Annotated in this window: 37 protein-coding genes and 1 riboswitch; of the genes, 19 read left to right on the plus strand and 18 right to left on the minus strand. The window is 55.4% G+C overall.

Annotated features, from left to right (window positions below):
* Positions 1-713: 713 nt before the first annotated feature.
* Complete coding sequence (gene rmuC, locus WH50_RS09420) at positions 714-2,387, minus strand: DNA recombination protein RmuC (RefSeq protein ID WP_110187076.1); 1,674 nt, start codon at positions 2,385-2,387, stop codon at positions 714-716.
* Between the two features lie 240 nt (positions 2,388-2,627).
* Here rmuC and WH50_RS09430 point away from each other — a divergent pair, with 240 nt between their 5' ends.
* The 5 genes from WH50_RS09430 (at position 2,628) to WH50_RS09450 (ending at position 8,274) form a co-directional block, all read left to right on the plus strand.
* Positions 2,628-4,217 (plus strand): ABC transporter substrate-binding protein, encoded by a 1,590-nt coding sequence (locus tag WH50_RS09430; RefSeq protein ID WP_110187077.1) that lies wholly within the window; start codon positions 2,628-2,630, stop codon positions 4,215-4,217.
* 152 nt (positions 4,218-4,369) lie between these two features.
* Positions 4,370-5,380, plus strand: a complete 1,011-nt coding sequence (locus tag WH50_RS09435) for an ABC transporter permease subunit (RefSeq protein ID WP_110187078.1) — start codon at positions 4,370-4,372, stop codon at positions 5,378-5,380.
* Between the two features lie 15 nt (positions 5,381-5,395).
* Positions 5,396-6,301, plus strand: coding sequence for a dipeptide ABC transporter permease DppC (gene dppC, locus WH50_RS09440; protein ID WP_104153911.1), 906 nt, complete (start codon positions 5,396-5,398; stop codon positions 6,299-6,301).
* Positions 6,302-6,310: 9 nt separating this feature from the next.
* Entirely contained in the window at positions 6,311-7,300 is a 990-nt protein-coding gene (gene dppD / locus WH50_RS09445) for a dipeptide ABC transporter ATP-binding protein (protein ID WP_110187079.1), read from the plus strand.
* A complete protein-coding gene (locus tag WH50_RS09450) occupies positions 7,297-8,274 on the plus strand; it encodes a peptide ABC transporter ATP-binding protein (RefSeq protein ID WP_104153913.1) in 978 nt (325 codons plus the stop codon). The genes dppD and WH50_RS09450 overlap by 4 nt, the downstream gene beginning before the upstream one ends.
* A 101-nt stretch (positions 8,275-8,375) precedes the next feature.
* On the opposite strand, the gene WH50_RS09455 is transcribed toward WH50_RS09450, so the two are convergent.
* Positions 8,376-9,209: an alpha/beta fold hydrolase gene (locus WH50_RS09455; protein ID WP_165838368.1), complete on the minus strand. Its 834-nt coding sequence runs from the start codon at positions 9,207-9,209 to the stop codon at positions 8,376-8,378.
* 240 nt (positions 9,210-9,449) lie between these two features.
* On the opposite strand from WH50_RS09455, the gene WH50_RS09460 reads away from it, so the two are divergent.
* The 9 genes from WH50_RS09460 (at position 9,450) to oppF (ending at position 23,445) form a co-directional block, all read left to right on the plus strand.
* Positions 9,450-10,049, plus strand: coding sequence for an FMN-dependent NADH-azoreductase (locus tag WH50_RS09460; RefSeq protein ID WP_104153915.1), 600 nt, complete (start codon positions 9,450-9,452; stop codon positions 10,047-10,049).
* A 257-nt stretch (positions 10,050-10,306) separates the two neighbouring features.
* On the plus strand, positions 10,307-11,257 hold the full coding sequence (locus WH50_RS09470) for an AEC family transporter (RefSeq protein ID WP_110187082.1): 951 nt from the start codon (positions 10,307-10,309) through the stop codon (positions 11,255-11,257).
* A gap of 368 nt (positions 11,258-11,625) precedes the next feature.
* Complete coding sequence (locus WH50_RS09475; protein ID WP_165838369.1) at positions 11,626-14,601, plus strand: EAL domain-containing protein; 2,976 nt, start codon at positions 11,626-11,628, stop codon at positions 14,599-14,601.
* Between the two features lie 428 nt (positions 14,602-15,029).
* Positions 15,030-16,973: a HAMP domain-containing methyl-accepting chemotaxis protein gene (locus WH50_RS09480; protein WP_165838370.1), complete on the plus strand. Its 1,944-nt coding sequence runs from the start codon at positions 15,030-15,032 to the stop codon at positions 16,971-16,973.
* A gap of 856 nt (positions 16,974-17,829) precedes the next feature.
* The gene (locus WH50_RS09485; RefSeq protein ID WP_110187085.1) at positions 17,830-19,461 is read left to right on the plus strand and encodes an ABC transporter substrate-binding protein; all 1,632 of its coding nucleotides are present in this window, start codon (positions 17,830-17,832) and stop codon (positions 19,459-19,461) included.
* Positions 19,462-19,627: 166 nt separating this feature from the next.
* Entirely contained in the window at positions 19,628-20,548 is a 921-nt protein-coding gene (oppB, locus tag WH50_RS09490; RefSeq protein WP_110187086.1) for an oligopeptide ABC transporter permease OppB, read from the plus strand.
* Positions 20,549-20,556: 8 nt separating this feature from the next.
* Positions 20,557-21,480 carry an oligopeptide ABC transporter permease OppC gene (oppC, locus tag WH50_RS09495; RefSeq protein WP_110187087.1) on the plus strand — a complete coding sequence of 308 codons (924 nt, stop codon included), beginning with the start codon at positions 20,557-20,559 and terminating at the stop codon, positions 21,478-21,480.
* Between the two features lie 10 nt (positions 21,481-21,490).
* Positions 21,491-22,462, plus strand: a complete 972-nt coding sequence (gene oppD / locus WH50_RS09500) for an oligopeptide ABC transporter ATP-binding protein OppD (RefSeq protein ID WP_110187088.1) — start codon at positions 21,491-21,493, stop codon at positions 22,460-22,462.
* Positions 22,462-23,445 carry a murein tripeptide/oligopeptide ABC transporter ATP binding protein OppF gene (gene oppF, locus WH50_RS09505; protein ID WP_110187089.1) on the plus strand — a complete coding sequence of 328 codons (984 nt, stop codon included), beginning with the start codon at positions 22,462-22,464 and terminating at the stop codon, positions 23,443-23,445. Before oppD ends, oppF begins: the two co-directional genes overlap by 1 nt.
* Before the next feature lie 197 nt (positions 23,446-23,642).
* On the opposite strand, the gene WH50_RS09510 is transcribed toward oppF, so the two are convergent.
* From WH50_RS09510 to WH50_RS09570, 14 genes are all read right to left on the minus strand, one after another.
* A complete protein-coding gene (locus tag WH50_RS09510; protein ID WP_110187090.1) occupies positions 23,643-24,497 on the minus strand; it encodes a nuclear transport factor 2 family protein in 855 nt (284 codons plus the stop codon).
* A gap of 31 nt (positions 24,498-24,528) precedes the next feature.
* Positions 24,529-24,708 (minus strand): hypothetical protein, encoded by a 180-nt coding sequence (locus WH50_RS26095; protein ID WP_133251289.1) that lies wholly within the window; start codon positions 24,706-24,708, stop codon positions 24,529-24,531.
* The gene (locus WH50_RS09515) at positions 24,675-25,187 is read right to left on the minus strand and encodes a molybdenum cofactor biosynthesis protein MoaE (RefSeq protein ID WP_110187091.1); all 513 of its coding nucleotides are present in this window, start codon (positions 25,185-25,187) and stop codon (positions 24,675-24,677) included. Before WH50_RS09515 ends, WH50_RS26095 begins: the two co-directional genes overlap by 34 nt.
* A 3-nt stretch (positions 25,188-25,190) precedes the next feature.
* A complete protein-coding gene (gene moaD / locus WH50_RS09520; protein ID WP_110187092.1) occupies positions 25,191-25,439 on the minus strand; it encodes a molybdopterin converting factor subunit 1 in 249 nt (82 codons plus the stop codon).
* Entirely contained in the window at positions 25,436-25,930 is a 495-nt protein-coding gene (moaC, locus tag WH50_RS09525) for a cyclic pyranopterin monophosphate synthase MoaC (RefSeq protein WP_110187093.1), read from the minus strand. The genes moaD and moaC overlap by 4 nt, the downstream gene beginning before the upstream one ends.
* 52 nt (positions 25,931-25,982) lie before the next feature.
* Positions 25,983-27,224 carry a molybdopterin molybdotransferase MoeA gene (locus tag WH50_RS09530; RefSeq protein ID WP_110187094.1) on the minus strand — a complete coding sequence of 414 codons (1,242 nt, stop codon included), beginning with the start codon at positions 27,222-27,224 and terminating at the stop codon, positions 25,983-25,985.
* Positions 27,221-27,757 (minus strand): molybdenum cofactor biosynthesis protein B, encoded by a 537-nt coding sequence (gene moaB / locus WH50_RS09535; protein ID WP_243410051.1) that lies wholly within the window; start codon positions 27,755-27,757, stop codon positions 27,221-27,223. The genes WH50_RS09530 and moaB overlap by 4 nt, the downstream gene beginning before the upstream one ends.
* Positions 27,758-27,858: 101 nt before the next feature.
* Complete coding sequence (gene moaA, locus WH50_RS09540) at positions 27,859-28,848, minus strand: GTP 3',8-cyclase MoaA (protein ID WP_110187096.1); 990 nt, start codon at positions 28,846-28,848, stop codon at positions 27,859-27,861.
* A gap of 334 nt (positions 28,849-29,182) precedes the next feature.
* Positions 29,183-29,725, minus strand: a complete 543-nt coding sequence (mobB, locus tag WH50_RS09545; protein ID WP_110187097.1) for a molybdopterin-guanine dinucleotide biosynthesis protein B — start codon at positions 29,723-29,725, stop codon at positions 29,183-29,185.
* 55 nt (positions 29,726-29,780) lie between these two features.
* The gene (locus WH50_RS09550; protein ID WP_243410053.1) at positions 29,781-30,341 is read right to left on the minus strand and encodes an RBBP9/YdeN family alpha/beta hydrolase; all 561 of its coding nucleotides are present in this window, start codon (positions 30,339-30,341) and stop codon (positions 29,781-29,783) included.
* 122 nt (positions 30,342-30,463) lie between these two features.
* Positions 30,464-31,861 carry an HD-GYP domain-containing protein gene (locus WH50_RS09555; protein ID WP_279305917.1) on the minus strand — a complete coding sequence of 466 codons (1,398 nt, stop codon included), beginning with the start codon at positions 31,859-31,861 and terminating at the stop codon, positions 30,464-30,466.
* Positions 31,862-32,082: 221 nt separating this feature from the next.
* The gene (gene arfB, locus WH50_RS09560; RefSeq protein WP_243410054.1) at positions 32,083-32,502 is read right to left on the minus strand and encodes an alternative ribosome rescue aminoacyl-tRNA hydrolase ArfB; all 420 of its coding nucleotides are present in this window, start codon (positions 32,500-32,502) and stop codon (positions 32,083-32,085) included.
* Positions 32,503-32,605: 103 nt separating this feature from the next.
* Positions 32,606-32,944: a DUF2288 domain-containing protein gene (locus WH50_RS09565; protein WP_110187099.1), complete on the minus strand. Its 339-nt coding sequence runs from the start codon at positions 32,942-32,944 to the stop codon at positions 32,606-32,608.
* A 30-nt stretch (positions 32,945-32,974) separates the two neighbouring features.
* The gene (locus tag WH50_RS09570; protein ID WP_110187100.1) at positions 32,975-33,631 is read right to left on the minus strand and encodes a hypothetical protein; all 657 of its coding nucleotides are present in this window, start codon (positions 33,629-33,631) and stop codon (positions 32,975-32,977) included.
* 334 nt (positions 33,632-33,965) lie between these two features.
* On the opposite strand from WH50_RS09570, the gene ushA reads away from it, so the two are divergent.
* The 3 genes from ushA to WH50_RS09585 all read left to right on the plus strand — a co-directional run bounded on the left by ushA (position 33,966) and on the right by WH50_RS09585 (position 38,069).
* Entirely contained in the window at positions 33,966-35,627 is a 1,662-nt protein-coding gene (ushA, locus tag WH50_RS09575) for a bifunctional UDP-sugar hydrolase/5'-nucleotidase UshA (protein ID WP_110187101.1), read from the plus strand.
* A 429-nt stretch (positions 35,628-36,056) separates the two neighbouring features.
* Positions 36,057-36,962, plus strand: a complete 906-nt coding sequence (locus WH50_RS09580) for an SH3 domain-containing protein (RefSeq protein WP_110187102.1) — start codon at positions 36,057-36,059, stop codon at positions 36,960-36,962.
* A 276-nt stretch (positions 36,963-37,238) separates the two neighbouring features.
* Positions 37,239-38,069, plus strand: a complete 831-nt coding sequence (locus tag WH50_RS09585) for an SH3 domain-containing protein (RefSeq protein WP_110187103.1) — start codon at positions 37,239-37,241, stop codon at positions 38,067-38,069.
* A 129-nt stretch (positions 38,070-38,198) separates the two neighbouring features.
* Here the strand turns inward: WH50_RS09585 and can are convergent, their stop codons facing one another.
* Positions 38,199-38,852, minus strand: a complete 654-nt coding sequence (gene can, locus WH50_RS09590) for a carbonate dehydratase (protein WP_110187104.1) — start codon at positions 38,850-38,852, stop codon at positions 38,199-38,201.
* Between the two features lie 355 nt (positions 38,853-39,207).
* On the opposite strand from can, the gene WH50_RS09595 reads away from it, so the two are divergent.
* Entirely contained in the window at positions 39,208-39,870 is a 663-nt protein-coding gene (locus tag WH50_RS09595) for a molybdate ABC transporter substrate-binding protein (RefSeq protein WP_165838371.1), read from the plus strand.
* Here WH50_RS09595 and WH50_RS09600 read toward each other — a convergent pair.
* A complete protein-coding gene (locus WH50_RS09600; RefSeq protein WP_110187106.1) occupies positions 39,867-40,307 on the minus strand; it encodes a GNAT family N-acetyltransferase in 441 nt (146 codons plus the stop codon). The genes WH50_RS09595 and WH50_RS09600 overlap by 4 nt on opposite strands.
* A gap of 210 nt (positions 40,308-40,517) precedes the next feature.
* Positions 40,518-40,747, plus strand: a riboswitch (cobalamin riboswitch).
* Positions 40,748-40,935: 188 nt separating this feature from the next.
* Here WH50_RS09600 and WH50_RS09605 point away from each other — a divergent pair.
* Complete coding sequence (locus tag WH50_RS09605; RefSeq protein WP_104155246.1) at positions 40,936-42,840, plus strand: TonB-dependent receptor plug domain-containing protein; 1,905 nt, start codon at positions 40,936-40,938, stop codon at positions 42,838-42,840.
* Positions 42,841-43,182 lie beyond the last annotated feature (342 nt).

Genomic DNA, 43,182 nt, shown 5'->3' on the forward strand with positions numbered 1-43,182 from the left:
CAAAATGCTCATTTAGTTCACTAAACTCTGCTTTTTCGCTTGTTTTTTCCTTGTCTCGGCTGCCTCGATAACGTTTTTCAACAGCCTGCTAAGAAATAAGGATCAAGACGGTCAAGCAAGGTACTGAGAGAGGCAGACGTGTGGCTGATATTGCCCAACGTCGTGGAGTGTCCACTCATAACATTTATAGGGATCACATCTACAGCAGCGCTAACACGACGAGGATCATCAGGTCGGGCGCACCGACTACGCGCAGCGCTCGAACCCGTGAAGGAGCAACAAGATATTCAGGGAAAGCCAGTGCCTCAGCTTGGCCAAACTCTTCCAGCACTGCAGCTACTGCACCTGGCTCGAGGGTGGATGTCTGTGCGGCTATCACACCATCATGATGAACCAGACAAGACGGGAGAGACCTGCAAACGAACAGCCAAAAATATGCTCGCCTGACATTGTGTGCTGCAGTTCATGATCAAAGAGCCAGGCGAGGCCTGTGTAACAGATGTCACTTGCTTACCCACCTGTACAAAGGCTGTTATAAAAGCTGGCTGTACCTACCGTACCGGATCGGCATTCTCAACAGGTAACTGGTTGGTCAAATCACCCGACAACCCTCGCCAACTATAAAGCGCGAGGCATGACGGTATATAAAGAAGAAACAGAATAAGCGGTCAGCATGCTTATGCTGCCTGCTGACAGACAGCACCTAACACCTCTCAGTTCAGGTCAGAGCCCGCATCCTGCTCAGTGATGCCCGTGGGCGTCACCTCAGCATCGTCATCAAACTGCATCTCCGCCATATCAAGTAGCTCCACCGGCATCAGTTTGCTGGGCTTGGCACCCAGCTCAACGAAACGCTGCGCCCGGCTGACCAGATTGCCCCGCCCTTCGGAAAACTTGTTCATGGCTTTCTGATATGCCGCCTGACTCTGGTTAAGCTCTTGTCCCAGACGCAACATGTCTTCTGCAAAACCACGCAACTTGTCATACAGATCAGCGGCTTGTGCGGCAATAATCTGTGCGTTGCGGTTCTGCTTCTCGTATTGCCAGATGTGATTGATGGTTCTCAGCACCACCAGCAGGTTAGTTGGACTGACCAATAGAATGTTGTTCTCCAGCCCGAACTGGAACAGCTCGGGATCATGCTCAATGGCAGTGAGAAAGGCCGCTTCAATGGGAATGAACATCAGCACGTAGTCCAGCGTGCGAATACCCTTGAGGTTCTGATAATCCTTGGCTCCCAGGCCTCTGATATGATTGCGCAGCGCCTGACAGTGCCGCCTCAGCGCCTCCTGCCGAATCAGCTCGTCCTCACTGCTGTGGTAGGTTTCGTAATCAACCAGAGACACCTTGGCATCGATAATGATGTCTTTCTCGTCTGGCAGATGGACGATCACGTCAGGCTGATAACCTTTACCATCGACACTCTTCAGCGCGACCTGCGTGTGATATTCATGCCCCTCTCGTAACCCGGACTCCGATAGCACCCGGGACAGAATCATCTCCCCCCAGTTGCCCTGCAGCTTTTTATCACCCTTCAAAGCCCGCGTCAGGTTCAGCGCTTCTTCACTCATACGCTGATTCAACTCTTTCAGCGTACCTATTTCATGGCGCAGGGTGCGTCGCTCGAACGCCTCTTTTTCATAGGTATCCTGCACCTGACGCTTGAACTCTCCCAACTGCTCCTTCAGAGGGGCAATCAATCCATCCAGCTGGGATTTATTCTGTTGTGTAAATCGCTCGGCACTGGAGTGGAAGATACGCTGTGCGAGATTCTCAAACTGCTGTTTGAGCTGTTCTTCAGCACGCTGTAGCAGTGCCAGCTTTTCCTCGTGCTGTCGCTGCTCTGCGATCATGCGGGTATTCAGTTCACGAATGGTTGCTTCCGCATCGGTCAGCTGCTGCAGCCGCTGCTCGTGATGCTGACGTAGCTCCGTCAGTTCCTGCTGGGTCTGCTGGAAATGCAGCAGCCGTTCGCGCGACTGAGCAAGTTCAGTGTCAGCACGATGCTTTTCCTCCTGCACCTCACGCAGTTGCACCTCGGCATCGTCAAAGCGCTCTCGCAGCTCGTCAAGTCGATCACCCAACCGCTGGCGATCACTCTGTAGGGCAATGATCCGCTCCCCCTTGTCGCGCAGCTCCTGCCTGTGCCGCTCCAGCGAAAGTTGCAACGCCTGGCGCTCTTCTCTGAATTCGCTCAGCTGTTGCTGGGAACGGAGCTGATCCTCCTGAAAACGCTCAGAAGCCGTTTGCCATTGCTGCTCCCACGCATTGCGCTGCAGCACAAACTGACGGCGGGCAATGGCGCTGGCCACCAGCCAGCCGGCAAGAAAAATACCCAACCCCAGCAGAATCAAACCGACTGGAAAACTACCTTGCAAGATAGGCATTTTGCATCTAAACCCTTAACTGCACTTGTTTCTGGGTGCGACCTGTTTTTTTCAATGTATGTGAATCCTTTTCGCTTAAGTGTTTACAAAAGCAGATCACTGTGTCTAGTATCCTCAACTTGCTCGTGATCTCAAACGCGAAAGTCAAATAAAAACAACGCATACCTTCGGCATGCCTGATAAAAACCAACATCCTTAAACACTACTGACAGAGATCCTGTTTAGCTAAGGAGTATTACAATGAAGCGAGGTTTAGCCGTTTTCGCCGCCACCGCTCTGGCCGCCGCCATGGCCACGGCAGCTCAGGCTTCAACCCTGGTCTATTGCTCGGAAGGAAGCCCAGAAGGCTTCAACCCGCAGTTCTACACCTCTGGTACTACCTTCGACGCCACTTCCAAGAACATCTTCGACAAACTGGTCGAGTTCGAGCGCGGTACTACCACTATCGTTCCAGGCCTCGCTGAAAGCTGGGACATCTCCGAAGATGGCACGGTCTATACCTTCCATCTGCGCAAGGGTGTGAAATTCCATACTTCCAAGCTGTTCAAGCCAACCCGTGACTTCAACGCCGACGACGTATTGTTCTCTTTCAACCGTCAGTGGAAGAAAGATGATCCGTTCCACAGCGTTTCCAACGGCACTTACGAATACTTCGATGCCATGGACATGGGTAACCTGCTGAAGAGCATCGAGAAGGTGGATGACTATACCGTCAAGTTCACCCTGACTCATCCGGAAGCCCCCTTCCTGGCTGACATCGCCATGGACTTCGCCTCCATCATGTCCAAGGAATACGCCGACAACATGATGAAAGCGGGCACTCCCGAGAAGATCGATATGGATCCTATCGGTACTGGCCCCTTCCAGTTTGTTCAGTATCAGAAAGACTCCGTCATTCGCTACGTAGGCAACAAGGACTACTGGCAGGGCGCGCCCAAGATCGACAAGCTGATCTTCTCCATCACCCCCGATGCCTCTGTGCGTTACGCCAAGCTGAAAGCGGGTGAGTGTCAGGTCATGCCTTATCCCAACCCGGCTGATCTGGCGGAAATGAAGAAAGACGCCAACATCAACCTGATGACTCAGGCCGGTCTGAACGTGGGTTATCTGGGTTACAACACCAAGAAAGGCCCCATGGCCAAGACTGAAGTGCGTAAGGCGCTAAATGCGGCGATCAACAAGTCAGCCATTCTGGAAGCGGTATATCAGGGTGCTGGTCAGGTAGCCAAGAACCCGCTGCCCCCCACCATCTGGTCTTACAACGAAGATACCGTTGACGATCCGTATGATCCCGAACTGGCCAAGAAAATGCTGGCCGAAGCGGGCTATCCTGACGGCTTCGAGACCACCATCTGGGCTATGCCAGTACAACGCCCCTACAACCCCAATGCCCGTCGCATGGCTGAGATGATTCAGGCCGACTGGGCCAAGATTGGTGTCAAAGCCAAGATTGTCAGCTACGAGTGGGGTGAGTATCTGAAGCGCACCAAAGAAGGTGAGCAGGATGCGTTCATGCTGGGCTGGACCGGTGACAATGGTGACCCCGATAACTTCCTGAGCGTACTGCTGGGTTGTGCCGCTGTCGGCGGCTCTAACCGTTCTCAGTGGTGTAATCAGGAGTTTGACGATCTGATCAACCAGGCCAAACAGGTCTCTGATCAGGCCAAGCGTACTGAACTGTACAAACAGGCTCAGGTAGTGTTCAAACGTGAAGCGCCCTGGGCAACTATCGCGCACTCCGTAGTCTTTGAACCTGTCCGTAAGGAAGTTAAAGACTACAAAATCGACCCGTTTGGCGGACACATCTTCTACGGCGTCAGCGTAGAGTAATCCACCACCAGGCAAAGGAAGGCATGGCTTGTGCAAGCCATGCCTTTTTTTATCTGGGATCCGCCAACAGGTTAGTACAGGAAAAGCCTGCCTGATGTTGCTGCTACCGCAGTGATGGAGAGCAGGCTCTTCTGCAATCGTCGGATGTAACTATGCTGCAATTCATATTCAGGCGTCTGCTTCTAGTAGTGCCGACCTTTATCGGGATTACCCTCCTGACCTTTTTTCTGATCCGCCTGATTCCGGGTGATCCGATCGAACTGCTTGCCGGTGAGCGTGGTGTTGACCCTGCCCGCCACGCCATGCTGATGGCGCAAATGGGCCTGGACCAGCCCATTCTGGTGCAATACATGCATTACATTGCCGATGTCCTGCGAGGCAATCTGGGCACCTCGATCAGTACCCGTGAACCGGTGCTGCATGAGTTTTTGACCCTGTTCCCCGCCACTGTTGAACTGTCACTCTGCGCCACGCTGTTTGCCATCATCATTGGTTTGCCTGCCGGCATTCTGGCTGCAGTCAAACGCGGCTCGGTCTTCGACCATTCTGTAATGACGATTTCCCTCACCGGATATTCAATGCCCATTTTCTGGTGGGCACTGTTATTGATGCTGGTGTTCTCGGTCAACCTCGGCTGGACGCCTGTTTCCGGCAGGATTGATGTGACCTACTGGGTCGATGATGTCACCGGTTTTATGCTGATCGACTCCCTGCTGTCGGACGACAAGGGTGCGTTCATCTCCACCCTCAGCCACCTGATATTGCCCAGCATCGTGCTCGGTACCATTCCGCTGGCCGTCATCGCCCGTATGACCCGCTCCTCCATGCTGGAAGTACTGGGAGAAGACTACATTCGCACTGCCCGCGCCAAGGGGCTGGCCCCCAAGCGCGTCATCTTTATCCACGCGCTGCGTAATGCCCTGATCCCCGTTATCACCGTTATCGGCTTGCAGGTCGGCACCCTGCTGGCAGGCGCGATCCTGACGGAAACCATCTTCGCCTGGCCCGGCGTCGGCAAATGGCTGATCGAAGCAATCCACCGCCGCGACTATCCCGTAGTTCAGGGCGGCATTCTTATCGTTGCCACCCTGATCATTCTGGTGAATCTGCTGGTGGACATTCTGTATGGCGTGGTCAACCCGCGCATCCGCCATAACAAGTAACGAAGGGTACAGCTGATGAGTGAATCCACCCTGACTAGAAACACTGTTCAGGCCAATCAGCCACCCTCACCCCTGCGTGAGTTCTGGAGCTATTTCCGGACCAACAAGGGTGCCCTGGTCGGTCTGTGGTTTATTGTCGCCATTATGGTGGTCGCCTGCCTGGCAGAGCTGGTCGCCCCGCATTCGCCGTTTGAACAGTTCCGCAATGCCCTGCTGCAACCGCCCGTCTGGCAGGAAGGCGGCAGCTGGGAGTTCATCCTTGGCACCGATGATGTCGGCCGCGATATTCTTACCCGCCTGATTTATGGCGCGCGCCTGTCATTGATGATCGGCTGTTCAGTGGTCGTACTGTCGCTGTCGGTCGGCATCGTGCTGGGCCTGCTGGCCGCCTATTTCCGCGGTGTTGTGGAAGTGGCCATCATGCGTCTGGTCGATATCATGCTGGCTCTGCCGAGCCTGCTGCTGGCCATCGCCATCGTCGCCATTCTTGGCCCAAGCCTGCTCAACTCCTCACTGGCGATTGCCATCGTGTCACTGCCGCACTACGTGCGTCTGACTCGCGCAGCGGCCCTGGCGGAAATCAGCCGGGACTACGTGACCTCTGCCCGTGTGGTGGGTGCAGGCCCGCTGCGCCTGATGTTCATCACTTTGCTTCCCAACTGCTTACCACCGCTCATCGTACAGGCAACACTGGGCTTCTCCAGTGCAGTACTGGACATGGCGGCCCTTGGCTTCCTGGGTCTGGGTGCCCAGCCTCCTACTCCGGAGTGGGGTTCCATGCTGGCTGACGCGCTGCAATTCGTTCAACGTGCCTGGTGGGTTGTGACCTTCCCCGGCCTGATGATCCTGCTGACCGTACTGGCATTCAACCTGATGGGCGACGGTCTCCGTGATGCCCTTGATCCCAAGCTGAAGCACTAAGGAGGCACCGTGGCATTACTTAGCATCAAGAACCTCACGGTCACCTTCGGTGAGGGTGATAACCCTTTCCGCGCCGTTGACCGTATCAGTTACACCGTGGATGAGGGCGAAGTGCTCGGCATCGTCGGTGAATCAGGCTCAGGCAAGAGCGTCAGCTCCCTGTCGGTCATGGGTCTTATCGACTACCCGGGTAAGGTCAAGGCTGATGAGCTGACATTCGATGGCAGTGACCTGCTCAGCCTGTCAGCCAACGCCCGCCGCAAGATCACCGGTGATGATATCGCCATGATCTTTCAGGACCCGATGACCAGCCTGAACCCCTGCTTCACCGTCGGCTATCAGATAGTCGAAGCCCTGAAAGTGCACGGTGGCGGCAGCAAGAAAGAGCTGAAAGCTCGTGCTATTGAGCTGCTCAAGCAGGTCGGTATTCCTGCACCGGAAAGCCGTTTTGACAACTACCCCCACCAGCTGTCTGGCGGTATGAGCCAGCGCATGATGATTGCCATGGCCATCGCCTGTAATCCACGGCTGCTGATTGCTGATGAACCAACCACCGCGCTGGATGTCACCATTCAGGCACAGATCATTGATCTGCTGGTGAATCTGCAAAAAGCCCGGGGCATGGGTCTGATCCTGATTACTCACGATCTGGCACTGGTGGCTGAAGTCGCCCACCGTATTGTCGTGATGTATGCCGGTCAGATCGTCGAAATGGCCCCTGCCGATCAGCTGTTCGTCACCCCACGCCATCCCTACACCCAGGCGTTGCTGCGCTCTCTGCCAGAACACTCTGCAGGGCACGCGCGGTTGCAGGCGTTGCCCGGCGTGGTGCCCGGCAAGCATGACCGCCCGCAGGGCTGTCTGCTCAACCCGCGCTGCCCCTATGCCACTGACCGCTGCCGCAAGGAAGAGCCAGGCCTGCAGCCCTATCCGGGCAACAGCGCACGCATGGTGAAATGTTTTTATCCGCTGAATGATGAGGGGAGCCCGGCAGTATGAGCGAACCGATCCTGTTGGAAGCCCGTGATCTGAAACGTCATTACGACGTACGTCAGGGCCCGTTTAAACCTCACGCCACGGTCAAGGCACTGGACGGCGTTTCCTTCCGTGTCGAGCGGGGCAAGACGCTGGCTGTGGTCGGCGAATCAGGCTGTGGCAAATCGACACTGGCCAAGCTGCTGACGCTTATCGAGCAGCCCACTGCAGGTCAGCTGATGCTGGACGGCAAGGATGTCAGCGGTGCCAGCAAACAGGAGCTGGCGCAACTGCGGCAGAAAATCCAGATCATTTTCCAGAACCCTTATGGCTCGCTGAACCCGCGCCAGAAAATTGGTGCCATTCTGGAAGAACCGCTGGTGATAAACACCTCGCTGACCAAGGCTGAACGCAAGGAAAAAGCGCTGGCCATCATGCGCAAGGTGGGTCTGAAGGAAGAGCATTATCAGCGTTATCCGCACATGTTCTCCGGTGGCCAGCGCCAGCGTATCGCCATTGCCCGCGGCCTGATGCTCAACCCCAGTGTAGTGGTGGCTGACGAGCCCGTGTCGGCACTGGACGTATCAGTTCAGGCTCAGGTACTGAACCTGATGATGGATCTGCAGGATGAACTGGGCCTCAGCTATATCTTCATCTCCCACGACCTGTCAGTGGTGGAGCATATTGCTGATGAAGTCATGGTGATGTATCTGGGCAAGGTCGTGGAAAAAGGGCCGACAGCGACGATCTTTGATGATCCGCGTCATCCTTATACCCGCGCCCTGCTGTCATCTACCCCACGGCTGGACCCGAGCAAGCGTATTGAGAAGGTGAAACTGCTGGGCGAGCTGCCTTCACCGCTGAATCCGCCCGCTGGCTGTCCTTTCCATGGCCGCTGCCAGTTCGTGCAGGATCGTTGCAAGAGCGAAGTACCGCCGCTGCAAAGCCTGCAAGGTCGTCTGATTGCATGCCATGGCGTGGAAGAAGGCCGACTCTAACAGCTTGCCAGGGCCAAAGGCTCGACCAGTCGAATGCAAAAGCCGGGAATCCTCCCGGCTTTTGTGTTTTGACTCAGTTACTCATCAAAAAATTCGTTGGTTTACATTGCACGAAGGGCACTGAGCAGCGCAGCACGAAATTCATCGGGCGCCGATAACTGCGGTGAATGGTCCGCCTCGGCGAAAACGGTTGCCTGGGCTTGCGGCATCTGCTCGCAAAGATATTGCACCACCCCAACGGGATAAAACTGGCTTTTCCCTCCGTACAGCAGCGCCACTGGCACGCTGATGGTTGGGGGTACATCACGCCAGTCCTGCCGGGTCATGTCCTGCCATAGCTGAATCAGAGCCGGGGCATGGAGTGTGCCCAGATAGCTGCGCAGCTGCTGAATCAGCGGATGATCCTGTTCAATCGCAGCGGTAATACCTGGGTTCAGTCCCCTCGCTGCCAGATTAAGTGCAGCCTCAGCGAAATTCTGCCGCATCTCGGCCTGCAGCGCCTGATTCTGTGTCTCATCGAAGTGACCATAGATGGCAAATGGCCAGTCCCCTTTTTTCAGCAAGCAGGGTGACTGATCAATAAACACCACACCACGCAAATGATCGCTGCCAAAACGGCGGATGTAGTGCCACAGCAGCATCGCACCCATGGAGTGACCAACGATGACAGGATGACGAATCTGAAAGTGTTCAAGCATGAAATGCAGATCATCCACCAGCTGATCCAGGCTCATCGCCGTGGCTGTCTGCAAGGGTGCCGGGCGGTGTCCGCGGGCGCGCCACGCAATAACCTGATGCTCAGCAGCCAGATCATCAATAAAGGGCATCCAGATATGCGGGCCGGAGGTCCAGCCATGTAATAGCACCAGTGGCCTGCCTTGCCCCTGCACCAACACATCAATCGGTTCTCCATCAGGCAGTATGAGGGTCTGCATCATCATTCTCCTTTGCCAGTTCTTTCCGCATCGTTAATACCCGCCAAACGACATCCTGCCGAACAGATTAGCCCGGCAGAATGACTCAGCCATGAAGCTCGTTGACCATCTGATGACAACTCAATCAGATTTTCTGAACAGGTTCGCCAACTATTTTTGATATTCATGTTCAAACAGCCTGTGCACAATGGCACCTATCGCAACCACTGAATCCGCAACAGGACATCAAGGAGCTTCACAATGGCTAAAGTACTTGCACTCTATAACAGCCTGATGGGCGACAACGGCAACTCCACTCAGCTGGTCAACCTGTTCCTGCAAAAGTATCAGGCACAGAATGCTGGCTCCAGCGTCACCAAGCGTGATCTGGTTTCTGAAGCCCTGCCTCACCTGACACTGGCTGAAATGGGTGCGTGGATGACTCCCGCTGACCAGCGTACTGCAGAGCAGCAGGAAGTGGCTGCACTGTCAGACAACCTGATCAAAGAAGTACAGGACAGCGACGTCATCGTTATCGGTATGCCACTGTACAACTTCGGTATTTCTTCCCAGTTCAAAGCCTGGGTTGACCGCATTGCCCGCGCTGGCGTGACATTCAAATACACTGAGACCGGCCCGGTTGGCCTGATCACTGGCAAGAAAGTGTATGTACTGGCCGCGCGTGGTGGCATGTATCAGGGCACTCCGGCTGACAGCCAGACTCCTTACCTGAAAACCACGCTGGGCTTCCTGGGCATGACCGACGTAGAGTTCGTCTACGCTGAAGGTCTGGCCATGGGCGACGAGTCCAAGAGCAAAGCGCTGTCAGCGGCTGACACCGCGATCAGCGAACTGGCCTAACTGCAAGCTGCAAGCTGCAAGCTGCAAGCTGCAAGCTGCAAGCTGCAAGCTGCAAGCTGCAAGCTGCAAGCTGCAAGCTGCAAGCTGCAAGCTGCAAGCTGCAAGCCAACAGTGTGTGTAAACAACAGGAGCCTCGTGCTCCTGTTGTTGTTTGGCTCCGAGACAACACTCCGTTGAGCTACCGATAGCCGCTCCAGCGCGCAGAGCATCTCTGCTAGACTGCCGCAACGCAGCAGACGCCCGCAAGAGAGTGAGCCATGGTTCTGGTCAACACCCTTATTCCCATTTTCGTCCTGATCGGCCTTGGCCTGTTCACTCGCCATATCAGGCTGTTCGACAGCCAGTCCATACAGGTCTTCAACCCCTTTATCCTGAATATCTGCCTGCCTCCCCTGTTCTTCTGGTCAACCGCTTCAGTCGCCCTGACAGAAATTCTCAACCTCCGCTTTATTGCCATTACGCTGGTCGCATCGTTACTCAGCGGCGCTCTGGTCTGGTGGCTGGCAAAGCGCTTCTGGAACATTCAGCATCCTGCTGATCGAATGCTGCTCAGCCTGAGCGGGCTCAATCCCAATACTATTTATATGGGCGTACCGCTGTTTACCCTGTTATATGGCAGCCACGGCACCCTGCCTGTCATCATCTCATCACTGACGTTCAATATTCTTTTTATGGGTCTGGGAATGGCGTTGCTGGATCACCTTACCCAGCCTGAGCCTACCCGGATCAGAACGCTGCTCGTTCGACTGTTTGTGAAGAACCCGCTGTTCATGCCCCCTCTGCTGGGCATGCTCTGGTCGGCCTGTGGCCTGCCCAAGCCAGAAGCCCTGTCAGGTTTGATGACGCTGCTGGCACAAGCCACCGCTCCGGTCGCTCTGTTCACCATGGGGCTCAGTTTGTATGGCCAAAGTGTGCGCGGTCAGCTCAAGCCCATCCTGCTGATCAGCAGTATCAAACTGCTGGTGCATCCCCTGCTCGCACTATTACTGGCGTCACTGTTCTGGCCTTTGCCCCGTATCTGGATGGAAGGTGTGGTACTGGCGAACGCGTTACCGGCTGCAGCCATGGTCAGCGTGTTTGCTCTGAAGTATGAGCGTCAGGTCAGTGTGGTCTCGTCAGTGATCGTTATCAGTACTCTTGTCTCACTGCTGACACTGAGTGGCTGGATGCTGATACTGCCGTATTTACCTGCGCTTCGGGCGCACTAGCGTCCGAGTCCCAGCGGGAATGTGCTCAAAAGAACGGTCCTGAATCGCTGTTATCTGCAAACTTCACTTTACACAAACATGACTCTGTAAAAATCGCATCTATACTTCTCTGAGTAACAAAATCCTGTTCACTCACTGCCTTTCTCTGCTACCGCGCCACCTCTCCCGTGGCGCCTGTGAGATGGTATGGCTCAGGTCGAAATCCAGCCGCTCATCTCCTATGCTAATTGGCAGGGCGTAAGCGCCTGGCCGATAAACTTTCTCGTTGATGGATGAGCATACGCTCGCTAGCGCCGCGACCAGACCCCGGTAGAGGCTTGTAGATGGTCAGTATGAAGTCAGGCAGATATGGAAGGTTATGGTTGTTGATGCTGCTATGGCTATGGCAGTGCGCCCAGACTGCATCGGCAGCGTCTGATCAGGAGCTCCTTGCTGTTGGCGATGCCCGCTTCCCTCCTTACGAATACCTGACTCAGGATGGCAAGCCCACTGGCTTCAACATTGATCTGCTGCAGGCCATTGCCAGAGAAAGTAAGCTCAATATAAGAAGCAGACTGGGCCAGTGGCATCAGGTCCTCGATGAATTCAATCGCGGCGATGCACAAATCATCGCGATCTATGCCTCTCCTGAACGCCGCGATAAATATCTGTTATCAGACCCGATCGCCATTACCTCCTATATTCTGGTTCGCAACGTCAACTCCCCTTCGATGCAGGGTCCATCGTCCCTCGGTGATCGCGAAGTCGTGGTGCAGGCAAGCTCTTACGGTGAAAGTAGCCTGTTACAAAATCTTCCTCATGCGCAATTGATCAAGGCTCCCTCAGAGTGGGACGTACTGCGCATGGTGAATGAAAACCGCTATGCCTACGGCTATGTCACCTTCCAGACCGCTGGCTACATGATCCACAAGGGAGATTTCAGTAACGTCGTACTGACCGGCAGTGAAATCAGTTCTCATCCCTATGTCTTTGCCGTGGCGAAAGGGAATACCGAACTGCTCAATGCCATCAACAACGGCCTCGATAAGGTCAAGGCCTCCGGAGAGTTCGATAACCTGTATAACAGGTGGTTCCGGGATTTCTATGAGGAAAACTTCCAGAGCATTCTGGCAGTACTGGCCGCCATTCTGATTGCCATACTGCTGATGCTGCTGTGGGTGGGGCTCCTGCGCTATCAGATTGCCAGGGTGCGCAGCTCGCTGGACCGTGAATATCAGACCCGCATTCAGGTAGAAAAACATCTGGCGCGCTTCGCCAAGACCCAGCAATGGATCACCAACTTCAGTAATGTCGGTATCTGGGTTTACGACTACCGCACAGAACTGCTGGAAATCAATGGCACGCTGGCCGATACCCTGTCGCTCAAAACCATTGCCCTGCGACTGCAGCTGGATGAAGTACTCGAAGGTATCAGGGATGCGGATCATGCCCACCTGCGTCGCTTCTTTTCCATCAAGATTCCCAACAGCAAACACATCTGCGAATGTCTGGTGATCACCAACGATGTGCCGGAAAAAACCCTGCTGTTGCGCGGTCGGCTGGATGAGCAGGATGAACAACAGGCTCCGGGTAGCCGCGCCGTCGGTATTCTGCTGGATGTCACCGCCACCCATACCATTCAAAAGCAACTTCAACGCAGCGAACGCAGCATGGAAGTGCTGGTGGCCAATATCCCCGGAGCCGTATTTCGTGTGCAGGCCAATCAGGATCTGGAGGTCAGCTTTGTTTCCGCCGGCCTCAAGCACATCATCGGCAGCGAAACCTTGCCCAAGTCATCCCCGGTCAAACAACCCAACCTGAAAAGCATCATCCACCCTGCTGACTGGATTCTGGTGCGCGATACCCTGTGTCACGCTGCCGATACCAATGAGTCCTTCTCCTTCAGTCACCGGGTCACCGACCTCGATGGCAATGTGCGCTGGGTGCTCAATCAGGGGCAGGGCATGATTGACAACGAAACCGGCGTGGGCTGGATTGAGGGGGTCTTTTTCGATGAAACAGACCAGATTCTCAATGCCCAGCGCCTGGATTACCTCGCACACCGGGATCCGCTGACAGGGCTGGCCAACCGCTACACGTTCCAGCAGCGCGCCGAACAGGCGTTACAATCTGCCAGCCGTAATCAACATCATCTGGCCTTTATCCTGATGGATCTCGATAACTTCAAGGCCATTAACGACAGTCTGGGGCACAATGTCGGCGACGAAGTGCTGATGCAGATTTCCACCCGGCTGGCCGACACCCTGCGCGCCAACGAGACGCTGTGTCGTATCGGCGGCGATGAGTTTGTGGTGGTAGTTCCCCAGGTCTTCCAGACGGATCATCTGTTGCCACTGATCCGCCGCCTGCGCGAAGCATTGACTACGCCAGTGGTCCTGTCGACCGGCCCTCTGTCACTGACCACCAGTATTGGTGTCAGCATCTATCCGGAAGACGGCACTCAGGTTCAGGATCTGCTGAAAAGTGCAGATACCGCCCTGTATGAATCGAAGGCGTCGGGTAAAAACACCTTCACCTTCTTTACCAGTGAAATGGGGCGTCAGACCGAATACCGTTTCTGGATAGAAACCGAGCTGCGCCGTGCACTCGAACAGCGCCAGCTGCATCTGGTCTATCAGCCGCAATTCAGACTCGACACCCTGCAGCTCTATGGTCTGGAGGTGCTGATTCGCTGGAACCACCCCGAAGCAGGATTCATCTCTCCCGCGGATTTCATTCCCATTGCCGAAAGTGCCGGACTGATTCAGTCCCTTGGCCACTACGTGCAGGAAACCAGCCTGCAGCAACTACACCACTGGCTGGATCAGGGTTTCGAGCCCGGTGTACTGTCTATCAACGCCTCCGTATACGAACTAGGTGATGCCGGCTATTACAGCCGCCTGATCAAGTTGCTGGAGCATTACGCCATCGCCAGAGAACTGGTCACCATTGAAGTGACCGAAAGCATCTTCATCGATGACAACCCCACCCTCAAAGCCCAGCTCAACTCCCTCGTCGATCAGGGCATCCGTCTGGCTATTGATGACTTCGGCAAGGGCTATTCCTCGCTCTCGTATATCAAGAAGATCAGGGCTGACCTCCTCAAAATCGATCAGAGCTTCGTGCAGGAACTGGGTAAAACGCCGGAAGCTGATGCGCTGGTGATGGCCATGTTATCTATGGCCAATGCGCTTGATATCCGGGTTCTGGCGGAAGGGTGTGAAGATGAACGCACCCTTGAGATTCTCAAAGACTACGGTTGCCATCTGGTACAGGGTTATCTGCTGGCACACCCCATGCCGGCAGACCAGCTTCAGGCACGGTTTCTGCAAGCGCCCCTGCCTGAATCTGATACACTCGGTTGAGTTTCATACCTCTGGGCACGCTTGGCCAGCCTTCTCAGCATTCGCTGAGGCAAAACAGTGATATTGAATCAGCTATGTGAGATGGCACGGCGCACTATTACGGTGCAGTGCTGACTGTTGCTGACGCAAAATCATCACGATGCTGGCTTAGAATGTGTTCACGATCTCGCGAGCCAGAGCAAAACAAGGCGAAGAGCGCTGAGGAAGCACCTTTTATCCCTGATAAATGGTAGCGAGCCTAAACATGCATTCCGAAGAGCTTTTCAACGCAGTTTGGCCGACGCACAGCAGATCGTGAGTACATTCTTGGTATCTGCCCTGCTTGAACATTCATACCTAACTACCCGTTCATCATCCAACCAACCTGTGCCTCGCCAGCACCCGGAGGCGTGATGAACTTATGACTCATGCCAGACCGGAGAGCATGCATGCGGCTATTTTCCATTCAGGGGCGTTTGTGGCTGGGGTTCAGCACCCTTATCGTCGCCACCCTGATTCTTGGTGGACTGAGCACCTGGAACCTGCAACTGATCGACACCAACCTCAACCAGAACCTGCAGTTTGATCAGATCAATTCTGATATGCAGGCCATCCGTACCAGTGAACGCACCTATCTGAAGCAGCCTGATGATGAAGGCAAGCAAGGCATTACGAGCCAGATTGATGCCCTGCGTCAGGAACTGTCACGCAGCGTTGCGGTGGACAACAGCCAGAATGGGCGGCTGCAACAACTGACTGAGCAGGTCGATCAGTACAGTCAGGCGCTGGACAGCATTACCACGGCAATGCAATCGCTGGAACAGACGCAGCAGACCATGCTGACGGCCGCCGAGAAGGTAAGAGAGGCTGGGCTGGATCTGATCGTTGAACTGGAAATGCAGTATCAGGATATGCAGTCGGAGAACAGCGACGCTTCTGCTATGCAAAAGATTCTGGGGCAAATGGATGAAACCAATAACCTGATTCAACTGATCTACCAGGCACGTATTGGCGAAAAGAACTTTCTGCTGGGCCAGGGCGATGAGGCTAAAACCGTAGTCAGCAGCAGCGGCGCGCTGCTTGATGAGACCTCAGCAAAACTGGCACTGGAGCTGAGTGATGAGGAGAGTCGCAAGATCGCCCGGACCATCAACCAGAACAGCAAAACCTATATTCAGACGTTCGAGCAACTGGCAGAGGCCTATGGCAAACGTGATGCGGCTGGCAACATACTGCACGACGCCGCCAGTGCACTGCAGGATGATCTGCTCCGTCTGAAACAGGAGCAACAACAGCAAACCACCACTGTCATCGACAATACCCGCACCACCACTCTGATTCTGGTGGTATTGCTGGTTGTCGTTGGCGTATTGCTGAGTCAGGGTATCGCCCGCTCCATTGTCACGCCACTTAATGCGACCTCCGCCATGTTGGAAGACATCGCCCGGGGCGAAGGTGACCTGCGTAAACGCCTTCCCGTCGCTGGTAAGGATGAGCTTACCCGTCTGGCCAGTGCCTTCAATCAGTTTGTCGACAAACTGCAGATCAGCATCAGCCGGCTGGCTCAAATAGCCCATTCGATGGGAGGCGCGTCCTCCCAGCTGGCGTCAACAGCTCAGGGATCTCACCAGCAGATTCAGCAACAGCAACAGGAAACCGAGCAGGTGGCCACTGCCATCGAGGAAATGGCCCAGACTGTTCATGGTGTAGCCCGTCATGCCGAACAGGCCAGCCAGCTGTCGGTGGAAGCGGATCGTGCTGCTACGCAGGGCAGCACCGATATTCGCCACATGCAGCAAGCTTTGCAGCACCTCAGCGGCGACATCCGTTCGACAGCAACATCAGTGGAAGACCTCAAGCGACAAAGCCAGGGCATAGGCTCAATTGTGGATGTCATTCGCACCATTTCGGAGCAGACCAATCTGCTCGCACTCAATGCAGCGATCGAGGCCGCTCGCGCTGGCGAACAGGGGCGTGGCTTTGCTGTGGTCGCAGATGAAGTGCGTGCACTGGCACAGCGCACACAAATCTCAACCAATGAGATTCAGCAGATGATTGCCAATCTGCAGCAGGGCTCAGATGCAACCAGTCAGGTGATGGAACAGAGCCTGACCCGGCTGGAGCACACCATGAGTGGTGCAGATAAGGCCGTCCAGCAGCTGGAGGTCATCAGTCATAACATGGCCCGTATGGCGGAAATGAACACGCTGATTGCCAGTGCCGCCGAAGAGCAGGCCGCCGTGGCACAGGAGATAACCGGCAGTATCCATACTCTGGCCGAGTTAGCAGAACAGAGTAACAGCGATGCCCATTTGGTGGCCCAGGCCAGTCAGGCCGTGATGGAGCAGGCCAGCTCCGTTAATACCGAGGTAGGTCAGTTCCGTTACAGCTGATAATCGTCAAGCAGCACGGCCTTGGCTATGCCAGGGCCGCTTCGTTCATCAGAACTACGGGGAGACGCGGCACACCATCTTGACAACCGTCACCAACCAACTCTCATCATTGCTCAACAATAATTTGGCAGCATTTCAAATGAGAACTGTCACCTTTAGTAGCACTCCCCCCTGTAAAAACGACGAAAACGTAACAAGCACATTTCCACAAGCGCACCAAACTAGAGCACAAATTGATTTAACAGAAAGCCAGATCAGCCGCCGCCTACCTTTCACTCATCCATAAGCGACTTAAAATTTATTTTTTCACACACTTCAGAGAAGTTTCTGGCACGCCCCGATACCCAAAATGTGCAATTTTTGTGATTCACGTTCGCTATTTCGTAACCGAATCAAGACTCTAAGTACTGGCAGACAGCCTGCTACCGATCAGACTGAAGTGGGATTCTGATTAACTACAAGGTCACTTTCGTAAAATATAATCAACGAATTAGCTGAAATATAGCCACTAAACACCACGAAGTGATGAATAAAAAACCAAACCACTCGTTATATATTCAACACTGCAGGTTACATATCGTTATCCTTCCCGCGGATTCATCTAGCACATTACTTTATAAACTATAAAAAAAGCACATACAGACCATGATATATAGCTGGCATATAATATGCTTTTGCCTTTCCTGATCTTTTGCTTGGCCGAGCAACTTGGTTAGCTCGCAAGTCCTGAGAGGCCAGTTGTCAAAAAATATTAAACACTCGTGAGCAGAGTGACCGGCACTCAATAACTAACCGCCCACCTCTGCTTGATCGACATGGCGACCCCATGTCCTGAGTAATTAACCGGAGATTATGTATGCATAAGAAAACCAGCCTGGCATTGGCCATCCTTCTCGCAGCCGGTGTAGCGGCTCCCGTGATGGCTGCGAAGGTACCTGCAGGTACCGAACTGGCTGCCAAGCAGGAAATCGTCTTCAACAATGGCGCTGAACCTGCCACCCTTGATCCTCAGAAGATGGAAGGCACCCCCGAGTCCAGGATTGCACGCAACCTGTTCGAAGGTCTGGTGATTCAGGACGACAAGGGCAACATCCTCCCCGGCGTAGCAACCTCTTGGGACGTTAACGACAACAACACCGTGTTCACTTTCCACCTGCGTGATGACGCCAAGTGGTCCAATGGCGATCCCGTCACCGCTGGCGACTTCGTATTTGCCTGGCAGCGTGCGGTAGACCCTAAAACCGCGTCGCCCTACTCCTGGTATATCGAAATGACCACCATGGCCAATGCCAGCGACATCATCAACGGCAAGAAGTCACCTGATCAGCTCGGCGTAAAAGCGCTGGATGACCACACCCTGCAGGTCGTACTGGATAAACCTATCCCTTACTTCATCCGTATGCTTGGCCACACCACCATGGTGCCTGCCAACAAGAAAGTCATTGACCAGTGGGGCGAGAAATGGACCAGCCCTGACCACTTCGTGGGTAACGGTGCTTACACCCTGACCGACTGGGTGGTCAACGAGCGCATCGTGCTGAAGCGCAACCCCAACTACTGGGATGACAAAGACACCGTGGTCAACCAGATCACCGTGCTGCCCATCGAGTCAGAAAACTCTGAGCTGTCACGTTACAAAGCGGGTGAAATCGACATCACCAACGGCAGCACCCCAATTGCTATCGAGCACTTCCGTCAGCTGAAGAAAGATATTCCTGAGCAGATCCACACTACAGGTCAGGTCGGTACCTACTACTACAGCTTCAACAACAAGAAGGCTCCCTTCGATGACGCTCGTATCCGCAAGGCGCTGAGCTTTGCTATCGACCGTAATGTCATTACCGACAAGATCACCGGCCAGGGTGAAATCCCTGCCTATGCCTTTGTTCCCGATATTACTGCCGGCTTCACCCCTGTCGTTCCTGCCTGGGCCAAGCTGACTCAGAAAGAGCGCGTTGAAGAAGCCAAGAAACTGATGAAAGAAGCGGGCTATGGCCCTGATCATCCGCTGAGCTTTGAACTGTTGTACAACACCAGCGACAACCACAAGAAGATTGCCATCGCCGTGGCTGCCATGTGGAAACAGTCTCTGGGTGTGAATGTCAGCCTGGTTAACCAGGAATGGAAAACCTACCTGGCCACCGAGCGTGCAGGTGACTTCCAGGTGGCGCGTGCCGGTTGGGTAGGCGACTACAACGAAGCCTCCACCATGCTGGATCTGCTGACTACTGCCAACGGCAACAACTATGCGCGTTACTCCAATCCTGAGTACGACATGCTGATGGCTGACTCCAAGAGCGTTGTCGATGAGACCAAGCGTAACGAGATGTACAACCAGGCTGCCAAGCTGCTGGACAGAGACATGCCTGTTGCGCCCATCTATCAGTACTCAACTACCCGTCTGGTCAAACCTTACATTGGCGGCTATCCCGCAGCCAACCCTGAAGATATTTTCTACTTCAAGGACATGTACGTAGTTAAACACTAAGGGCTGACACCTGAAGGCATACCGGCGGCTCTCACGAGCCCGCCGGTATTTGCTTTTGTGATGTTCTATTTTGTGTAGCGGGACTGGATAAATCCGTCACCTCTCCCCAGTCACAAGGGAGGTGCCTCAGGGACGACGGCCTCGCTGCAAGGTCAGGTATTTGCCAATGCTAAAATTTGTATTCAAGCGCTTAATTGAAGCCATCCCTACCCTGCTGGTGCTGATTCTGGTGTCCTTCGTGCTGATGCATGCAGCCCCCGGCAGCCCCTTTACCGGTGAGCGCTCGCTGCCGCCGGAGATTCTCGCCAACATTGAGGCCAAGTACGGGCTTGACCAGCCTCTCTATGTCCAGTTTTTCCACTATCTGGGTGGGCTGTTACAGGGCGATCTTGGCCCTTCATTCAAATACAAGGATTTTTCCGTCAATGAGCTGGTCGGCCAGAGTTTTCCGGTATCGGCCGAGATCGGTTTGTGGGCGTTTCTTACTGCGGTGGTGCTGGGCGTGTTGTTCGGCGTGGTTGCCGCGCTCAAACAGAACACCTGGGTCGACTATGGCGTGATGTCACTGGCCATGACGGGTGTGGTAATCCCCAGTTTTGTACTGGCACCGTTGCTGGTACTAATCTTTGCCGTCCATCTGCGCTGGTTACCCGCAGGCGGCTGGAATGGGGGTGAGTGGATGTACATGCTGCTGCCCGTACTGGCCATGGCGGCCCACTACATCTCGTCCATCGCCCGCATCATGCGTGGCAGCATGATTGAAATCATGCACTCCAACTTTATCCGTACAGCGCGCGCCAAAGGGTTGCCCGCAGGCTACATCATCTGGCGCCATGCGCTGAAACCTGCCCTGCTGCCCGTTATCTCTTATCTTGGCCCGGCGTTTGTCGGCATCATCACGGGCTCTGTGGTGATCGAAACCATTTTTGGCTTGCCTGGCATTGGCCAGCTGTTCGTCAACGGCTCACTCAACCGTGACTACTCCATGGTACTGGGCATTACTGTCCTGATCGGCGCGCTGACCATCATGTTCAACGCCATCGTCGACATCATGTACGCCTATATCGATCCCAAAATTCGTTACTGAGTCAGCCTATGATTACTAACAAACCCAACAGCGAAGCCGTTTCACGCTTTGCTACCCAACTGCAGGAAGCCCCTGCCGAAGTGGAAGGGCGCAGTCTGTGGCAGGATGCCCGTCGTCGCTTCATGCACAACAAAGCAGCGATGATCAGTCTGATCACCCTGTCCGTCATCATCCTGCTATGCCTGTTCGGCAGCCAGCTTGGCGACTTCACCTACGACGATATCGACTGGAACGCCATGCAGATCGCCCCGGATACTGCCAGCGGCCACTTTTTCGGTACTGACAGTCTTGGCCGTGATCTGTTCGTGCGCACTCTGGTGGGTGGTCAGATTTCCCTGATGGTCGGCGTGCTGGGCGCACTGGTCGCCATTGTAATCGGCACCCTGTACGGCGCCATGGCAGGCTTCATCGGCGGTCGTACCGATTCCTTCATGATGCGCACACTGGAAATTCTGAACTCCTTCCCGTTCATGTTCTTCGTCATCCTGCTGGTGACCTTCTTCGGTCGGAACATCATGCTGATCTTTATTGCTATCGGCGCGGTGTCCTGGCTGGATATGGCCCGTATCGTGCGCGGTCAGACTCTCAGCCTGAAGAGCAAGGAGTTCATTGAAGCGGCGCACGTCTGTGGCGTCAGCACCTGGGCCATCATTACCCGTCATATCGTGCCCAACGTCCTCGGCATTGTGGTGGTCTACGCCACACTGCTGGTGCCGAGCATGATTCTGTTCGAATCATTCCTCAGTTATCTGGGTCTGGGCGTGCAGGAGCCCATGACTAGCTGGGGTGCATTGCTCAATGAAGGCTCCAAAACCATGGAGGTGGCCCCCTGGCAACTGCTGTTCCCGGCAGGTTTCCTGGTAACCACCCTGTTCTGCTTCAACTTCGTGGGCGATGGTCTGCGTGATGCCCTTGACCCGAAAGACCGGTAAGGAGCCTGCGATGAGTTTGTTATCTATCAAGAATCTGGAAGTTCACTTCTCTACGCCTGATGGCACCGTCACTGCCGTCAACAAGCTGAACTTTTCTCTGGAGGCGGGTCAGACCCTCGGTATCGTCGGCGAATCCGGCTCGGGAAAAAGTCAGACCGCCTTTGCGCTGATGGGCCTGCTGGCCAAAAACGGCAAGGTCAGCGGCGAAGCTACGTTTGATGGCAAGTCCATCGTTGGCCTGAGCGAGAAAGAACTGAACAGGATCCGCTCGGAAAAGATCGCCATGATCTTTCAGGACCCCATGACCTCCCTCAACCCCTACATGCGGGTCGGTGAGCAGTTGATGGAAGTGCTGATGCTGCACAAAGGCATGACCAAAGCGGACGCCTTTGAAGAATCAGTGCGCATGCTGGACGCGGTGAAGATGCCTGAAGCGCGCAAGCGCATGAAGATGTTCCCGCACGAGTTCTCCGGCGGGATGCGTCAGCGCGTGATGATTGCCATGGCGCTGCTATGCCGTCCACAGCTGTTGATTGCCGATGAGCCCACGACCGCGCTGGACGTGACCGTGCAGGCGCAGATCATGACGCTGCTGTCTGAGCTGCAACGCGACTTCAACACCGCCATCATCATGATCACTCACGATCTGGGCGTCGTGGCCGGGATCTGTGACAAGGTACTGGTGATGTACGCCGGGCGCACCATGGAATACGGCAGTGCGCGCGATATTTTCTATCGTCCAAGTCATCCCTATACCCAGGGGTTACTGTCGGCCATTCCGCGTCTGGACTCCGATGATATGGCGGCACTGCCAACCATTCCGGGTAATCCGCCCAACCTGCTTAAACTGCCGCAGGGCTGTCCGTTCCAGGACCGCTGTCAGCACGTCAGTGATATCTGCCGTTACTCGGAACCGGAACTTATTACCACCAGCGACCAGCGTCAGCGTGCCTGCCACTGGCTGGCCGAGGAGCAAGCCTGATGAGCACTCAACCCATTCTGCAAGTGCGCGATCTGAAGGTGCACTTCGATATCAAAACCAGCAGCCTGTGGCCATGGGCTCCCTCACTCGCCCTGAAAGCGGTGGACGGTGTCAGTCTGGATCTCTATCCCGGCGAAACACTCGGCGTGGTTGGGGAGTCAGGCTGTGGCAAATCAACCTTTGCCCGGGCGCTGATCGGTCTGGTGAAGTCCCGTGCAGGCAGCATCAAATGGCAGGGACAGGAACTGCTGGAGCTGGATCATCACGGCTGGCGTGAAATCCGCAAGGATATCCAGATGATATTCCAGGATCCGCTGGCCTCGTTGAATCCGCGCATGACCATCGGCGACATCATTGCTGAGCCGCTGCGTACTTTCTATCCCAGGCTCAACAAGCAGGAAGTGACTGACAAGGTGAAGACCATGATGATGAAGGTAGGTTTGCTGCCTAACGTCATCAACCGCTATCCCCACGAGTTCTCCGGTGGCCAGTGCCAGCGTATCGGTATTGCCCGTGCACTGATCCTTGAACCCAAACTGGTCATCTGTGACGAGCCGGTATCGGCTCTGGACGTGTCCATTCAGGCACAGGTGGTCAACCTGCTGAAGTCGCTGCAGAAGGAAATGGGGCTGTCGCTGATCTTTATCGCCCACGACCTGTCGGTGGTGAAGCACATCAGCGACCGCGTCATGGTGATGTATCTGGGCAATCAGGTGGAACTGGGTCAGGGCAAGGCTCTCTATGCCGATCCCAAACACCCATACACCAAAGCCCTGATGTCAGCGGTGCCAATTCCCGATCCGGATATCGAGCGCAACAAGACCATCCAGCTACTGGAAGGCGATCTGCCATCGCCGATCAATCCGCCTTCAGGCTGCGTGTTCCGTACCCGCTGCCCGATTGCGGTGGCCAGCTGTGCAGAACAACGCCCGACCTTGCAGGGTGAGCCACGGCATGCTGTCGCCTGTCCTCGGGTAGCATGATATTGGGACTAATGGTTTATATGATGCGGCTATATATAATGGCCGCACCTTGCAGGTCTTGCAGGTTCTGTTCCAACCGATTCTCTTAACTATCAGCACGTTAAGAAGCAAAATGCCCGGCACTAGCCGGGCATTTCTTTATCTGTCAGACGCCTTGTACAAGGCTATGCCATACGTGGCAGCTGAGGAGTGCCGGGTTACAGCGACGTCTCCTTGACGATTTTCCACTCGCCGTTTTCTTTATCCATCTCCAGCTCCTTCACGACCTTATCCTGGTAGCCACTGGCCGAATAGCTCTGTTCGAAGCGAATAATGGCCCGACTATCGACGATGGCCACCTGAGGCTCTCCCAGTTCAACCTTGATCCACTTCGGCGCTGAAATTTTCTGCCGACGCTGCTGTTCCCAGCTCTTGCGGCTCATGTTGTCCGGGGCGAAATCAGGAGAATAGAACGACAAATAACTGTCCACATCCTGACTGGACCAGGCTGCACGCCAGCCTTCCACCGTTTTCAGCAGAGACTGGTAGCTCAGCTCGATGGCAGCTTGCGGCGAAGCGGGTTTGTCCGCTGCAGCTGGGGAGGCAGGTGCAGCACTCGCATCAGCCATACCGTTATTTTCCACCACAGGTGCCGCAGCGTTGGCTTCATCAGCGGGCGCCTCGGCGGTGCTGGTCATATCAGCCGTCATAACCGGTGCTGCGTTCGGGTTGTGAGCGACGCTATCATTGGCCACGATAGAGTTCTGCATGACGGACGCTGCAGCCGCTTCGGCACTGCTTGAGCCCGCCTGGCTCATGTCAGCGCTGGTAGCCTCGGGGGTTGCAGAGGTCGTGGAGGTCGAGGCAGACAGCTCGGGGGCGGGCATCGGCGTGGCATCGGGTGCAGACTGCAGCGCGACATCAGGAATACCTACGGGTTTGGACTTGTTCACCACCTTGGGCGGTGGTTCGACGTCTGCTTTGCTGACGCGGGTTGGTGAGGGGGCACAGGCTGCCAACCCCAGTGACGACAGGATCACTAGCGCAGGTAACGCAATACGCTTGTTATTCACTTCACTTTTTCCCCTATCCTTTGCAACTGCTTTATTCAATCCAGATTTGACCCGGCAGCGCCGCCAGCCAGCGCTGGCGCCATGCCGGAAGAAGCAGCAACGGCTGCCGGTTAAAGCCTTCACGGTATAGAAGAAATTCGGCGGTATAAATAAGAAGCAGGGAAAAATTACAAAATTTTACTGTCGGTGCCCATCGTGGGCTTTCAGCCATGCGGCGGCAGCCTCAGCATCACTTTCACGCGCATCCACCCAGTAACTGTCATTATCTGTTTCCTCCTTTTTCCAGAACGGCGCGCGGGTTTTCAGCATATCCATGATGTACTCACAGGCAGCAAACGCATCCTTCCGGTGACTGCTGGCCACGGCGACAAACACAATGATGTCTCCGGGCAGCATTCTGCCGACTCTGTGTACCACCAGCGCATCCTGCAGCTGCCAGCGCGTTTGCGCCTCCAGCAGCAACTGATGCAGTACCTTCTCGGTCATGCCTGGATAGTGTTCCAGCGTCAGCGCTGTCACTTCGGGGCGCTCATTAAAATCACGCACCAGCCCGCTGAAGCTGACGATGGCACCTGTCGGATACTCGTCAGACTGCCCATCGTACGGCTGAAAATGCTGTAACATCCCTTGCAGATCCAGAGGTGAAGACTGAACCCGGGCGCGTTGCGGTGGAATATTCCCCTGCTTCATACCTCAGCCTCCCGTCACCGGTGGGAAGAACGCCACTTCGTCACCATCGGCCAGCAGCTCCTGAGAGTCGACAATGGCCTGATTGACGGCCGTCAGCAGATTGGGCTGGGCCAGACAACTGGCCCAGGGCTCGCCCTGTCCCTGTAACTGTGACAGCAACTCCGCCAGCGTCATCCCGGCCTGCCATGGCCATTGCAAACCATCAATACCCAGCTCTTCACGCAGTCGGGCAAAAAATAGCACCTTGATCATGCCTGTTCCTCCAGCGCGCTTATCTGCCAGTGGCCAGACTTGCCACCGCTTTTTTCCAGCAGCCTGATGTGTTCAATCACCATGCCTTTGTCGACCGCTTTACACATGTCGTAGAGGGTCAGAGCCGCCACGCTGGCCGCTGTCAGTGCTTCCATTTCCACCCCGGTCTGCCCTGCCAGTTTGGCACGGGTTTCGATACGCACCCGCTGCTGTTCAGGCAGCGCCTGCAGCTCAACCTTGACGGAAGTGAGCATCAGGGGATGGCAGAGCGGTATCAGCTCCCAGGTCCGTTTGGCCGCCTGAATACCAGCGATACGGGCCACTGCAAACACATCCCCTTTGGGATGTTTGCCATCGATCAGCAGGGCCATGCATTCGGCTGACATGCTGACCACAGCTTCGGCTCTGGCTTCACGCTGACTGACGGACTTGTCGGTCACGTCCACCATGTGGGCATGGCCCTGACTATCAAGATGAGTAAGTTGTGACATAGAAAACATCCACCACAGAACACTTATCTGAGCGGAGAACGTGAACTCGTTCTCAGCTCAGTACACCGTGAAAAGGAATAAACTGCAGCACCTCTCCGGCGGCAAATACCTTGCCAGCGGGAATCTCCAGCAAGCCGCTGGCAGCACAAGCCGTCGTCAACACACCTGAACTCTGATTACCCACCGGCACGGCGACTATCCCCTGCTCCGTTGTCTGCAATAGGGCACGAACGTATTCCGTTCGGCGCCCGGCGCTCTTGAGTGAGTACCCGGCCCTGACGTCAAAACGCGGTGCTGAAACCTGCTCCTGCCCCATGGAGCGCAGCAGGTAGGGACGCGCCAGCAGAGAGAACGTTACCAGCACGGAAGCAGGGTTGCCCGGCAAGCCGATAAAGGGGGTGTCCCCCACCCGGCCAAAAGCAAAAGGCTTGCCCGGCTTGATTGCCAGTTTCCAGACCAGCAGCTGGCCCAGTTCATTGACGGCCTGACGCACATGATCTTCTTCACCTACCGACACCCCGCCGGTGGTCATGATGATATCCGCCGAGGTGGCCGCCTCCTGCAGCGCCTGTGTGGTCAGCGCCAGCTGGTCAGGGACAATACCAAGGTTGATTACATCCAGCCCCAGCCCACGCAACAGCGCCTCAAGCATGAAGGCATTGGAGTTGTAGATCTGCCCGGGTTGCAGTGGCTGCCCCGGCGCTACCAGTTCATCTCCGGTGGTCAGTATGGCCACCCGAAGCGGACGAAACACGGCCACTTCGGCAATCCCGACAGAGGCCAGGACACCGAGATGGCTGGCCCCCAGACGCACTCCCGGCTCAAACAACACGGCACCCTGCTGGATATCTTGACCGGCCTTGCGCACATGCTGACCGGACGCAGGCTGAATCTGGATATGCACAGATTCCTTGCCCTGCTCATCGACGATGGCACGGCAGTCTTCCTGCATCACCACGCTATCGGCGCCGACCGGCACCACCGCACCGGTGAAAATACGCACGGCCGTGCCGGGTTGCAGCGGCTCGGGAACACTACCGGCAGGGACACGCTGGCTGACCGGCAGTACGCCATCAGCACCGAAATCCGCAGCACGCAGGGCATAACCATCCATCGCGCTGTTGTCGGCTGGAGGTACCGACATGGGGCTGATGATTCCTTTGGCCAGTACCTTACCCAACGCCTGATGCAGCGGCAGGGTTTCTATCGGTGTCAACGGCAGCGCACGTGCCAGCAGAGTCGCCAGCACGTCGTCAATGCTCTTCAGAGGTTCACGGACACAGCTGTCGCTCATGCCTGCCCCCCAGTCTCTTTCGCTACAGGCTTGACCATTTCGACAAAGTTACAGGGCCGGTGCCGGCTGTCGAGCTGTTCGCGAATGATGCTGTTCCAGGCAGTCCGGCAGGCGCCGGTCGAGCCGGGCATGCAAAAAATCAGGGTACGGTTGGCAACCCCGGCCAGCGCACGGCTCTGGATGGTGGACGTGCCAATTTCACTGTAGGAAATCTGCCGGAACAGTTCGCCAAAGCCTTCGATGGTCTTGTCGAACAGCGGCTTCATGGCTTCCGGCGTCGAGTCACGGGCGGTAAAACCGGTGCCTCCCGTGATCAGCACCGCATGAATATCGGCATCAGCAATCCACTGCGACACCACTGCACGCATCTGATATACGTCATCCTTCACAATGGTGCGCGTTGCCAGTGTGTGACCGGCCTCCTGCAAGCCGGCGACCAGCGCATCACCCGAGGTGTCATTGGCCGCGGTGCGCGTATCGGACACCGTCAGCACGGCGATATTGAGAGGTGTGAGATCAGTACTGAAGGCCATGGTATGTCCCATAAATCGGGGGGGTTAGAAAAGGGAAAACGGGGTAGTTACAAAAAAGAGCAACGAGCTGTCAGGGTTGTAGTGATGACAAACTTGTCAGATCAGCCGCCCGTCATATTCATAAAACGCAGCACCTGCGGCTCGTCACTGAGCGAAAAATGATGGCGCTCAGGCTTGATCGCCATCGCTTCCATCAGAGTCTGGCGCAGACGCTGATCATCGCCGGGATAACGACGCAGCACGGACTTCAAGTCCACAGAGTGCTCATTGCCAAGGCAAAGTAACAGGCGCCCTTCCACCGTCACCCGCACACGATTACAGGTGCTGCAGAAGTTATGGCTGTGGGGCGAGATAAAGCCGACACGGCTGCGCTGTCCGGGAATACGGTAGTAACGTGAGGGGCCGCCGGTCGTTTCTGCCGAGGCCACCAGACCATAGCGCTGTTGCAACTGCTCCAGCAAAGCGTCGTTGCCCAGATAGGTGTGCTGCAGATCACGGGTGCGCACTTCACCGAGCGGCATTTCTTCAATGAAGCTGATGTCCATGCCACGCTCAATAGCGTAGTTCAGCAGATTATCCAGTTCATCAACGTTCTTGCCCTGTAACACCACGGTGTTGAGCTTGATGCGCTCAAACCCGGCATCCCGTGCCGCTTCGATACCCGCCAGTACCTGCTGCAGCTTGTCACGGCGGGTCATGTCAACGAAGCGTTCCGGCTTGAGGGTATCCAGACTGATATTGAGGCGCTTCACCCCGGCAGCCTTCAGCTCGCTGGCATAGCGACCAAGCTGCGAGCCATTGGTCGTCAGCGTCAGCTCTTCCAGCCCCGGCAGCTGCCCCAGCTGCTGAATCAGCCACATCACATTAGGGCGTACCAGTGGCTCTCCACCGGTCAGGCGAATCTTCTTCACTCCCATGGCCACAAAATTACGCCCGACATCCGCCAGCTCCTCCAGACTCAGAATCTGTGCCCGACGCAGGAATGTGGTGTCTTCGTTCATGCAGTAAATACAGCGAAAATCACAACGATCAGTGACCGACAGCCGCAGATAGCTGACACGCCGGCCAAAGTTGTCGATCAGCGATGGCATATCCGCAGACGAAGAGACGCCATTAGAGGAGGACGCTGGATGCAAGACCGGTGATGCGTTATTGAAGTCGCCTGTAGACCCTGTAGACCTCTTAGACTCTGTAGACATAGTTACCTGCTTACCACTCAAGAAGTGCAGCGTCCCATCCACGACTTCACAACAATAAATGTAAGGTGGGCGATAGACATGATCGCCATTTACAGCAGCGGGACACACACAGTAAATCAGGTGCCACCTTCTGCCAGTTTGTCGATTCCGACCTTTGCTCGTTCTGTAGCGGCCGAGCACAGCAAACAACACGGCAATTCAGGACAAAACGCCTGATCCCGCACAGTCAGTCCAGACTGGGCGTGCTCGCCTGCCTGGATTCTTGGTAATCATGCCAGCACTTTTCAACATAGTCGGCGACCTGCTGTGGCTGGTTGATATCCAGCTGTGGCAGAGCAAGCTGGTCATCACAACCACCGTCCCACACCAGTGCCTGCACATATTCATCCTGACTATGCAGGAATGGCTTGCCGAGTGCGCACCGATGCAGCTCAATTTTTGGCCAGGGCGCATGGCGAAAGCCTTCCACCAGCACCATATCCAGCACCGACATATCAAGCAAGGCCAGCTGCTGCTGTAACTCCGCCTCCTGCTTTTCGCCATTTTCATGAAACACCACTGAACGCCAGGGTGTTACCAGCACCCCCTGCACTGCGCCAGCCTTACGCAGGCGATAGCTGTCTTTCCCCGGCTTATCCAGTTCGAGATCGTGGTGGGAGTGTTTGACCACACCAATACGGTAACCACGCTGGCAAAGAATACGCACCACCTGCTCCAGCAAGGTGGTCTTTCCTGTGCCACTGTATGCGGCAAAAATCAGAGTGAACATCGTCACAGTTTCCAAAGTTCTGCAGTGCTGCGGGCAGGCTGACAGGCATTCTGCCCTAGCCTGCGAAAGAGGTGTCTATTTGCTGCCGTTGTAGCAATTTTTCAAGTAAATCAAGACCTTCTTGCCAGTCTCCCAACCCGCTTTCACCGTTGATATGACCCAGTGCACCGACTTCAACCAGACCGCTCCCCCAAGCCAGCGCCTGCTGATGAGCAAATTCCGGGCTGCTGTACGGGTCATTCAGGCTGGTGACCACCAGCGAAGGGAATGGTAATACCGCTGCTGGCAGGGGCGTAAATCCTCTTGCGGAAGGAGGATAGGCAGGCATGGCCGGATCAGGCACCGCCACCAGCAGCGCTGCGCGAATGCGATGTTTACTCTGGCTGGCCCAGTGCGCCAGCGTGAGGCATCCGAGACTGTGTGCGACAACGACGGTGTCCTCTCCCATGGTGGCCAGTGTCTCCTCCAGCCGCGCAACCCATTGCTGGCACTCCGGATTGTGCCAGTCATCCTGCTCGACACGCTGCCAGTAGGGAAACAATTGCTGCCAGCGACTTTGCCAGTGAGGCTCATCAGAGTTGCCAAAGCCCGGATGAATCAAAACGGGGTGATGCACTGCGCTGTCCTCCATATTGATCGCAATGCTTCTGAGGGTACGCGGGGATGCTGTCAAAGTCACCGTAAGAACGTGTGCAGGTTCAAAAGGCCGCACTCTGACAGTAGTCAAAACAGCAGAGACTAATCCGCCGCCGCTGTGCCGATGGGGCCGGGAATACGTGCCAGTGCAGCTTCTAATGCTGCATAACAATTGGGATCAAGAGCCGTTCCGCGCATCTGCGCCATGATCGCCAGGGTTTTCGGTGTCGGAGTGGCTTCATGGTAGGGGCGAGCGGAAGAGATCGCATCAAAGATATCCGCCGTGGTGATGATGCGGGTAAAAGGCGTGATTTCCTCTGCTTGCAGACCGCGAGGATAGCCCGTGCCGTCCAGTCGCTCGTGATGCGCCGCTGCGACTCTGGCTAATGCCGAAAAGGCTTTGATCCTTGAGAGAATCTGCTCGGAGTAGGTAGCATGCATTTTCACCGCCTCCCATTCCTGCGGGTCCAGCTTGCCCGGCTTGTCCAATACGGTATTGCTGACCCCAAGCTTGCCTACATCATGCAGCAGTGCTCCCCGCTTCAGCCAGCGCCGCACAGGCATGGAATAACCCATTTCCTCAGCCACAAGGTCGGTGTACAACCCGACACGTTCACTATGACCGGCCGTGTAAGGGCTTTTTGAGTCCACCACCTGACCAAAGGCCGCTGCAATCTCATCCATGTAATCATCATCCAGCGGCAGCCAGTGCTGAGCCGGTTCCAGACTGACAACGAAGTCCTGCAACTGCGGATGCGTCAGCACCTCCCAGAACCCTGGTCGTACGGCGACCTGCTCAAGCGCCACCACCACCGCAGGATCAAACCACAGGCCAGTGCGCATACGCGCCTCTCGCAGCGCGGCCTTCGGCCCGGAGACCAGAAAGAACACGTCAACCACCTGGCACAGCAGCGCAATACGGGCGTACAACGGAATAGCATCGCCACTGAGCCCTTCAGGTTTACCTTTGCCATTCCAGTGTTCATCCAGACTGTGAATGCCCTCAGCCACCCCTTCGCTGAAGCGCAACTGGCGGGCGATGGCAGCTCCACGTTCACAACGGGTGCGAATCAGCTCTTTGGAGTAGTCTTCACCGTTCTGAAAAATATCCAGCACACGACGAAAGCGCTCGGCCAGCCCGGCTTCAAGGCCGGTGTGTTTGAGCACAAAGTTGACCACCTGCGGCAGCCCGCCATTCACCCACTTGTACTCGCGTTTGAAGGCCAGATCATCGGTGAGGTACAGCTCACAGATACGAGCAGCATTACTGCTACACCCCAGATCCTTGAGCAGCAGGGTGTAATACAGCTCCCACATCTGCTCATCACTCAGGCCGAGCTTTTCACCGATATGCATGCCGATCCAGCACACACGCATGCAGTGGCCCGGCGGCTGACCTTCGGTCATATCCAGCGCATGACTGAGCGCACTGATCAGTTCAGCACGCGACAGCTCTGATACCTCAGGCAGATGGAGATTATCCAGTACGGATCGATTCACAGACAGCTTCCAGCCAACAACAGCAACAGTGCAATCTCAAGTTAAGCAGGGAATACCAGTCCGTGGCGAGATTTTCGAAGAGCTTGGAAAACAGTGAAGGCAACGCTGTAGCGTCACAATAGCAAGGGCCATGGATGGCCGGATAATGGTAAAAGCCGACGGCAGACGATGGCTTCTTTGCCGGTGAAGGGAAGAAGCCATGCCCGTCAGCAGCCAACAGCTCAGACCAGAGGCGTCCGTCGCATGGATTTAACGTCGCTACGCTGACGTTTATGTTCCATCCGCTTCTGTCGGGACGAATAGCTGGGCTTGGTGGCAATCCGGGGACGCTGCGGCGCCAGCGCCTGTCCCACGACATCACGCAAGCGCTCAACAGCGGCCTGCTTGTTTTGCAGCTGGCTGCGATAAGCCTGTGCCTTGATGATGAATACCCCATCCTTGCTGAGACGGTCATCACGTACACACAGCAATCGCTGTTTGCACTCCTCAGGCAACGATGAAGCGCGAATATCAAAGCGCATCTGTACTGCGCTGGACACTTTGTTGACGTTCTGACCACCCGCGCCTTGTGAGCGTATCGCCTGAAAATCCAGTTCGTCTTCGGCGATGCTGAGGTAGGGAGTGAGCAATATACGATCCAACCCGTTCTCCTGATCTCCAACGCCTCTGCGTCGGCTTGGCAAAGTGTAAAAAGTAGACATGGTGTAAGCAGAGGGTGGCGTGCTCTGCCACGCCGGACAGCCTTTATGCTGTCGCTTTTTCCTGAACCAGAACCCAGGGCTTTACCACCACGGCCCACAATAAGGGATTATGCTCATGCCAGTGCAAGGCCTGCTGTACCGTGGTCTTGCCTACCAGGCCCTGACGCAGCCAGCCCTGAATCTGTTCGGCACGGTCTTCTGCAAAGGCCAGCGCCACCGCCACCAGATCAAGCTCTGCAGCGACAGATACCAGATCACCACTGGCAAAAAAGCGTTCCACTTCCTTCCAGCTGATCTGTGCCGTCTCCAGATTGATCTTGTGCTGCAACAGGGTGCGATCAGCCTCCCCTGCGAACGGCAAGCCGTCTTGTGACTCATTCATTGCTTTTGTATCGCTCTCATTGGTCAAGGTTCATTTGACCTGATATTGCTGCAATGCATAGGTTTCAATGCCCTGCAGACGCTGAATCTCTACCTTCACCAGACCGACACCCTTGGCATAGAACTCTATCCGTTTCTCATTGATGCCCGTCTTGAAGGTATACATATCGCAGTCAAAAACCCCAGCAGGAACTCTCAGTGGCAACTTGCAGTGCTGATAGTTAATCCAGCCACCTTCGTTCTGGTAGTCACGCTGCTGTCCGTTGGGTGACACCAGGTTCTGCTCGACACGAGGCGTGGCTTCCGTCAGCGCAGGCGCCTGATAAAAGTCCACGGCCTCATCCAGAGAACCATCCGCATTGCCGCGCACCCAGTGCCCTGTACCCAGCACATCATAGTAGTACCAGGGCTGACCATTGAGCATCTGGATCTTCTCTACTTTTGAACTGACCAGTCTGGCAGGGTCACCATTCACCACATAGCTCCAGCTGTTGCCCACTTTGAGGGGCACCACGGCATCCACAGCGTGATTGATAAAATCATCCTGATTGATACGTGGCTGCAGATTGCCATCAGTACTCTGCGGTGCGGCCTCACCCGATGAGGACGAGCCCAGCAACGATTGTGGCTTGAGATCACAGCCACTGACTCCCAGAGCCAGCGCCAGACAAACTAACTTCTTGATCATGATAGCTTCACTGCCGAAAGTCTTTGGCGGCACCTGCCATGGCGGGAGTCAACCTCAGCTCAGGCCTTGCCCGGCGATGGATCGTCCAGCACAGTTTGACGAAGAAGAGCCCTGCTCCTCTGATTCAACGGCGCCCAGTGTGGGGCGAAATCTTAACAGCTTCGCTCAGGATTAAAATCTTTTCTGCTGTTCCATAAAGCCCGTTACGCGACATGGTTGCGCGGTCTTTACAAGGAAAAACCATCCTCCCGGTTGATAACCTGCACAAATATTGCAATCTTTATCAACTATTTCACCATCACTACGAATTCCCTCGCATATACAAGGAACGCCCATGCCGATTCGTCGCCCGTCTTTTGCTGCTCTGGCGGTCAGCACCCTGCTGGCCCTCAGCGCCTGCTCCAGTGCCCAGCACCATCCTGCCTACACTGCTGGCAAGACCTACCACCTGACCATCCTGCATACCAACGATCACCATGGTCACTTCTGGCGAAATGACCATGAAGAATACGGTATGGCAGCCCGGAAGACGCTGATCGACCAGATTCGTCAGGAAGTAGCGGCAGAAGGTGGCAGCGTGTTGCTGCTGTCGGGTGGCGATATCAATACCGGCGTCCCCGAGTCTGACCTGCAGGACGCCGAGCCTGACTTCAAAGGGATGAAAATGCTGGGCTATGACGCCATGGCCATTGGCAACCATGAGTTTGACAACCCGCTGAGCGTCCTGCGCCAGCAGCAAAACTGGGCAGGCTTCCCGCTGCTGTCCGCCAATATTTATGACCATGCCAGCGGCAAACGCCTGTTTGATCCCTATCACATCTTCGATGTGCAGGGCATCAAGGTTGCGGTCATGGGACTGACCACGGAAGACACGGCCAAGATCGGTAATCCGGAATATCTCAACGGCATCGACTTCCGCAATCCCATCGCAGAGGCAGCCAAACTGGTGCCTTCCCTGCACAAGCAGGCCGATATTGTCATTGCTGCAACTCATATGGGCCACTACGACAACGCCCAGCACGGTATCAATGCACCGGGTGATGTCAGTCTGGCACGACAAGTGCCCGGTATTGATCTGGTGGTCGGTGGACACTCGCAGGATCCGGTGTGCATGCAGGCAGAGAATGTCTCCAATGCAGCCTTCCAGCCGGGTGATCCCTGCGTTCCTGACACGCAGAACGGCACTATCATTGTGCAAGCCCATGAATGGGGAAAATATGTCGGTCGCGCTGACTTCACCTTCAAGGATGGCAAACTGACGCTGGACCGCTATCAGCTCATTCCTATCAACATGACGAAAAAGGTCAAGGTCGATGGCGAAAGCAAGCGCGTACTGGTGGGCGAACGTATTCAGGAAGATCCGGCCATGCTGGCGTTCCTGACGCCCTATCAGGAAAAAGGACAGAAGGAGCTGAGTGCCGTCGTCGCCAGCAGCAATGGCACCCTGGATGGTGATCGCAAGGATGTGCGCTTCCATCCCACCAACCTTGGCGAACTGATTGCTGTGGCGCAGATGAATGCCGCCAATGCCGATCTCGGTATCGTCAACTCTGGCGGGGTACGCGACAGTATCGAAGCAGGGCAGATCACCTACAAGGATGTGCTCAAGGTACAGCCCTTTGCCAACGCCGTGTGCTTCGTGGAAATGACAGGCAAGGAGCTGAAAGGCTACCTGGCAACCATCGCCGCCATGCCGGTGGACTCAGGCGCCTTTGCCCAGTTTGGTGGTGTCAGCTTCAAATACGCCAATGGCGCCGTCAGTGACGTCGTGGTGTACGGCAAAGGGCGTCGTGAGGTGCAGGATAATGAGATGTACCGGCTGTCCATCAACAGCTTCTCCGCCTCTGGTGGCGATAAGTACCCTGTGCTTGATCAGCGGGCCGACTTCGTCAACACCGGCATTGTCGACGCGGCCGCGTTAAAGGACTTCCTGCATGCACGCGGCACTATTGATGTCGCTGAGTTCGAGCCGGGAGACAAGGTCGTTCGGCAGTAAGCACTGCGCAGAACGTGTTCACGCGCTAACCGAGTTGCCTGCCTTTTCGAGCAGGAAGCAGGCAACTCCCGATTCGAATCCGCCCCCGTTCGCCCCCACGCGCTACCTCCCCCCTGAGTGATTACCCTGTCAGCGCCAGCAAGCCAAAGGGAACCAGACCCTTTCCAGCTCTGACTAAAGATCAGACAGTGATATAAGAATCTATCGCCCGCCGCAGAGATTTCAGGGGCTTTTCTGGATAAAAGCGCAGTTTGCAGCAATACTGCTGCACCGACGCGATGGTCACGCCCATCAACTGTGGCCGGTTACTACCCCCTATGGATAGCGACTTACCCGAGTGGACAGCTGCCAATTCTGCCTGTGCCCGGCTGTGCCACCACAGCCAATCCGTACGGCCAGCAGCCATCGCCTTATCAGAGGACACACCAGATGCAGAAGTGCTGGAAGAAAAGCACAGTCGTACTCATCGCCCTATTACTTGCTGGCTGTGCAGCAAAAAAAAGCACTACCATTCCACAATCACAGCAGCAGCCACAGGAAGTCGAGAGCGGTAAGCCACCACAGACCGCTCGCACCCATTTTCCCGATGTACCGGAGGCGCAGCCTGAGTTCCCTCCTTTCGCCCTGGGCACCGACTATGGCAAAGCCGCAGAGCTGACCGTCAGCCATTTCAACACGCTCTTTCAAGAGAATGAATTCGCCGACTTACTTAAGGGAGCTAGCTCAGGCGATCAGCTGGCACTGGCCCAGGTTACGCTGCGTGTAGTGCAACAGCGTCAGCCCGCGGTGTGGATCAACAAGCGCAAAGACATTCGAGTCGCCATAGAACATCTGCTCGACAGTCAATACGACAGCAGTGCCACTCTCCGCCATGTCGAGGGTGTCACCCCGCCAACGGAACTCAGGCTGCTGAACGTGCCGTTTTGGGCTAACTCTGGCGATGGGGCTAACATCCGTAGCGCCCCCACAACAGATGCACGTGTGATTACCATTCTGCGTCTGGGAGCGACGTTCGATGCTCTGGGAGAAACCCCTGAACACTGGCTGGCCATTGGCCGGGATGGCGTATTAGTGGGTTATATTTCGGCTGATCTGGCGGGTTTGGTGTCTTACCCGCTATCTACTGCGGAAACAGATCTGGATGCCCTGACCGGTACGCTGGAGAAAGACAGTACCCGGGAGTTTCACTTCAAGGATGAGCAGGTGCAACAAACAACGGTCAAGATGAATATGGGCTGCCAGACGCTAGAGTTTGGCATCAGCACGCCGCTGGTAAAGAAAATCAAGCATATACGCGTCTGTCAGACTGCCAGTGGCGCATGGCAACAACGTTAGGCATCCCCTCTGGTAACCGTTGCAGCTTCCGTGGACAGACCATCACTACCCGAGAAACAGCTATCCCGACAAGTGATGTGATGAGTACACACAAACACACAAGGTAAAGGAAAATATATTTCCATCGCGACAAACAAACTTATTTAACATTATGTATCCAATGGTATACTTCCACCCCGCTTATGTTAATCAATCCGTCAGGGAAGACGGTTCCTCCTCGCCTTTGCATGGAAGCGCGACTCTTCTCTGACATTTACCAATGCAGAGGAGTATTGCATGCAAGCCCGCTATCTTGTTGCCGCTTTAACCACCTCCATCCTGCTGGCCGGTTGTGCCGGACAACAGCAGAAGAACAGTAAGGCCGCCGCCACTTCGGACAATGGTCCCAAGTTCGTTATCGGTGCCCAGTATGATCAGGTTACCAATCAAACTCTGGATGCCCTGACCACCAACTACAGCACTGGCTCCATCGCCTCGTCGCTGGGTGACATCAATGATCAGGATCGCCAGGCACTGGCACTGGCCACACAGAAAGTCCTGCTGCAAGGCAAGACCACTTCCTGGAAAACTCGTCGCAACAAAACCTCGGTTTCTATCGCGCCTCAGTCAGCCGAAGCCAATCTGGTACCTGCGACATTGCGCTTCCTGCCAGAAGTAACTCCAGTTGATTCATTGACCCTGCTGAACATTCCTTACTGGGTGAAATCAACCAGTGGTGTCAACATCCGCACCGCACCAAGCACCGATGCGTCTGTCGCCGCCACCCTGCTGCTGGGCACTACCTTCACCGCTCTGGGTAAAACTGATACCGACTGGATTGCCGTAGGCCGCAACGGTGTACTGGTAGGCTATATGTATTCCCCTCTGGTCGCACCGACCCCCTATCCTCAGTCAGCCAGCGCGACCGATCTGGATACCTTCTCCGGCACGCTGGCTAACAAAGACGTGACCTTCTTCAACTTTTCCGCCGACGTCGTGCGCGAAAAGAGCATCGGTGTCCGTACTCAGTGCCAGACACTGGCGCTGGATATCCGCTCCAAGTCAGTCAAGACCACTGAGCAGTCTCGTCTGTGCCAGGACTTCAACGGTACCTGGGCTAACCGTTAATCGGTAGCAGCAGACACAACAAGGGGAGCCGAATTGGCTCCCCTTGTTATTTACAGCAGTTTGTCACCGCATATTCATCCCAACTCAACAACTCTGAGAGCCAGTTGGAATGAAAGCGTCACATCCTGCTCAGTCTTCTCGCGTGAAGGCAGTGGGATTGAGGCTGTAAATATTATCTACGGACTCGAGATTGTCGCGCGTCACGTTCAGATTTCGCAGCAGGCCATCTTCAATACCGTAGATCCAGCCGTGAATGGCCAGATCCTGACCATTGGCCCAGGCATTCTGTACGGCCTTCATGTGGCTGATGTGGGCAACCTGCTCAACGACATTGATTTCACACAGACGATTCAGACGCTCACCTACCGGCAGTGCATGAATCGCCTGCTGGTTGTAGTAGTAAGTATCCTTGATATGACGCAGCCAGTTATCGATCAGCCCCAGATCGCCATTCTCCATCGCGGCTTTCACACCGCCACAGCCGTAGTGACCACAGACAATGATGTGCTTGACCTTAAGCACGCGCACGGCGAAGTGGATAACAGAGATGGCATTCAGGTCTGAGTGAATCACCAGGTTGGCGATATTGCGGTGAACAAACACCTCGCCAGGTAACAGGCCCATCAGCTCGTTGGCGGGTACACGACTATCCGAGCAGCCAATCCACAGATACTCGGGAGTTTGCTGGTACGACAACATCTTGAAAAAGCCGGGGCGCTCTTCTTCCATACGCGCAGCCCATTCGGCGTTCTTGGCAAACAAATGATCTAGATTCGAGCTCATAGACAGACCTTCTGCTATGGGGTATCCCCCTTGACTTGAAACCAGAGCGTCAGTCACAGACTGTATCCCTTGCTAAGCGATAGCAGCCTGCCTTCACGCGCCTGATCCGTTATGCTGACCTACGCCAGCCAGAGGAACAGAGGACTTCAGGATGTCAGGAGATCACTTACCCCCAACCCTTGCCCTTGCTCCGGTACTGCCAGCGGCCACGATAGCAGCCCCTTCTGTAGTACCACGACCTCAGCGTAGATCAGCGCATGGAAACCGATCTGAATCCGGCAGCTGTATCACTGCTCTGTTTATTCTGGTGATGCTGATTATTGTGGGTAAAGACACACAGGCAAACGAATTACACGTGCTGACGACCGATGAAATGCAGAAAGCGGTAGCCCCACTTACTCAGCAATTCGCTCCCGATACCCAGCGTCAGGTCAGTTACTCAACCCTGCAGGCTACGCCCATCGAGCAGCAGCTGGACAGCATCAAAGAGGCCGACATTGTACTTGGGCTGACGCCAGCTCAGCTGGAGGCACTGGCACAGTCAGGCATCATCGCCGGCAACAGTATTCTGCCACTGACACGCGGCCAGCTGGCTTACTGGCAACCGTCCAGCCATCGCCCCGGCAAGCGCGACCTCTACAAGGCCGCATCGCTGTCCATGCCCTTGCCTGACAAAGACCCTTATGGGGATGCCGCCAAACAGGTGCTCACACTATTCAATCTGTGGCCATTTCCACGCCGCGTATTTCAGTCCTTCGCAGCGGATGGCGCTTTTACACTGGTCGCCTCAGGCAGCACCAGCGGGGGGTTGGTCTCACTGGCTGCGCTGAAAACCCGGCGCACCGACCCACGCACCTTCTGGGTTGTCCCGGAAACCCTGTACTCGCCGATCATTCTGGCAGGGGCCCAGACGGTGGGCACATCGCAACCGGCTCTGGCTAGCGCTTTTCTCAGCTGGCTGAACAGTGACAGCATCCAGCAGCAGCTGAAAAACGTCGGCTACCTGCCTGTTCGTTAACCCTGAGATAAACGCATATCGACATGGGGAATACCGTCTTCCAGGTATTCCCCGGACACAGCGACAAAACCATAGCGTCCATAGAATGCCGTCAAATGCGCCTGCGCACTGAGTGCAACCTCATGCTGAGCGCAGTGCTGCCTGATATAATCCAGCGCCGACACCATCATGCGCCCCGCCAGCCCTGATCCACGAGCCTGTTCAGCCACGACTACCCGGCCGATACGCACCGTATCGCCAGGAATGACGCGAAGATAGCCGAGCACCGCCTCCTGCTCACCGGTATACAGCAGATGGAGGCATTCTGGATCAACGCCATCGATATCTGCGTACAGGCACTGCTGTTCCAGCACAAACACCTGCTGACGCAGGGCCAGCAGTCGATAAAGCTGCAGCGGGCTGAGCTGATCAAAGCGGTACCATTGTGCAATCGGCATGGTGCCTCCGATACTCCGCAGAAAAACTGGCGCCTATCATACCGACAGCACTGGATCAGTTCACGTCCAACATGACCGGGAAGCGGCTATACCGCTGTGCCGCTGCAAAGGATGTTACCCTGCCAGATCACTTCATTTCGGCGGATGAAATCAAGGTAAACGCCGGGTTTTCACTCACAATACAAGTCGCGTTTTTTGTATCAATGCGTTAAAGTGCGCGCATTCGCAGGTTCCGTAACAGGAACAAATGGGAATGGGGTGAGAATCCCCAGCTGCCCCCGCAACTGTGAAGGGGAGTCTGTCCAATACACCACTGTCATATACGACCATTCCACTGACAGGAATCATGCAATCGCCAGGACGCATGCAGTCGTAACCCGATGGGAAGGTGGGCAGACGTTGAACCGAGCCAGGATACCTGCCTGTGAATGCGTGTCATGTCTGTGATCGGGGTGAGTCTCAGACCGGTGTCATCATCGTCGACGCGTCAGTTTTCCTGACAGACCGTTGAACTTCATCTTTCCAACTCGTGCCCCGTCTTGCGTCCTTTCCCCTGACGCAGGTCTGCATGTCGTTGCTGTAGTGCCGTTCCGCGGTCTGTCGATCAGAATCTCTGGAGACTTACGCCGTGAAATCCTCTTTTACCGCTTTCGCTGGTGCGGGCTTGTTGCGCCCAGCTTTAACTCCGCTGGCCGTGGCATGTCTGACTGCCACCTTTGCCGTCAACGCTCTGGCGGCGGATGACGACACCACTACCGACGAACTGCTGGTGACAGCCAGCCGACTGCCGCAGGAAGCCAGCAGTGTCGGCAGCTCTGTCACTGTGCTGACCCGCCAGCAACTGGAGCAGCGTCAGATTACCCGTGTTGCCGATGCCCTGCGAGGTATGCCCGGCATCAACATTTACCAGACATCCACCCCAGGTTCCGTCACCTATGCCCGCATTCGCGGCCTGAACCAGCGCTTCGTCAAGGTGGTGATCGACGGTGTGACCGTTAACGACCCCTCCGACATCAGCAACAGCATGGATCTTGGCAGCCTGCTGGTCGCCGATATTGAACGTATCGAAATTGTTCGTGGCCCGCAAAGCGCGCTGTGGGGTAGCGATGCCATCGGCGGCGTCATTCAGATCATCACCCGTCAGGGCGGCACCAACCGCACCAACCTGCGTGCCGAAGCCGGCACCAATGACACCCAGACTCTCAGCCTGTCCGGTAGTGGCAGTGCCGGAAAAGTGGACTACGGCTACGGCCTGTCAGGGTTGCACAGTGATGCGTTCTCTTCCCTCAACGAAGATCGCGGCAACGACGAGAAGGACAAGAACAACACCCGCCAGGTCAATGGCCGGGTTACCTATCACCTGACCGACGACTGGGACGTCCGCCTGAATGTCAGCCACAACTACAGCCGCCTTGATTATGATGGCTACGATCCGCTGACCTTCGCCCTGACCGACAACAATGATTTCAGTACGGCAGAACGCAACAGCGTGCGTCTGGAAACCAACTTTGCACTGCTGGATGGCAATTTCGAGAACCGTATCGGCTTCAGCCATGCCAACACGCTGCGCAACTATTACACCGAGGCCAGCGGCAACTACGATTACGAAGGCGAAAGCAACAAGGCGGACTATCAGGGCCAGTATCATTTTGGCATCGCCGCCCTGCCCAATCTGGAAAACACCCTGATTGTGGCGCTGGAACACGAAGAAGAAAGCTTTAACAGCACCTACAGCGCTCAGGGCGAAGCAGACAACAGCAGCGATTCCTGGGTGGCCGAGTATCGCGCTGACCTGAGCGACACCGCCAGCCTGAGTCTCAGCCATCGCTTCGATGACAACCATGACTTCGACAACGAGAACAGCTCACGTGCGGCCCTGTCATGGAACATTCTGCCCCAGACCCGTCTGCATACCAGCTACGGTACGGGTATCAAGAATCCCAGCCTGTATCAGTTATTTGATGCTTACTCAGGCAATCGCGACCTGACCGCTGAAGAAAGCCATGGCGGTGATATCGGTATCGAGCAGAAGCTGGGCGACTGGAGCCTGGATCTGACCTGGTTCAGCAACCGCGTCAAGAATCAGATCGACTACGACTACAGCACCTTTACTTATCAGAACGTTGAGGGTGTCACCCGTAGCAAGGGTGTGGAAGTCAGCGCCAACGGCAAGATCAACGCACAGCTGCAGCTGAATGCCTCCTACACCTATACCGATGTGGATAACGAGGAAGACAGCACTGCGCTGTTGCGTCAGCCCTGGCATGAAGGCTCCGTCTACGTGGACTACAAACTCGCGGGTTTACCTGCCGCCATCAATACGGGCATTGTCTACAAAGGCCAGCGTGATGACAGCGGCAGCCACCACCTGCCCAGCTACACCGTGGTCAACGTGTCCGGTCGTTATGATCTCAACCCAACCTGGCAGCTGACTGCACGTGTGGAAAACCTGTTTGATCGCGAATATGAAGAGCTGTACGGCTACGGCACTCAGGGTCGCGCCCTGTATGTCGGCGTCAATGCAGCGTTCTAAACGGCAGTTGAAAAACGTAATCGAGGCAGCCGAGACAAGGAAATACCCCGCGGGCACAAGAAACAGGCAAAAAAGCGGAGTTTAGCAGGCTGTTGAAAAACGTTATCGAGGCAGCCGAGACAAGGAAAAAACAGGCGAAAAAGCGGAGTTTAGTGAACTAAATGAGCATTTGACTCGCTCCGCTCACCCCTTCGGGGCCGTGCTAAAGCACGTTCAGCCTTTGGCTGTGAGCCTGCTTTTGACGCAGTATTCGGCAACGCAGATAGATTTTCAACGACCTGTTAAAACGCATCGCTACCGGACTACTCCAGCAACAATAAACCCTCTGGCAGGATGGCCTGA

Source organism: Pokkaliibacter plantistimulans (assembly GCF_003194385.1).
GTDB classification, from domain to species: domain Bacteria; phylum Pseudomonadota; class Gammaproteobacteria; order Pseudomonadales; family Balneatricaceae; genus Pokkaliibacter; species Pokkaliibacter plantistimulans.

What these genes read in the sequence shown, in the direction of transcription:
- WH50_RS09600 (WP_110187106.1), bottom strand. Translation starts at nt 40,307, where the DNA reads ATGCCGATTGCACAATGGTACCGCTTTGATCAGCTCAGCCCGCTGCAG.
- WH50_RS09460 (WP_104153915.1), top strand. Translation starts at nt 9,450, where the DNA reads ATGGCTAAAGTACTTGCACTCTATAACAGCCTGATGGGCGACAACGGC.
- mobB (WP_110187097.1), bottom strand. Translation starts at nt 29,725, where the DNA reads ATGTTCACTCTGATTTTTGCCGCATACAGTGGCACAGGAAAGACCACC.
- WH50_RS09570 (WP_110187100.1), bottom strand. Translation starts at nt 33,631, where the DNA reads ATGATCAAGAAGTTAGTTTGTCTGGCGCTGGCTCTGGGAGTCAGTGGC.
- WH50_RS09515 (WP_110187091.1), bottom strand. Translation starts at nt 25,187, where the DNA reads ATGAAGCAGGGGAATATTCCACCGCAACGCGCCCGGGTTCAGTCTTCA.
- WH50_RS09430 (WP_110187077.1), top strand. Translation starts at nt 2,628, where the DNA reads ATGAAGCGAGGTTTAGCCGTTTTCGCCGCCACCGCTCTGGCCGCCGCC.
- dppC (WP_104153911.1), top strand. Translation starts at nt 5,396, where the DNA reads ATGAGTGAATCCACCCTGACTAGAAACACTGTTCAGGCCAATCAGCCA.
- oppD (WP_110187088.1), top strand. Translation starts at nt 21,491, where the DNA reads ATGAGTTTGTTATCTATCAAGAATCTGGAAGTTCACTTCTCTACGCCT.
- WH50_RS09565 (WP_110187099.1), bottom strand. Translation starts at nt 32,944, where the DNA reads ATGAATGAGTCACAAGACGGCTTGCCGTTCGCAGGGGAGGCTGATCGC.
- WH50_RS09480 (WP_165838370.1), top strand. Translation starts at nt 15,030, where the DNA reads ATGCGGCTATTTTCCATTCAGGGGCGTTTGTGGCTGGGGTTCAGCACC.
- can (WP_110187104.1), bottom strand. Translation starts at nt 38,852, where the DNA reads ATGAGCTCGAATCTAGATCATTTGTTTGCCAAGAACGCCGAATGGGCT.
- moaD (WP_110187092.1), bottom strand. Translation starts at nt 25,439, where the DNA reads ATGATCAAGGTGCTATTTTTTGCCCGACTGCGTGAAGAGCTGGGTATT.
- WH50_RS09475 (WP_165838369.1), top strand. Translation starts at nt 11,626, where the DNA reads ATGCTGCTATGGCTATGGCAGTGCGCCCAGACTGCATCGGCAGCGTCT.
- WH50_RS26095 (WP_133251289.1), bottom strand. Translation starts at nt 24,708, where the DNA reads ATGGCTGAAAGCCCACGATGGGCACCGACAGTAAAATTTTGTAATTTT.
- WH50_RS09435 (WP_110187078.1), top strand. Translation starts at nt 4,370, where the DNA reads ATGCTGCAATTCATATTCAGGCGTCTGCTTCTAGTAGTGCCGACCTTT.
- WH50_RS09580 (WP_110187102.1), top strand. Translation starts at nt 36,057, where the DNA reads ATGCAGAAGTGCTGGAAGAAAAGCACAGTCGTACTCATCGCCCTATTA.
- moaA (WP_110187096.1), bottom strand. Translation starts at nt 28,848, where the DNA reads ATGCCATCGCTGATCGACAACTTTGGCCGGCGTGTCAGCTATCTGCGG.
- oppC (WP_110187087.1), top strand. Translation starts at nt 20,557, where the DNA reads ATGATTACTAACAAACCCAACAGCGAAGCCGTTTCACGCTTTGCTACC.
- moaC (WP_110187093.1), bottom strand. Translation starts at nt 25,930, where the DNA reads ATGTCACAACTTACTCATCTTGATAGTCAGGGCCATGCCCACATGGTG.
- WH50_RS09530 (WP_110187094.1), bottom strand. Translation starts at nt 27,224, where the DNA reads ATGAGCGACAGCTGTGTCCGTGAACCTCTGAAGAGCATTGACGACGTG.
- WH50_RS09450 (WP_104153913.1), top strand. Translation starts at nt 7,297, where the DNA reads ATGAGCGAACCGATCCTGTTGGAAGCCCGTGATCTGAAACGTCATTAC.
- WH50_RS09485 (WP_110187085.1), top strand. Translation starts at nt 17,830, where the DNA reads ATGCATAAGAAAACCAGCCTGGCATTGGCCATCCTTCTCGCAGCCGGT.
- rmuC (WP_110187076.1), bottom strand. Translation starts at nt 2,387, where the DNA reads ATGCCTATCTTGCAAGGTAGTTTTCCAGTCGGTTTGATTCTGCTGGGG.
- moaB (WP_243410051.1), bottom strand. Translation starts at nt 27,757, where the DNA reads ATGGCCTTCAGTACTGATCTCACACCTCTCAATATCGCCGTGCTGACG.
- ushA (WP_110187101.1), top strand. Translation starts at nt 33,966, where the DNA reads ATGCCGATTCGTCGCCCGTCTTTTGCTGCTCTGGCGGTCAGCACCCTG.
- oppB (WP_110187086.1), top strand. Translation starts at nt 19,628, where the DNA reads ATGCTAAAATTTGTATTCAAGCGCTTAATTGAAGCCATCCCTACCCTG.
- oppF (WP_110187089.1), top strand. Translation starts at nt 22,462, where the DNA reads ATGAGCACTCAACCCATTCTGCAAGTGCGCGATCTGAAGGTGCACTTC.
- WH50_RS09585 (WP_110187103.1), top strand. Translation starts at nt 37,239, where the DNA reads ATGCAAGCCCGCTATCTTGTTGCCGCTTTAACCACCTCCATCCTGCTG.
- WH50_RS09455 (WP_165838368.1), bottom strand. Translation starts at nt 9,209, where the DNA reads ATGCAGACCCTCATACTGCCTGATGGAGAACCGATTGATGTGTTGGTG.
- WH50_RS09470 (WP_110187082.1), top strand. Translation starts at nt 10,307, where the DNA reads ATGGTTCTGGTCAACACCCTTATTCCCATTTTCGTCCTGATCGGCCTT.